The 53,727-nt window shown below is 67.0% G+C and carries 57 protein-coding genes and 4 pseudogenes (1 of these 61 only partly in view); 34 read left to right on the top strand and 27 right to left on the bottom strand.

Annotated elements, in window-relative coordinates:
• Window positions 1-1,048, bottom strand: the 5' portion of a protein-coding gene (locus ACT53M_RS14695; RefSeq protein WP_476234255.1) for a TonB-dependent receptor plug domain-containing protein. Its footprint begins 1,790 nt before the window's first position; only the first 1,048 of its 2,838 coding nucleotides appear in the window; its start codon is at window positions 1,046-1,048; its stop codon lies beyond the left edge, outside the window.
• 74 nt (window positions 1,049-1,122) lie between these two features.
• On the opposite strand from ACT53M_RS14695, the gene ACT53M_RS14690 reads away from it, so the two are divergent.
• From ACT53M_RS14690 to ACT53M_RS14675, 4 genes and pseudogenes are all read left to right on the top strand, one after another.
• On the top strand, window positions 1,123-2,127 hold the full coding sequence (locus ACT53M_RS14690) for a cyanophycinase (RefSeq protein ID WP_476234253.1): 1,005 nt from the start codon (window positions 1,123-1,125) through the stop codon (window positions 2,125-2,127).
• Complete coding sequence (locus tag ACT53M_RS14685) at window positions 2,124-2,561, top strand: Lrp/AsnC family transcriptional regulator (RefSeq protein ID WP_476234252.1); 438 nt, start codon at window positions 2,124-2,126, stop codon at window positions 2,559-2,561. The genes ACT53M_RS14690 and ACT53M_RS14685 overlap by 4 nt, the downstream gene beginning before the upstream one ends.
• Window positions 2,528-2,878: a DNA -binding domain-containing protein gene (locus ACT53M_RS14680; RefSeq protein WP_476234508.1), complete on the top strand. Its 351-nt coding sequence runs from the start codon at window positions 2,528-2,530 to the stop codon at window positions 2,876-2,878. The genes ACT53M_RS14685 and ACT53M_RS14680 overlap by 34 nt, the downstream gene beginning before the upstream one ends.
• A 224-nt stretch (window positions 2,879-3,102) precedes the next feature.
• Window positions 3,103-3,911: pseudogene (locus ACT53M_RS14675) on the top strand (IS3 family transposase); the annotation flags it as partial.
• A 214-nt stretch (window positions 3,912-4,125) separates the two neighbouring features.
• Here ACT53M_RS14675 and ACT53M_RS14670 read toward each other — a convergent pair.
• Window positions 4,126-5,422: pseudogene (locus ACT53M_RS14670) on the bottom strand (IS110 family RNA-guided transposase).
• A gap of 154 nt (window positions 5,423-5,576) precedes the next feature.
• On the opposite strand from ACT53M_RS14670, the pseudogene ACT53M_RS14665 reads away from it, so the two are divergent.
• Window positions 5,577-5,918, top strand: a pseudogene (locus tag ACT53M_RS14665) (integrase core domain-containing protein); the annotation flags it as partial.
• A 312-nt stretch (window positions 5,919-6,230) separates the two neighbouring features.
• On the top strand, window positions 6,231-7,274 hold the full coding sequence (locus ACT53M_RS14660) for an AraC family transcriptional regulator (RefSeq protein WP_476234251.1): 1,044 nt from the start codon (window positions 6,231-6,233) through the stop codon (window positions 7,272-7,274).
• Here the strand turns inward: ACT53M_RS14660 and ACT53M_RS14655 are convergent.
• From ACT53M_RS14655 to ACT53M_RS14645, 3 genes are all read right to left on the bottom strand, one after another.
• Window positions 7,251-8,873 carry a GMC family oxidoreductase gene (locus ACT53M_RS14655; RefSeq protein WP_476234248.1) on the bottom strand — a complete coding sequence of 541 codons (1,623 nt, stop codon included), beginning with the start codon at window positions 8,871-8,873 and terminating at the stop codon, window positions 7,251-7,253. The two genes, ACT53M_RS14660 and ACT53M_RS14655, sit on opposite strands and share 24 nt — an antisense overlap.
• Before the next feature lie 42 nt (window positions 8,874-8,915).
• A complete protein-coding gene (locus tag ACT53M_RS14650; protein ID WP_476234246.1) occupies window positions 8,916-11,411 on the bottom strand; it encodes an alpha/beta hydrolase fold domain-containing protein in 2,496 nt (831 codons plus the stop codon).
• A 425-nt stretch (window positions 11,412-11,836) separates the two neighbouring features.
• Window positions 11,837-12,472, bottom strand: coding sequence for a 3-hydroxyacyl-CoA dehydrogenase family protein (locus ACT53M_RS14645; protein WP_476234506.1), 636 nt, complete (start codon window positions 12,470-12,472; stop codon window positions 11,837-11,839).
• A 276-nt stretch (window positions 12,473-12,748) separates the two neighbouring features.
• Here ACT53M_RS14645 and ACT53M_RS14640 point away from each other — a divergent pair, with 276 nt between their 5' ends.
• A complete protein-coding gene (locus ACT53M_RS14640) occupies window positions 12,749-13,417 on the top strand; it encodes a serine hydrolase (protein ID WP_476234244.1) in 669 nt (222 codons plus the stop codon).
• Between the two features lie 621 nt (window positions 13,418-14,038).
• On the opposite strand, the gene ACT53M_RS14635 is transcribed toward ACT53M_RS14640, so the two are convergent.
• Window positions 14,039-15,190, bottom strand: a complete 1,152-nt coding sequence (locus tag ACT53M_RS14635) for an extracellular catalytic domain type 1 short-chain-length polyhydroxyalkanoate depolymerase (protein ID WP_476234242.1) — start codon at window positions 15,188-15,190, stop codon at window positions 14,039-14,041.
• A gap of 135 nt (window positions 15,191-15,325) precedes the next feature.
• The gene (locus ACT53M_RS14630) at window positions 15,326-15,508 is read right to left on the bottom strand and encodes a hypothetical protein (RefSeq protein ID WP_476229059.1); all 183 of its coding nucleotides are present in this window, start codon (window positions 15,506-15,508) and stop codon (window positions 15,326-15,328) included.
• 578 nt (window positions 15,509-16,086) lie between these two features.
• On the opposite strand from ACT53M_RS14630, the gene ACT53M_RS14625 reads away from it, so the two are divergent.
• The 4 genes from ACT53M_RS14625 (at window position 16,087) to ACT53M_RS14610 (ending at window position 18,176) form a co-directional block, all read left to right on the top strand.
• Complete coding sequence (locus ACT53M_RS14625) at window positions 16,087-16,335, top strand: hypothetical protein (RefSeq protein WP_476227099.1); 249 nt, start codon at window positions 16,087-16,089, stop codon at window positions 16,333-16,335.
• Between the two features lie 133 nt (window positions 16,336-16,468).
• Entirely contained in the window at window positions 16,469-16,750 is a 282-nt protein-coding gene (locus tag ACT53M_RS14620) for a hypothetical protein (RefSeq protein WP_139810157.1), read from the top strand.
• 9 nt (window positions 16,751-16,759) lie between these two features.
• Entirely contained in the window at window positions 16,760-17,647 is an 888-nt protein-coding gene (locus ACT53M_RS14615; RefSeq protein ID WP_476234240.1) for a transglutaminase family protein, read from the top strand.
• Between the two features lies 1 nt (window position 17,648).
• On the top strand, window positions 17,649-18,176 hold the full coding sequence (locus ACT53M_RS14610) for a hypothetical protein (RefSeq protein WP_476234238.1): 528 nt from the start codon (window positions 17,649-17,651) through the stop codon (window positions 18,174-18,176).
• Window positions 18,177-18,516: 340 nt separating this feature from the next.
• Here ACT53M_RS14610 and ACT53M_RS14605 read toward each other — a convergent pair whose 3' ends face one another.
• Window positions 18,517-18,681: a hypothetical protein gene (locus tag ACT53M_RS14605; RefSeq protein WP_476234236.1), complete on the bottom strand. Its 165-nt coding sequence runs from the start codon at window positions 18,679-18,681 to the stop codon at window positions 18,517-18,519.
• Between ACT53M_RS14605 and ACT53M_RS14600 the strand changes: the two genes are divergently transcribed.
• Both ACT53M_RS14600 and ACT53M_RS14595 read left to right on the top strand, forming a co-directional pair.
• Window positions 18,680-18,883 (top strand): hypothetical protein, encoded by a 204-nt coding sequence (locus ACT53M_RS14600; protein WP_476234234.1) that lies wholly within the window; start codon window positions 18,680-18,682, stop codon window positions 18,881-18,883. The genes ACT53M_RS14605 and ACT53M_RS14600 overlap by 2 nt on opposite strands.
• Window positions 18,883-19,206 (top strand): hypothetical protein, encoded by a 324-nt coding sequence (locus ACT53M_RS14595; protein ID WP_476234233.1) that lies wholly within the window; start codon window positions 18,883-18,885, stop codon window positions 19,204-19,206. The genes ACT53M_RS14600 and ACT53M_RS14595 overlap by 1 nt, the downstream gene beginning before the upstream one ends.
• A gap of 32 nt (window positions 19,207-19,238) precedes the next feature.
• Here the strand turns inward: ACT53M_RS14595 and ACT53M_RS14590 are convergent, their stop codons facing one another.
• The 3 genes from ACT53M_RS14590 to ACT53M_RS14580 all read right to left on the bottom strand — a co-directional run bounded on the left by ACT53M_RS14590 (window position 19,239) and on the right by ACT53M_RS14580 (window position 21,519).
• The gene (locus tag ACT53M_RS14590; RefSeq protein ID WP_476234232.1) at window positions 19,239-20,531 is read right to left on the bottom strand and encodes a cation:proton antiporter; all 1,293 of its coding nucleotides are present in this window, start codon (window positions 20,529-20,531) and stop codon (window positions 19,239-19,241) included.
• Window positions 20,532-20,647: 116 nt separating this feature from the next.
• Entirely contained in the window at window positions 20,648-20,893 is a 246-nt protein-coding gene (locus ACT53M_RS14585; RefSeq protein WP_476234230.1) for a hypothetical protein, read from the bottom strand.
• A 410-nt stretch (window positions 20,894-21,303) separates the two neighbouring features.
• Complete coding sequence (locus ACT53M_RS14580; protein ID WP_116468752.1) at window positions 21,304-21,519, bottom strand: helix-turn-helix transcriptional regulator; 216 nt, start codon at window positions 21,517-21,519, stop codon at window positions 21,304-21,306.
• Between the two features lie 279 nt (window positions 21,520-21,798).
• Here ACT53M_RS14580 and ACT53M_RS14575 point away from each other — a divergent pair, with 279 nt between their 5' ends.
• The 3 genes from ACT53M_RS14575 to ACT53M_RS14565 are packed head-to-tail and all read left to right on the top strand — an operon-like array spanning window position 21,799 to window position 22,829.
• Entirely contained in the window at window positions 21,799-22,044 is a 246-nt protein-coding gene (locus ACT53M_RS14575) for a hypothetical protein (protein ID WP_409530244.1), read from the top strand.
• A gap of 10 nt (window positions 22,045-22,054) precedes the next feature.
• Window positions 22,055-22,513, top strand: a complete 459-nt coding sequence (locus ACT53M_RS14570; protein ID WP_476234228.1) for a hypothetical protein — start codon at window positions 22,055-22,057, stop codon at window positions 22,511-22,513.
• A 1-nt stretch (window position 22,514) separates the two neighbouring features.
• Window positions 22,515-22,829 (top strand): hypothetical protein, encoded by a 315-nt coding sequence (locus ACT53M_RS14565; RefSeq protein WP_476234227.1) that lies wholly within the window; start codon window positions 22,515-22,517, stop codon window positions 22,827-22,829.
• Here ACT53M_RS14565 and ACT53M_RS14560 read toward each other — a convergent pair.
• Together ACT53M_RS14560 and ACT53M_RS14555 are read right to left on the bottom strand one after the other, a co-directional pair.
• Window positions 22,826-23,470, bottom strand: a complete 645-nt coding sequence (locus tag ACT53M_RS14560) for an SOS response-associated peptidase (protein WP_476234226.1) — start codon at window positions 23,468-23,470, stop codon at window positions 22,826-22,828. The two genes, ACT53M_RS14565 and ACT53M_RS14560, sit on opposite strands and share 4 nt — an antisense overlap.
• Before the next feature lie 56 nt (window positions 23,471-23,526).
• Window positions 23,527-24,183, bottom strand: coding sequence for an SOS response-associated peptidase family protein (locus ACT53M_RS14555; RefSeq protein ID WP_476234225.1), 657 nt, complete (start codon window positions 24,181-24,183; stop codon window positions 23,527-23,529).
• A gap of 172 nt (window positions 24,184-24,355) precedes the next feature.
• Here ACT53M_RS14555 and ACT53M_RS14550 point away from each other — a divergent pair, with 172 nt between their 5' ends.
• Complete coding sequence (locus tag ACT53M_RS14550; RefSeq protein WP_476234223.1) at window positions 24,356-26,962, top strand: TonB-dependent receptor domain-containing protein; 2,607 nt, start codon at window positions 24,356-24,358, stop codon at window positions 26,960-26,962.
• An 86-nt stretch (window positions 26,963-27,048) separates the two neighbouring features.
• Window positions 27,049-29,079 (top strand): Atxe2 family lasso peptide isopeptidase, encoded by a 2,031-nt coding sequence (locus tag ACT53M_RS14545; RefSeq protein WP_476234222.1) that lies wholly within the window; start codon window positions 27,049-27,051, stop codon window positions 29,077-29,079.
• 52 nt (window positions 29,080-29,131) lie between these two features.
• Here the strand turns inward: ACT53M_RS14545 and ACT53M_RS14540 are convergent, their stop codons facing one another.
• From ACT53M_RS14540 to ACT53M_RS14515, 6 genes are all read right to left on the bottom strand, one after another.
• Entirely contained in the window at window positions 29,132-29,257 is a 126-nt protein-coding gene (locus tag ACT53M_RS14540) for a hypothetical protein (RefSeq protein WP_459120823.1), read from the bottom strand.
• Window positions 29,258-29,280: 23 nt separating this feature from the next.
• Window positions 29,281-31,062 carry an asparagine synthase-related protein gene (locus ACT53M_RS14535; RefSeq protein WP_476234220.1) on the bottom strand — a complete coding sequence of 594 codons (1,782 nt, stop codon included), beginning with the start codon at window positions 31,060-31,062 and terminating at the stop codon, window positions 29,281-29,283.
• Entirely contained in the window at window positions 31,059-31,706 is a 648-nt protein-coding gene (locus ACT53M_RS14530; RefSeq protein WP_476234219.1) for a lasso peptide biosynthesis B2 protein, read from the bottom strand. Before ACT53M_RS14530 ends, ACT53M_RS14535 begins: the two co-directional genes overlap by 4 nt.
• A 53-nt stretch (window positions 31,707-31,759) precedes the next feature.
• Complete coding sequence (locus tag ACT53M_RS14525) at window positions 31,760-31,879, bottom strand: hypothetical protein (RefSeq protein ID WP_444544598.1); 120 nt, start codon at window positions 31,877-31,879, stop codon at window positions 31,760-31,762.
• 283 nt (window positions 31,880-32,162) lie between these two features.
• Entirely contained in the window at window positions 32,163-33,233 is a 1,071-nt protein-coding gene (locus ACT53M_RS14520; RefSeq protein WP_476234218.1) for a FecR family protein, read from the bottom strand.
• Complete coding sequence (locus ACT53M_RS14515; RefSeq protein WP_476234217.1) at window positions 33,230-33,769, bottom strand: RNA polymerase sigma factor; 540 nt, start codon at window positions 33,767-33,769, stop codon at window positions 33,230-33,232. Before ACT53M_RS14515 ends, ACT53M_RS14520 begins: the two co-directional genes overlap by 4 nt.
• Window positions 33,770-34,185: 416 nt before the next feature.
• On the opposite strand from ACT53M_RS14515, the gene ACT53M_RS14510 reads away from it, so the two are divergent.
• On the top strand, window positions 34,186-34,479 hold the full coding sequence (locus tag ACT53M_RS14510) for an RNA polymerase sigma factor (protein ID WP_476234215.1): 294 nt from the start codon (window positions 34,186-34,188) through the stop codon (window positions 34,477-34,479).
• Entirely contained in the window at window positions 34,479-35,402 is a 924-nt protein-coding gene (locus ACT53M_RS14505) for a HEPN domain-containing protein (protein WP_064312258.1), read from the top strand. The genes ACT53M_RS14510 and ACT53M_RS14505 overlap by 1 nt, the downstream gene beginning before the upstream one ends.
• Before the next feature lie 27 nt (window positions 35,403-35,429).
• Here the strand turns inward: ACT53M_RS14505 and ACT53M_RS14500 are convergent, their stop codons facing one another.
• From ACT53M_RS14500 to ACT53M_RS14490, 3 genes are all read right to left on the bottom strand, one after another.
• Complete coding sequence (locus ACT53M_RS14500) at window positions 35,430-36,032, bottom strand: GntR family transcriptional regulator (protein WP_476234213.1); 603 nt, start codon at window positions 36,030-36,032, stop codon at window positions 35,430-35,432.
• Between the two features lie 28 nt (window positions 36,033-36,060).
• Window positions 36,061-36,669 carry an acyl-homoserine-lactone synthase gene (locus ACT53M_RS14495; protein ID WP_476234211.1) on the bottom strand — a complete coding sequence of 203 codons (609 nt, stop codon included), beginning with the start codon at window positions 36,667-36,669 and terminating at the stop codon, window positions 36,061-36,063.
• A 77-nt stretch (window positions 36,670-36,746) separates the two neighbouring features.
• A complete protein-coding gene (locus ACT53M_RS14490; protein WP_476234209.1) occupies window positions 36,747-37,583 on the bottom strand; it encodes a helix-turn-helix transcriptional regulator in 837 nt (278 codons plus the stop codon).
• Between the two features lie 115 nt (window positions 37,584-37,698).
• Between ACT53M_RS14490 and ACT53M_RS14485 the strand changes: the two genes are divergently transcribed.
• Together ACT53M_RS14485 and ACT53M_RS14480 are read left to right on the top strand one after the other, a co-directional pair.
• Window positions 37,699-38,166 carry a transcriptional regulator domain-containing protein gene (locus ACT53M_RS14485; protein ID WP_476234207.1) on the top strand — a complete coding sequence of 156 codons (468 nt, stop codon included), beginning with the start codon at window positions 37,699-37,701 and terminating at the stop codon, window positions 38,164-38,166.
• A 16-nt stretch (window positions 38,167-38,182) separates the two neighbouring features.
• Complete coding sequence (locus ACT53M_RS14480) at window positions 38,183-38,530, top strand: DNA -binding domain-containing protein (RefSeq protein WP_476234206.1); 348 nt, start codon at window positions 38,183-38,185, stop codon at window positions 38,528-38,530.
• Here ACT53M_RS14480 and ACT53M_RS14475 read toward each other — a convergent pair.
• Window positions 38,527-39,114 (bottom strand): ATPase, encoded by a 588-nt coding sequence (locus tag ACT53M_RS14475; RefSeq protein ID WP_476234204.1) that lies wholly within the window; start codon window positions 39,112-39,114, stop codon window positions 38,527-38,529. The genes ACT53M_RS14480 and ACT53M_RS14475 overlap by 4 nt on opposite strands.
• The gene (locus tag ACT53M_RS14470; RefSeq protein WP_476234202.1) at window positions 39,111-39,467 is read right to left on the bottom strand and encodes a ParD-like family protein; all 357 of its coding nucleotides are present in this window, start codon (window positions 39,465-39,467) and stop codon (window positions 39,111-39,113) included. The genes ACT53M_RS14475 and ACT53M_RS14470 overlap by 4 nt, the downstream gene beginning before the upstream one ends.
• Before the next feature lie 336 nt (window positions 39,468-39,803).
• Between ACT53M_RS14470 and ACT53M_RS14465 the strand changes: the two genes are divergently transcribed.
• The 4 genes from ACT53M_RS14465 to ACT53M_RS14450 all read left to right on the top strand — a co-directional run bounded on the left by ACT53M_RS14465 (window position 39,804) and on the right by ACT53M_RS14450 (window position 43,564).
• Window positions 39,804-40,775: an ArdC family protein gene (locus tag ACT53M_RS14465; RefSeq protein ID WP_476234200.1), complete on the top strand. Its 972-nt coding sequence runs from the start codon at window positions 39,804-39,806 to the stop codon at window positions 40,773-40,775.
• Window positions 40,772-41,200: a DUF2958 domain-containing protein gene (locus ACT53M_RS14460; RefSeq protein WP_476234199.1), complete on the top strand. Its 429-nt coding sequence runs from the start codon at window positions 40,772-40,774 to the stop codon at window positions 41,198-41,200. The genes ACT53M_RS14465 and ACT53M_RS14460 overlap by 4 nt, the downstream gene beginning before the upstream one ends.
• A gap of 91 nt (window positions 41,201-41,291) precedes the next feature.
• Window positions 41,292-43,049 carry a ParB/RepB/Spo0J family partition protein gene (locus ACT53M_RS14455; protein ID WP_476234198.1) on the top strand — a complete coding sequence of 586 codons (1,758 nt, stop codon included), beginning with the start codon at window positions 41,292-41,294 and terminating at the stop codon, window positions 43,047-43,049.
• Between the two features lie 149 nt (window positions 43,050-43,198).
• A complete protein-coding gene (locus ACT53M_RS14450) occupies window positions 43,199-43,564 on the top strand; it encodes an NIPSNAP family protein (RefSeq protein WP_476234196.1) in 366 nt (121 codons plus the stop codon).
• A gap of 18 nt (window positions 43,565-43,582) precedes the next feature.
• Here the strand turns inward: ACT53M_RS14450 and ACT53M_RS14445 are convergent, their stop codons facing one another.
• Together ACT53M_RS14445 and ACT53M_RS14440 are read right to left on the bottom strand one after the other, a co-directional pair.
• Window positions 43,583-43,993: an NUDIX hydrolase gene (locus ACT53M_RS14445; RefSeq protein ID WP_476234195.1), complete on the bottom strand. Its 411-nt coding sequence runs from the start codon at window positions 43,991-43,993 to the stop codon at window positions 43,583-43,585.
• A 4-nt stretch (window positions 43,994-43,997) separates the two neighbouring features.
• Entirely contained in the window at window positions 43,998-44,477 is a 480-nt protein-coding gene (locus tag ACT53M_RS14440) for a YbaK/EbsC family protein (RefSeq protein WP_476234193.1), read from the bottom strand.
• Window positions 44,478-44,808: 331 nt separating this feature from the next.
• Here ACT53M_RS14440 and ACT53M_RS14435 point away from each other — a divergent pair, with 331 nt between their 5' ends.
• The 8 genes from ACT53M_RS14435 (at window position 44,809) to ACT53M_RS14400 (ending at window position 53,434) form a co-directional block, all read left to right on the top strand.
• A complete protein-coding gene (locus ACT53M_RS14435) occupies window positions 44,809-45,108 on the top strand; it encodes a DUF736 domain-containing protein (RefSeq protein ID WP_476234192.1) in 300 nt (99 codons plus the stop codon).
• A 168-nt stretch (window positions 45,109-45,276) separates the two neighbouring features.
• Window positions 45,277-45,516, top strand: a complete 240-nt coding sequence (locus ACT53M_RS14430; protein ID WP_476234191.1) for a helix-turn-helix domain-containing protein — start codon at window positions 45,277-45,279, stop codon at window positions 45,514-45,516.
• On the top strand, window positions 45,503-46,087 hold the full coding sequence (locus ACT53M_RS14425; RefSeq protein WP_476234190.1) for a S26 family signal peptidase: 585 nt from the start codon (window positions 45,503-45,505) through the stop codon (window positions 46,085-46,087). The genes ACT53M_RS14430 and ACT53M_RS14425 overlap by 14 nt, the downstream gene beginning before the upstream one ends.
• Window positions 46,075-46,686 carry a lytic transglycosylase domain-containing protein gene (locus ACT53M_RS14420; RefSeq protein WP_476234188.1) on the top strand — a complete coding sequence of 204 codons (612 nt, stop codon included), beginning with the start codon at window positions 46,075-46,077 and terminating at the stop codon, window positions 46,684-46,686. Before ACT53M_RS14425 ends, ACT53M_RS14420 begins: the two co-directional genes overlap by 13 nt.
• A 221-nt stretch (window positions 46,687-46,907) precedes the next feature.
• Complete coding sequence (locus ACT53M_RS14415) at window positions 46,908-47,279, top strand: hypothetical protein (RefSeq protein WP_476234187.1); 372 nt, start codon at window positions 46,908-46,910, stop codon at window positions 47,277-47,279.
• Between the two features lie 266 nt (window positions 47,280-47,545).
• The gene (rlxS, locus tag ACT53M_RS14410) at window positions 47,546-49,510 is read left to right on the top strand and encodes a relaxase/mobilization nuclease RlxS (protein ID WP_476234186.1); all 1,965 of its coding nucleotides are present in this window, start codon (window positions 47,546-47,548) and stop codon (window positions 49,508-49,510) included.
• Window positions 49,511-50,000: 490 nt separating this feature from the next.
• Window positions 50,001-51,326, top strand: a complete 1,326-nt coding sequence (locus ACT53M_RS14405; protein WP_476234185.1) for a DNA cytosine methyltransferase — start codon at window positions 50,001-50,003, stop codon at window positions 51,324-51,326.
• A gap of 119 nt (window positions 51,327-51,445) precedes the next feature.
• On the top strand, window positions 51,446-53,434 hold the full coding sequence (locus ACT53M_RS14400; RefSeq protein WP_476234184.1) for a hypothetical protein: 1,989 nt from the start codon (window positions 51,446-51,448) through the stop codon (window positions 53,432-53,434).
• A 192-nt stretch (window positions 53,435-53,626) separates the two neighbouring features.
• Here ACT53M_RS14400 and ACT53M_RS14395 read toward each other — a convergent pair.
• Window positions 53,627-53,727: pseudogene (locus ACT53M_RS14395) on the bottom strand (IS5/IS1182 family transposase); the annotation flags it as partial.

The raw sequence follows: 53,727 nt of genomic DNA, 5'->3' as shown, positions 1-53,727 counted from the left end.
GGCTCACCTGCACGTCGAGGAACAGTTCGGCATGGTCGCTCAACGTGTAGCCGAGCGCGCCATAGCCGCTGATCGACTGGCGCTCCGAAATCATCGTCCCATAGGCAACCGAGGTGTTGCTGCCGCAGAAATAGCCGTCGCCGCTGATCGTGTCGCGGCGGGGACGCGAGGCATAATAGGTCGAGCCGCCGTTGAGTGAGGAAAGTGCGTCGCACGTCGCCTTGCCGGGGTTGATATAGTAGAGATATTCGTCGGCGCGCAGGAAGGTGCGCCGGGCGAGCGCCGGGCCGGTAGGATCGTCGGCGGTCGAATCCTGATTGCGCCGCTGATATTGCCAGAGCGGCCGCTGATCGAGCAGTTCGACGCCGACCACGCCGTGAAAGCCGCCCGTCTCCCAGCCGGTGGTGACGCTCAGCCGGTGCGACGATCCGCCGCCATGTTCGGTATCGCCGAAGCGATAGTCGATCCGGGTGCCGTCCGGCTTCGACTTGAGCTGGAAATTGACGACGCCCGAAATCGCATCCGAGCCATAGATGGCCGAGGCGCTGCCGCTCAGCACCTCGATCCGCTCGATCAGGCCTACGGGAATATTCGAGATGTCGGTGAAGTTGCTGTTGCCGTTGAAGGGCAGGGGGAAGTCGGCGATCCGGCGACCGTTCACCAGCACCAGCGTGTGATTGGGGCCCAGCCCGCGCAGATCGACCTGCTGGGCGCCGGGGGTGAAGTCGGCGCCGGCGAAGCTCTGCTGGCTCTGCGTCTCGCCGCCATTCTGGGTGATCGCGCGCAGTACATCGGGCACGCTCTGATAGCCGTTGCGCAGGATGTCGTCGGCGGTGATCGTCGTCACCGGTGCAGGGCCTTCCTTCTGAATGCGCGGGATCCGCGAGCCGAGTACGACGATCTCTGGGGCGCTCGCATCGCTTTGCGGTGCTGAGGGCACCGTCTGCGCAAACGCCGCCGCAGGAAGCACCCAAAGGCTGCATCCCGCCAGAAAAATCGCTGCCCGCCGCTGTTGCATGAACTCGACCCCCCCGAGAGAATGTGACATATTGATACTGGAAATCGCCAAAGTGGAATAACAAAAATGCAATCTGATGGCTTGTGGGGCACGATTTGCACAGGGTGACGGCAAGGAAGCCACTGGTCGCCTGCGCCTTGGCGCTGCTCTCGCTGCTCACGTTCGGGGAGCGCGCGCTTTCGCGCCCCGGGCCTGCCTATAGCTATTATGTCGTCGGCGACACGCAGGCTAAGCGCACGGCGCCCACCGCGCCGGCGCTGATGCTGGTGGGCGGCGGCGACTGGGACTATTCCGCGTTTCGCTGGTTCGCCGCGCATGCCGGACATGGCCATATCGTCGTGCTGCGCGCATCGGGAGAGGGCCAGGCGGGCGAAGAGATCTACCGCCAGGTCGGCGGCGTGGCCTCGGTCGAAACGATTGTCTTCCGCGATCGCAGCGCGTCGAGCGATCCGCGCGTGCTCGCAATCCTGCGTCATGCCGACGGCATCTTCCTGGCTGGCGGCGACCAGGCCAATTATGTCCGCTACTGGAAGGACAGTCCCGTGGCCCGCGCGCTCGACGCGCATGTTCGCGCCGGGCGCCCGCTCGGCGGGACCAGCGCGGGGCTCGCGATCCTGGGCGGCACCGCCTATGGCGCAATGGACGGCGGCAGCATCGAAAGCCCGGTGGCGCTCGCCGATCCGGCCGGGCCCGCAGTGACACTGGTCACCGGCTTCCTGCATCTGCCGCGCATGGCGCATATCGTTACCGACACCCATTTCAAGGTGCGCGACCGGCTGGGGCGACTGATCGCCTTCGTCGCCAAGGCCAGGCAGACGGATCCGCAGGCGATCGGCCTCGGCATCGACGAGGGCGCGGCCCTGTGTGTCGAGGCGGACGGGACGGCGCGGCTGCACACGCCGCCGGGCGGTCATGCCTGGCTGGTGCAGCCGGAAGGCACCGCGTCGCTCAGCCCGGGGACGCCGCTGGACTGGAGCGGGGTACGGATCACCGGCATCGGCCCGGAGGGGCGGATCGATCTCAACACCTTGCGGGTTACCCGCCCGGCGTTCACGGGCGTCGCCCGGGTTGTCGCGGGCAGGCTCATCGACGCGCCGAAGCCGGGATGACGGCGCGGGCAGAGGAGATCGACCAGCAGTTGCTGGCGCTGCTGCGCGCCGATGCGCGCCGCAACGTTTCCGAACTAGCCCATCTGCTCGGCATATCGCGCACTGCGGTGTACAGCAGCATCGAACGCCTTGAGCGTCAGGGTACCATCGCCGGCTATACCGTTCGGCTGGGCGACAGCTATGACCGCAGCCTGATCCGCGCCCATGTGATGATCAAGGTCTATCCCAAGGCTACGCAAGCGACGCAGGACCAGCTGGCAACGATGCCGGCGGTGGCGGCGCTCCACGCGATCTCGGGTGAATATGACCTGATCGCGATGCTGGAGGCCCAGTCCGTAGGCCAGTTGAACGACCTGCTCGATGCCATCGGCGCTTTGGAAGGCGTCGAGCGGACAACTTCATCGGTCATTCTCGCGACCAAGTTACAGCGGTAGGGGGCGCCTCGGCCGAGGCCGGGATCCTGCCGCTCCGGCGTTTCCTCGAGCTTTGTCGACGCGGCTGCTTCGCGCGCTCGCTGTTCCCGCACGATCCGCGCATCGACCGCTGGCTGACGGTGCTACGCGTCCACGACGCGCTCGCTGCGGGGGCCAGCCAGCGCGAAATCGGCGTCGCGCTGTTCGGCGAGGAGCGCATCCTGCTCGACTGGCGCGAAGCCGGCGATTCGCTGCGGTCTCGCGTCCGCCGTCTGGTGCGCGATGCCCGGACCATGGCGAGCGGGGGCTATCGCCGTCTGCTCCACCGCCCGCGTTGAGGGCGGGCGGCAAATAGGCTCGGAGTTATTCTTTCAAGCGTACCCGCGTCTCGGTCAGTGTCGCCTTTGTCGTGCTCCGTCAAGGCATCGCCTCTTGCAGCAACGTCCCGCAGGCAGTGTAGTCGAACATGGTGCCAAGTTGTTCCAGCGTTGCCTCGGGACGCTTGACCTGCTCCCCAGAAATCATGCCATTGGTAAGTTAGCTCGTCAGATGGAGACGAGTGATGCGGCGGAGCCGATTTACCGAGGATCAGATCATTGGTGTGCTGCGGGAGCATGAGGCTGGCGTGAAGACCGCCGACCTGTGCCGGAAGCATGGGATCAGCGATGCGACGTTTTACACCTGGAAGTCGAAATATGGTGGCCTGACGGTTTCCGACGCCGCGCGGTTGCGGGCGCTGGAGGACGAGAACCGTCGGCTGAAGAAGCTGCTGGCGGAGTCGATGCTCGACGTGTCGGCGTTGAAGGATCTGTTGGGAAAAAACTGACGCGGTCTGTGGAACGCTACGCTGCGGTGGAGAAGCTGATGGCCGATCACGGTTTCTCCGAGCGTCGCGCCTGCAGGCTGGCCGGGGTCAATCGGTCGGCGTGGCAATATGAGCCGCTTCGCGGGAAGGACGATGCTGTCCGCGAGCGGCTGCGCGAGATTGCGAACGAGCGTCGACGGTTCGGCTACCGACGGCTGGCGATCCTGCTGCGACGTGAGGGCAAGGGCATGAACCTGAAGAAGGTGTACCGGCTGTATCGCGAGGAGCGGCTGACGGTGCGCAAGCGTGGCGGCCGCAAGCGGGCGCTCGGCACGCGGGCACCGATGGCGATTCCGCAGGAACCCAATCAGCGCTGGTCGCTCGACTTCGTGTCGGACGCATTGGCCTGCGGCCGGCGGTTCCGCATGCTGAACGTCATCGACGATTACAGCCGGGAATGCCTGGCCTGTATCGTCGATACGTCGCTGTCGGGCCGGCGGGTCGTTCGTGAACTGAGCGCCATCGCCGAACGTCGCGGGCTGCCGTGCATGGTGGTCAGCGACAACGTCCTATGTCAGGAAGCAGCGCCGGGTTTTGGCCAGCAGATATCCATGCGCCGACAACCATCGGCGCGGCATGCAATCTGAGCCAGATGGCTCCCACCGTCAACGGGATCGCTCCCTGCCATAGCAAACACAGGATCCAGCAGCGCCGAAGCGGCCGTGGTCCCCACCATCCTTAAAACGAGATACGCACCCAGGTGGAAGGCCCGAACATTATCTACAGGGTCGCTCGACGAGCGCCCTCACGGCACTTGCAGAGAGGGGTCCTTCCACCTGGCATCCGACCGTTCGAGGAACGGCCGGTACTCTGTCCCCGTCTTGACGACGGCGTGAGCCACACGCGCCATCTTGGCGGTGAGCGCCGTCATCGCCTTGCGGCGACGGTCGGCGTCGTCCGCGTGCCCGGCAGTGTACCGTCCGAGCTTGTCGCGGAAGCTGTTGTCGCGCTGACGCGCGGCGACCTGAGCAGCCATCCAGAAGGTCCGGCGCAGGCGCGCGTTGCCGTACTTGGACAGCTTGGTGCGGCCGCGGAACGTGCCTGACTGACACGTTGCGAGATCGAGACCGCAGAACTTCAGGAACTGACGATGATGCTTGAAGCGGCGCAGATCGCCAGCCTCGGCCAGGATGGTCAGTGCGTTGATCGGACCGATGCCCGGAATGTTGCGCAGCAGCCGGTAGTCGACATCATCGGCGAGCCGCGTATGAGCCAGCCGCTCGATCTCGTCGCGCTGCTGAATGAGACTGCGGCCCTGCGCGATGACCATGCGGAACATGGTGATGGCTGCGGAGTCTTCCGGCACCGGCAGTGCCGCCGAGGCGGACGCCGTCTCGTAAATGTCGTTGATGAGCCGCGCCTTGGAGACCTTCCGGCCGATGAGCGGCCACGCCGCGGCCGCGAACGCCTCGCGGTCCAGCGCCGTGATAGTAGCCGGCGTCGGGAACCGCTCGATGAGCGCGAGGAACCAGTCGGACCGGCTGTTGCCTGCGAAGCGGGCGATCTCGGGGAAGTACAGCGGCAGGTAGTGAGTCAGGATCCGGTGCCAGGTCTGCGTCTTCATCCTGGAGATCATCTCGTGGGTTTTCGACAGCTCCTGCAGGTCGTTGATCCCGGCCACCAGCGGATCGACGTAACACTGTGTCGCACCGATCCGCAGCATGTGCAGGATGACCTGCGCGTCCTTGGGGTCGTTCTTGTCCCAGCCGTTGTGCAGCGCCTCGCGCGTTCGGGCGAGGGCGACCGACGAGATAAGGCGCAGCTCTAACCCCGCCATCAGCAGCCGATGTGCCAACGTGCGATGGTAATTACCCGTCGCCTCGAATCCTACGATGATGGGGCGACCGATGGCAGCGAGTTGCTCGGCAAAGCCGTCATAGTCCTGCCTGGTCGCCCTGACGGTCATCCGCCGACGCCGGCCGCCTTCCGGTCGCTCGATGAGGACCTCCTGCCGGTTCTTGGACATGTCGATGGCTACCAGCACGGCGCCAGCAGGCGTAGAGGTGAGCTTGGTCATGGTCGGTCGGCCTCCAAAGTGTTGTCTCGACAACCTCACTTTAGATACCTGCCGGCCGGCCATGGCTTGCTCTGATGAAGCCTGCGGCCGCTACGCGGCCTTGTCTTCATCAGGGCCATAGCGGCTCCCGAACCAGCGCTTCCCAATGTGCTACGGCACCGAGCTGACCTCGTCGGCCATTCTGCGCTGGTCGCAGGAACGGCGCGTCGAATGGCACTACATCGCGCCGGGCAAGCCGATGCAGAACGGCTTCGTCGAAAGCTTCAACGGGCGGTTGCGCGACGAATGCCTCAACGAGACGCTGTTCACATCGCTGGCCCACGCCCGCTTCGTGCTCGACGCCTGGCGGCATGACTACAACCACGTCAGGCCGCACTCGAAACTGGGCGGGAAGACCCCCGTCGAGATCGCCGGCCAAGGTGTCCGGGGGCATGCCCCCGGACACCTTGGCATCCCATCAAGCAACCATCATGAAGGAGCGAGACTCTACCTCTGACTGGTAACAATCAGGGGCGCACGTCATCTGCGACGGTGGATGACCTCGGCCTTGTAAAGGCCATTGATCGTCTCGGCCAAAGCGTTGTCGTAGCGGTCGCCGACGCTTTCTCTCCGCTAATTTACGCCGCAAGGTGTGCCGAATGTTCTGACGACGGACACTGCGGTCCGGTCATCGCCAATCTCCTCTCGGTCCTGCGGTTTGCTGCTTTCGTTCCCGCACCGCCCGATAACGCGCCCCATGACAGCAGCGGCCAAGTATTTTACCAAAGGGGTCAAGTCGCCAAAAATATGGCCGCCCATGGGAGGACGGATGCAATCCTGGGATTATCCCCGCAGCCCGGCCGGCATTCTGGTGCTCGCCGAATTTGCGGCGCGCCGCGGCCTCGCGCTGCATGCCTTGCTGGAAGGGAGCCGCATCACCCGGGCGCAGTTGCAAGCGCCGGAGGTGGAGATCGCCGCGGTGCAGGAGCTGCGCGTGCTGCGCAATCTGGTGCACGCGCTGGGCGACCCGGTGGCGCTGGGAATCGCGGTGGGCCTGGAATTTCATTTCGCCACCTTCGGCGTCTGGGGGCTGGCGGTGGTCAGCAGCGCGACCGGACGCGAGGCGATCGAGCGCGCACTCCGCTTCCTTCCGCTGACGCACGCGTTCAGCACGATCGGCTTCGCGGAACGTGGTGCTAGCGGTGTGCTGTCGTTCGTGGAGCCCGACCTGCCGGAGGCGGTGCGCGACTTTGCGGTCGCGCGCGACATGGTGACCGCGGCGTTGCTGCTCCGCGAAGCAATCGAGCCCGATCTGGCGCCGGTGCGGGTGACGATGAAAGCCGCGCCGCGGGGCGCGACATCGGCCGACCCCGCGATCTTCGGCACGCGGGTCGAAGGCGGTGCCTCTGCCAACCAGCTGGTGATCACGAACGCTTTCCTCGATCGGTCGCTGCCCCAGGCCAATGCCGTCACCGCGGCGATGGCCGAGCGACTGTGCCGCCAGCGGCTGGAGCAGCAGAAGCGCGGCCTCAGGACCGGAGCGCTTTCGTCGCGCTACCGCGCGCTCGCCGCCGAGGCCGCGCCGACCAGCCTGCGTGCATTCGCCGAACTTGCCCATGTCAGCGAGCGCACCTTGAAGCGTCGGCTCAACGCCGAGGGCACCTCGTTCCGCACACTTTCCGCCAACGGCCGGCGGGCCATGGCGGAGGCGTTGCTCGCCGACGACGCCCTCAGTATCAGCGCGATCGCCGAACGACTGGGGTTCAGCGATCTTTCGAGCTTCTCGCAGGCGTTCAAGCGCTGGACGGGGCTGGCACCCAGCGCCTTTCGCCGCCGCATTCGCCATGCCTCAGGCGACCAGCCGGTCGGTTGACGCCGCAGCATTGGCGCCAAGGATCAGATCGGCCGCCTTTTCGCCGATCATCGCCGTCGGCGCTTGGGTGTTGCCGCTGATCAGGCTGGGCATGATCGAGGCATCGGCAACGCGCAGCCCGGTCACGCCCCGCACTCGCAGTTGCGGATCGACCACCGCCCCGCCATCCTCGCCCATCCGGCAGGTGCCGACCGGATGGTAGATGGTGTCGGCATGGTCGCGAATCAGCGTGCGAAGGGCGTCGTCGTCGTCGCGGCCGGTGCCGTAGATCGGCGTACCGCCCAGCGCGGCAAGCGCCGGGGCGGCGAGGATGCGCTGGGCGATCCGCGCGCCGGCCACCAGCGTATCGAGATCGCGCATGTCGGTGAGGAAGCGGGGATCGATCAGCGGCGCGTCGCGCACGTCGCCGCTCGCCAGCCGTACCGCGCCGCGACTGAACGGACGCAGCGCGCAGACGTGCAGCGAATAGCCGCGGCCGAGGTGCCGCTTGCGGTTGTGATCGTCGACGATACCCAGGCAGAAATGGAGCTGGAGATCGGGGCGATCAAGCGCCGGATCGCTCTTCACGAACCCGCCGGCTTCGGCGACGTTGGTGGTCAGCATCCCCCGGCCGTCCCGCCGCCACGCGCCGATCGCGCCGGCCCCCTGGAGCAGCACGGCGCCGCTGATCCCGAAAAGTCCGGGTGCGGCGGTCTTCACGCTGATCGTGTAATCGACATGATCCTGGAGGTTCGCGCCGACCCCCGGGGCATCCTGTACCACGGGAATGCCATGTTTGCGGAGTTGGTCTGCCGGGCCCACGCCCGACAGCATCAGCAGCTGCGGCGTGCCGAACGCACCGGCGGCCAGCACCACCTCCTGCCGGGCAGCGAGCCGGTGCTCAATGCCGCCGCGCCGGAAACGGACCCCGACGGCGCGCTTGCCTTCGAACAGCACCGCCGAACATTGCGCATCGGCGATCACGATCAGGTTCTGCAGCCCGCTGCCCAGATAGGCCTTGGCTGCGCTGAACCGCCGCCCGCTTTTCTGAAAAACCTGATACGGGCCCGCGCCTTCCTGCACCGGGCCGTTGAAATCGGGATTGAACGGGATGCCGCATTGTTCGGCAGCCGCCACGAAGGCGCGGGTGGCGGGATTGTCCTCGCGCAGATCCTCGACACGCAGCGGTCCGCCGGCGCCGTGCAGCGCGTCGGCCCCGCGCGCATTGTCTTCGGCGCGCTTGAAATAGGGCAGCACGTCGGACCAGGACCAGCCGGGGCAGCCGCTCGCCGCCCAGCCGTCATAATCCTGCGGTTGGCCGCGCACATAGATCATCGCGTTGATCAGGCTGGAGCCGCCGACGCCGCGCCCGCGCGGCTGATAGCCCCGCCGTCCGCCCAGACCTGGCTGGGGTTCGGTGCGATAGGCGTAGTTGTGCCGACCGCGAAACGCGACGAGCCCGGCGATGCCGATCGGTACTTCGGACAGGATAGAGGGATGTTCCGGGCCGGTTTCCAGCAGCGCGACAGTGCGATCGGGCCGCGCTTCCGCCAGTCGCGCCGCGACCGCGCATCCACCGGGACCTGCGCCGACGACGATATAGTCTGCCGTTTCGATCATCCTTCCGCTCCTTCGTTCTTATCTTTTTGTGTGGGGCCCGGGTTACGCCTCCGCCGTCAGCTGTACCGCGGTGTCGGCAGCGGGCGCCATCGGCGCCTCGCGTGCCGCGACCCGGCTCTGTGCAAAGGCTCCGACGTCGGCCAGCGCCCGCCGGGCCGAGCCTAGAAATGCCGCCTGTAGCTGGAAGACGTGCCAGCGCCCGGCGTGGATTTCCAACCGGCAGGGGACGCCGTCCTTCCGCGCCTTCTCGGCCAGCCGCTGCGCATCGGACAGCAGCAGCTCCTGATCGCCGACCTGGACCAACATGGGCGGCAGGCCGGCGAGCGACGTTTTCAGCGGCAGATGCGCCCGGGCATCCGCAGGCGCCCGATACCAGCGCGCGGCCTGTTGCAGCCAGCCGCGGCGGAGCATCGGATCGCCCGCCTGCGCTTTCAGCCGGCGCAGGCCCAGATCGACGAGGGGCGAGAGCAGCGCCAGCCCCGCCGCCGTTTCTTCCTCCGCATCGCGGAGCAGCAGCGCGAGCGCCAGCGCCAGGCTTCCGCCCGCCGAATCCCCCGCGATCACGATCTGATCAGCACGATATCCGGCGCGGCGCATCGCCTGCCAGCAGGCCAGCGCATCTTGCAGGCCGGCGGGATAGGGATGTTCCGGCGCCAGACGATAGGCGGGTACCCACACCGGCAGGCCCGCCGCGCGCGCCAACCGGCTGGTGACGGCGCGGTGGGTATGGGCGCTACCCAGGCAGAAGGCGCCGCCGTGAAGATAGAGAATCGCACCCGGCGAGGACGGCGCGGGCGCGCTGTCAGGTACGATGGTATCGATCCGCAGCGTGCCCGCGTCCGCCCGCGCTTGGCGGACGCCGGTGGTGCGAGGCATGCCCAGGGACAGCAGCCTGACGATCCCGCGCTGGAGTGCGGCCGGGAAGGGCGGGCCGATCCAGGGCCGGAATGCGGTGCGGAGGAATCCGCGCAGCAGACCGGCCGTCGCCCGCTCGCCTAGTCGCTGCGGCGGCAGTTCCAGGCGGCCAACTCCTCCGGCCGGGCGGCTGAACCGATAGGCGTCGAGGCTCGCGCGGCGCGTCAGCCGGCGATAGGTAAGGGTGAAGCCGGGCCAGTTGGTGGTATTGCGACCCTTTTCGTTGACGTACCAGCTCTGGCATCCGGTCCATACCGTCTGCGTCAGCCGTGCTTGGACCCTGGCATCGTAGCGGGTGAAGGCGTCCTCGGCCACTTCGATCCGGCTCGCCCCCATCGCGTCCATTCGGTCGAAACAGCGAAGGATGTGGATGATCTGCGATTCGAGCATGTAGACGATCGAATTATGCCCGAGATTCGTGTTTGGGCCGTAGAGCAGGAAGAAGTTGGGGAAACCCGGTACGCTGATCCCCAGATAGGCGGACGCGCCGGTGCGCCAGGCGCGGTTCAGGTCGAGGCCGTCGCGCCCGGTGACCCGGATCGGACTGAGAAATTCGGTCGCGGCGAAGCCGGTGCCGTAGATCAGCACGTCGAAGGCGTGATGTCGGCCGTCGCGCGTCACCACGCCATCCGGCGTCAGCCGCTCGATCCCCTGCGTCACCAGCGTCACATCGGGGCGTGCCATCGTCGCCAGATAGTCGTTCGAGAGCAGCAGGCGCTTGCAGCCGATCGGATAATCGGGGACGAGCTGGGCGCGCAGCGCCGGATCGGACACCTGGCGCCGCAGCTGCGCGCGGAACGGCCTTCCCGCAAACACGTCCATCAGCGCTTTGAACCGCGTGAACGCGAGTGCGCGCGCCTCGTAGCGCAGATAGATCGCCAGCCGGTGCCTCCGCATCCGGCCCGGACTGGCGGCGAAGCGGCGCTTCTCGTCCGCCGAATAGGCGCGGTCCGCCTTTGGGATCACATAGGCGGCGGAGCGCTGGAAGACGGTGAGCGGAGCCGCCTGATCAGCAATGGCGGGCACGAACTGGATCGCCGAGGCGCCGGTGCCGATCACGCCGACGCGCTTGCCGGCAAGCGTGCATCCATGATCCCAATGAGCGGAATGAAAGGCCGGGATCGTCAGTGTATCCGCGCCAGGCAGCCTGGGTATGGCCGGCCGGCTCAACTGGCCGACCGCGCTGACCACCATCCGCGCGTGCAGCGTGCGGCCATCGGCGAGCGTCACCGCCCAGCGATCACGCGCTGCATCGAACGCCGCCGCCACGACTTCGGCACCGAAGCGGATATGCGCGCGTATGCCGAGTTCGTCGGTGCAGCGTTCCAGATAGGCATGGATCTCGGCTTGGGGCGCGAACATCCGCGACCAGTCGGGATTTGGCGCGAACGAGAAGGAGTAGAGATGCGAGGGCACGTCGCAGGCCGCCCCCGGATAGACATTGTCGCGCCACACGCCGCCCGCCGTCTGCGCCTTTTCCAGGATGATGAAGTTGGTCGTGCCGCGCTCGATCAGCCCGTACGCCATGCCGATCCCGGCAAAGCCCGCGCCGATGATGAGCACGTCCAGGCAAACTTCTGCGTGTACGCTGTCACCGTGCACGCGATCGATCCGGTCCGCCATTTCCTCTCCTATCGCCGATGCCTGCGGCGTTCATCGCGCGATTGTGCGGTATTCCCGCCCCGCTCCGCCACTTCTCCGGAATAGGCCCGACCTGCGGCTTTTGCCGATTGTGCATCGAGGTAGAAACCGCCCGATGCATGAGATTGCGCCGGCACCACGATTGTCGCCGCCGCGCAGGGAAACCACCAGAAACGATGCCCCACCTTTCCTCTCCATCCTTCTCCTGTCGCTCTGTCGACGACAGGGAGGGACATTCCGGCAAACGCGCCGCGGAGCACATGCTCGTGCAGGACAAAAGTTTATGTAACGGGCCAAAGCGAGCGGGTCTCGCACTTCCGCAGCGCCACCCCGGACCCACCGCGTATGCGGCGAGTCTGGGACCTCGCCTCAGCGTCATTCATGCCTCGGCGCGAGGTTGAGCTGCGCTATTTGAGAAACTCGGCTTTCAGATACGCCGGATCGGGATAGCAGTAGAACCCCTGTCCGCTCAGCGCGCCGAGCTTGCCCTGGTCAAGAAATTGCTCTTTCAGGGCCTGCGCCGAATTCTGTTCCTGCGCATTGTCGGTGGCGTCAGCATGCAACTTGACGATGTTGTAGACCGTTGTGAGGCCGACGACATCCATGATTGCAAAGGGGCCGACCGGCGCGCCGGTCGCGATCATCCATGTCTTGTCGACCGTCTCGGGATCGGCCACGCCGAGATGATTCAGTTCCCATGCCGCCCTGAGGAAGGGCACCAGGAGCGAGTTGAGAATATAGCCCGGCTGTTCCTCGACGCCGTGCCAGGCACCGTCCCCGAAGCGGATCGCATAATCCAGGCCTTCCGCGACCAAGTCGACCTTGTTGTTATTGGTGAGCAGGCGGAGGTCGATGCCCGGATGCATCGCTCTGAACACCGGCAAGCGTTCGAGCAGCGCCCCGACGACGAACGTACCCACGGCGCTGACGGTCAATACTTCCTGCACGCCGCCATTCTCGAACCGCTCGAAAAGGCGATCGATGGCGCCAAAGGCCTCGAACAGTGTCGGCGCCAGGGCCAGCCCTTCATCGGTGAGCTTCAAACCCCGATTGGATCGACGAAAAACGGCTACACCCAGCCGATCTTCCAACGCCTTGATCTGGTGACTGATGGCGGCCGGACATCACCACTTCGTCCGCCGCCCGGGTGAAGGACAGATGCCGCGCGGCCGCTTCGAAGGCGCGCAATGCGTTCAGTGGTATGGGTGCACGCGCCATTCATCCCTCAATTTTCTAATGGCAAAACTGAGATATCGTCCTTTGCTGGCTCGGGCCGTCTGCGTCAAACTCGCAACATCGCTTATGACGAGGTTGCTCCCATGAAGCCCACGCGCCGCGTTTTTTCGCTTGGTTTGCCCGCGCTGGTTTGCTGGCCTGGGCTCGCGCGATCGGCTGTTTCCGACCCGATCGCACAGTATGAGCGGGTGACGGGCGGTCGGATCGGCGTTTATGCGGTCAACGTCAGGACGGGCGCGAAGCTGGCATGGCGCGCCGACGAACGATTCATCATGTGCAGCTCCTACAAAGCCTCCCTGGCGGCCTTCGTGCTGTCGCGCGTTGATCGCGGAGAGGAAAAGCTGAACGCCGCCATACGCTATGGAGCCCAGGACACGAAGGATCTGTGGGGGCCCGTCGCCAAGGCCAACCTGACAAAGGGCGCGACGACCCCAGAGGCGATGGCAGCCACCTTGCAGAAAATCGTCCTCGGAGAGGTTTTGTCCGTCCGGTCAAAGGCGCTGCTGACACGCTGGCTCATCGGGAACCAGACCAACCCCCGCCTGCGCGGCGGCCTGCCGACAAGCTGGCGGATCGGCAACAAGACCGGGCATAGCGGGTGCGACATGGCCGGCGACATCGCGGTTGCGTGGCCTCGGTCAGATACGCCGATCGTGATCGCGGTGTACACCCGCGAGGGGGCGCCGACGGAAGGGCAGTTCGACGAGGTGTTTGGCGGCATTGGCCGATTGGTCGCTTCCACGCTCGTCTGAAGAAAAGGCACACGTTCGATGACGGCCATCGGGCCAAATCGGCACGGCTAATCCTGACCAGACTCGGTCGTTCAGGTCGGCCACGGCGAACGTCAGCACCTGACAGAAGCTGCCATGGCCGCCCAGAAGCGGATCGCCAGCAAACCGAACACCGGAGCAAGCGCGCCGAGCGTTCCTGCAAGACGGAGGCGTCACGCCCGGCGCGCTTGTGCCCGTGGTGCAGCACGGATATCAAACCGGTGGACTCTCATTATGGCTGCGGGACCAGGGGGCAGGTCACCGACATGCTCTCCGATTTGGGCTTCTCCATCGTGGAGACGGGATCTGCCGAGGAAGCCGTGCGGGTTCTCGAACGGGGCCAGAGGTGGACGTCGTCGTACCGACCACCTCATGCCGGGAATGACGGAACTGAGCTCGCACGCCACGTACAGCAGATCCGACCGGAACTGCCGGTGTGCTGGTATCCGGCTATGCGGAACTGGAAGGCGTGGATGCTGATCGACCGAGATTGACCAAGCCGTTTCGCAAGGATGAGCTGGCAGCGATCCTACTGTCGCTATTGGACTAACTGACTAAGACGGTTGCGGTACGACAGATCGGGCCGCGTGGCAGTGATCTGCTTCAGCGCATCAGTCCGGCAGCGCGCAGAGCATCTTCTATCACCCGTCCAACGCCGTTAGAGGCGGGCTGAGGCTGAGGCTGAGGCTGGGGCGGTGCTTCGGAATGAATGACCGGTGCGGCCTTTCTCGGCAGTTGTGGCGCCGAGAACGGCTGTGAAGGGGCCGGATTGGCCTGATTTCCTGACTTGGTCGCCGCCAAACCCCAAAAACCGGCGATCCGGCGCGTCGAGGAAATACCGGCCTCCAGCATGTAAGCCCCAGCATTGCCGCAAGCATTCGCACCCGTGGTGCTCAGCGGTGTGCCGTGACCAAGACCGTCGATCCGATATTCCTCGATCACCGCACGCCCATGCGCGTCACGCCAGGCGCGGCGGAGATGACCGTCGATCTGCTCGACAACGGTGGGCTCGGGTGCAACGCCGTGGATGCTGCGCCATTGTTCGACAATCAGGGCAGAATTGGCATGGCTCACCGTCGCGTCGCGATCGCCGTGCCAAATCGAGATTCTTGGCCATGGCCCCTGGTGTGGAGATGCCGCAGTCACGAGTGTGCCGAGCGCCGCCGCCGGAGGCCCGCCGTGCGCCCGCATGCGATCAAACGCTTCGGGAATCGAGGATGCGGTGCCGTAGGGGAGACCTGCGATAATGGCCCCACCGGCAAAAACGTCGGGATAGGTGGCGAGCATCACCGACGCCATCGCGCCGCCCGCCGACAGTCCGGTCACGAAGATGCGGGCCGGATCGATCGCATGCTCTGCCACCATCGTCGCGACCATCTGGCGGATAGAAAGCGCCTCGCCGTCGCCGCGTCGGGTATCACCCGCGTTGAACCAGTTGAAGCAGAGGTTGGGGTTGTTGCCGCGCTGCTGCTCAGGATAGAGCAGCGCAAAGCCCTCTTCGTCGGCGAGACGGGACCAGCCCGAACCGTGATCATAGGCGGCGGCATCCTGCGTGCAGCCATGCAGCACGACGACCAATGCCGATGGTGCTTGCCCCGATCGAGGCAGGTAGAAGCGCCCTCGGAGCGCGCCCGGGTTCGAGCCGAACGCCACCAGCTCGGAGAGCCGATCTTCTGTCGCGGTGGCGGTTCCGCCGACCAAGGCACTGTCGCGGAAGCGGGAAAGGCGATTCAAAGTGTCGTTCAGGTTACGCATGCGGCTTTTCTCCTGGCCACGGCGGAAGCCCTGACACGCAGCCGATCCTGGTTGGAATGCTGCACCGCACAATGTCGGGCGGCGCGGCGCGGATGCAAGGGCGGGCGTGATCTATTTACGCGCGTGCCAAGATGCTTAGATGCTGGAGAATGGCCGCTCCGGGGTCACACGAAGGCGCAGCCGCAATGCCATCGCCCGCGTGTCTTCCACCGTCCTGCCTAAATCGTCAGCTATGGCTTCGATGCCGATGCCGGCGGTGATGCCGCTTCTCAAATCGTTGATGTTGGTCTGGGTCCAGCGCTGGTGCGTGTCCGTCATCGGCTGACCTTCGAGGGGACTCTGTCATCTTGTACGCGGGTCGCAAGCTCCCACTTGCATCGGGCACCAAGCCCCGAAGAAATCGCGATTTCCGCGAGCCCTGGAAGAACCTCGATCGAACATGGAATCGCAGGTGCGTAGATGAAACGCCAGCACCAACGGCATTCGGCCGAACCCAGATTGGATGGCTGCGTGTTCCACGGCAAGGCTGTCTCTTGGCCGGGCTGTGCGTCGCGATCGTCGAGGAACATCAGCTTGTCATCCTTGTCGCCCTATCCGCGGTACAAGGGCTGATGCATCAGCTTCAGGATCGCACACGCGATGTCGTGTCTTGGCGATTGAATCACAAGCGCACCACAAACTATTTCGGCTTCCGTACGATTGGGGGTAGCCCACGCGTCCCGACGTTCCCATATAGGGCTCATCGCGCCGTCCTTCCCGAGCCTGGCCGCGACCGAGAGCGATCGATGCTCCCGCTCTGACGCGGAACGCTCTCATGCCTTCGATTTCCGACATGCGGCTCATAAGACCCTTCAAACTAGCGTGCCCTAAGTCCTGCGCCAAGCAGAGGGCCGCGCGTGGCCGATACCGCAGCGCCGGCCGCCTGGGCTGAGCTCGTCCGCTTCTATCGCGCTTCCCGAACGGACCATCATCTGCACGCGGGGCCCATCCGACCCCAAAACCAAGGAGAGTACGACATGGCCAAAGGACAGCAGCGCGGCAACCGCGAGGCACGCAAGCCGAAAAAACCGGAGCCGCCGAAGCAGAATGCTTCCAATCCCTCGCTCAAGGGAACGCCGCAGGCGCAATTGCCCAAAAAGGGCTGATCTTCTTCGCGAGTCGAAAGGCTCGGTCCGTGCAGCCGCCTTCGATCCTCTGCTGCCTTGAACGCAGATCCGATGCGCTGGCCTGCGCTTTCGCGCCCCTTTCTCCCGCGCTTCGCGACAAAAAGGAATGCCGATGTCCGCTCCGACGACGAACGAACCGACTGCCACGCGCGCGCCGGCACGCAAGCAGTTCCGCAGCACGTTCGGGATGCCGCGCCCCTCACCGGACAGTCTCGAGCGGCAGAGCCGTGTCGCGCTGCTCGCCTGGAACCTGCTCGGTGGCGATGCCGCGATCGCCTTTCTCAACAGCCATGACGAGGCGCTGGGCGGGCGGCCGCTCGACCTTGCCGTCGCCAGCCCGGTCGGCTGCGAGGCGGTGGAGCAGGCGATCACCGCCCGCGCCGAGCGCCGTTGAATCGCTGCCGTGCTGCTGACCATCCGTCACCGCACCAGCTACCGCTATGCGCGGCCGGTCTGGCTGCAGCCCCACCGGATGATGCTGTGCCCACGCGGCCAGCATGACCTCCGGCTGCGCACGACCGAGCTCGGCTGCGTGCCGCCGGCCGCGATCGACTGGACGCAGGACGTGTTCGGCAACCTGATCGCGACGGCAAGCTTCGCGGAGGCGACCCAGACGCTGACGATCGACAGCCGGATGGTGGTGGATCATTCCGCCGCGGCATGGCCGGTTTTCAGCATCGCGCCGTCCGCGCACCAATTTCCCTTTGCCTATTCCGATGCGGACATCGCCGATCTGGGTGGGATGCGGCTGCCCCAATATCCGCAGGCGGCGAGCCGGGTGGGCGCATGGGTGGCGCAGTTCCGCGGCACCGGGCCGACCGATACGCTGACGCTGCTCAAGACGATCAACACCGCCATCGCCACCAGCCTCGCCTATCGGGTGCGGGAGGAAGAGGGCACCCAGACGCCGGAAGAGACACTCGACCGGGGCAGCGGATCGTGCCGCGACTTCGCGACGCTGTTCATCGAGGCGGTGCGCCACCTCGGCTTTGGCGCGCATGCGGTGTCTGGCTATCTCCAGCCCGACCTGCCGGGTGACCAGCACGGCACCACCCATGCCTGGGCCGAAGTATATTTGCCCTGTGCCGGCTGGATCCCTTTCGATCCCACCCATGGCCGCATGGGCGGGGCAGGCCTCATCCCGGTGGCAGTCGCAGGCAATATCGCGCAGATTCACCCTGTGCGGGGCAGTTATCTCGGCGCGCCCGAGGACTTTCTCGACATGCAGGTCGACGTGACGGTCGAGACGAGCAGCACGCCCTCCGGTGCCTTCGACGCTTTCGCCCTCTGAGATGCCCGACCCGAACGGACGCGCCGCCGAACTCGATCGCGCCTATCGGACGTTGTGCCGGGGCGCGCGCTTCGTCGCCGGCCCCATGGGGCAAGCCGCGACGCGGCCGGAGAGCGTCGTGCCGATCAGTCATCAGCACCGGTCGAAATGGATCGGCAACGGCCTGCGCGAACTGGATCGGTTCCTCCACCATCTGCTCGACGCGTTCGCGCACGCCCATGGCCTTGGTACTGCGCCCGCCCAGCGGAACGGCGCCAACAAGTTGCGCGCGCTGCACGCGGCGCTGGGGCGAGGCGGCGACGATTACGCGCGTCTGCTGGCGCTAGGCAGCACGCGCGCCTGCCTGTTCCACTGTGACGGTATCCTGCGCAGCCGCGCGATGGCGGCGGCGTGCTGGACCGGCCTAGGCAGGGCTGGCACGCCACCGGTGCCCGATCCGGGCATGATGCTCGTCGTTGTACCGATGGACCTGCAGGGTGTCGGCCAATTCTACCACAGGCTTGCCGACGATCTCGTGCGGCCGCTCTAGTAAATACGCGGTGGAGTCCCCATCTTGATAGCATCGCGGTTCGCCCTGCCTGAGCAAGGCCGCGGCTGAGAGAGAATCCTGCTCCCGCTCTTCTCCAAGGAGCAGCCCCATGTCTTCTTTCTCCCTCGTTCCGCGGTCCCCGAACGTCGTTCCGTTTGTCGATGGCAGTGTGCGCCGCCGGCCGGTCCTGTCGATCTTCGCCCCCCGGCACGATCCCGCAGGGCCACCCAGTCCAAAGTCCGCGTGAATGTCGCGCGTCGTCAACATCGACGCGGCCGTGCAACAGGTACTCGCGACCTGCGCGCAGCAGCAGGCGCGGATTAGCGCCATCGAGCCGATATCACCGAGCGGCACGCACGTCGTCTTTGCCCGCGTAGAGGATGCCGAGCGCATGCGCCGTCTCTACCGCGATCGTCTCCTCGATGGCGCCGTCACGCGGACCAGCGGCGGCCGAAGGCGCGTCTGACTTTCCTCCGAAGCCTGCCTCCAGAAGGAATCCTTGCATGTCCCCATCCGCCGATCCCGCGCCCGACGCAGCAACCGTGGAAGAGCATCGGCTGATGGCCGGCTATGGAATCGCGCGCGTTCCCGCTCACGTCTTCCATTGGGGTGGCTATCGCTACTCCAGCTTCAAGGATGCGCTGGCCGCCGCCCGTCGCGCGGAACGCGCCGCCGCTTCCAATCCCACGTCCGAGGACTCCATCTGATGCAGCCTACCGCCATCACCTGCCGCGCGCAGGAAGCGCGTCAGCGCCAGCTGGCCGCGAACGCATCGCTGCCCAATGTACGCGACATCGCTTTCGTCGCGGCTGCCGCCTGGGAGAAGGAAGCCCTGGCCGCGGAGAAGCGCGAGGCCCGAGACCGCGAGACCCGTCGCCGCCGAGGCGAGGCAAACCTCGGCCGGGCCACTTCGCCGTTCGATGACCGCAGTTTGAGTGAAAACCCGGACCGCGGCTTTGCAAATCGGGAATCGGCGCCGGTTGCGCTTGCGGTCGTGGCTTTCCGCAACGGTGCTGGCTCGGACGATTGACTTCGGATTGTGGTTTGGGCGCATGACGTGGCTTACCCGGCGATGCGGGCAGCAGGGGCTCGGCCTGTGTCCGGATCCCGCCCCTGCTGACGATCCAGGGACCGCATAATCGGCGTCACCGTCAGCCCGTGCAGCAGGATCGAGAATAGCACTACCAGCCCGACGATGCCCCATAGCCGCTCGGCCTCCACCACCGTCATATGGTTCATGCCATAGGCCAGGTAATAGATCGTCCCCACGCCGCGGATGCCGAAAAAGGCCAGCGTCAGCTTCTCGCTGCGATCGGCGCGGTAGCCGAGCAGCCCGATCCACCCCGCCACCGGCCGCACGACCAGCAGGATCGTCGCCGCAACGCCAATGTCGACCCAGCCGACATGCGCCAGCAGGCCGCTGACGAGCGCGCCACCGAACAGGATCAGCAGCGCCATCATCACCAGCCGCTCGAGCTGCTCGATGATCGTGTGCATCTCATGGTGGAATTCGTGCTCGCGATGCGTGTGGCGGAAGGTCAGCGCGGTCACGAACACGGCCAGGAAACCGTAGACATGGACGATCTCGGTCAGGCCGTAGGACACGAACGTCGCCGAAAGCGCGATCAGACCGTCGCCCGTCTTGGCGAGCTTGGAGTCGGCGCGCACGTGGAAGGTGAGCCAGCCAAAGGCGAGACCAACCAGCCATCCGCCGAGAATGCCGCCGCCGATTTCCCACACCACCCGATAGCCCAGCCACGCGCCGAGCCACGGCGCGCCCGACACGGCGCTGGCCGCGAGCAGGATGGCCAAATGGACGAAGGGAAAGGCGGCGCCGTCGTTGAGCCCTGCTTCCGAGGTGAGCCCGAAGCGGACCTCATCCTCTTCCCCGGTCTTCGGCGGGCCGACCTGGACGTCCGAGGCGAGCACCGGATCGGTGGGCGCGAGGCTCGCCCCCAGCAGCAGCGCCGTCGCCAGCGGCAGCCCCAGGGTCCATCCGGCAATGCCCGCGATCGCAAGGATGCTGAGCGGCATGGTGATCGCCAGCAGTCGCCAGGTGACCGCCCAGCGCGCCCATCCAAACACCCGGTCGATCTTGAGACCGGCGCCCATCAGCGCGATGATGACGATCAGCTCTGAAAATCGCTCCGTGATGTCCGGATACCGCATGGGCAGCGGTCGCAGCGTTACCTGGGGCAGAAGGAAGATCGTCGCGCCGATGCCCATGCACACGATCGGCAGCGATAGCGGCAATTTGCGCAGTGCGAGCGGCAGCCACGCCACCAGCGCCACCAACAGGCCCGTCCCGGTCAGGACAAGGATATAGGTGGAGGGGAGCAAGCTGGCATGGTCCATCGTTGCTTAACCGGTCGCCGAGCGGATCGGGTGCCGGCGCGTGCGAAAGAAGCTGGCACCGCCATGTCTGATCGTTGTTCGGCGGAGCGCATCTCCACGCTCAGGCTTTCTCCCCCTCAGTGCCCCGCCGCTTCCCGTTCGCGCAGCGTGGCCAACTGACCGCTCAACTGGCGCAGCACGCGGGTGCGATGCTGATAGGTGTTATGGCGCTCCCCCACCCGACCGGCGACGAAGTCGCTGGAGAACGCCCTGGTCATGTCCGCAAGCGCGGCCTCAAGCGCATCCGCATCCGATCCGGCTGGCGCGCAGGGGCGCGGGGCAGCTTGGTCGAGCAGGCGTGTCTTTTTCTGGTCGATGGTCATGCGTGTGTCCTCGCCGAGCGGGAGCACGTAGCATCTCTCAGTCGCAGCGGCGCTCGTGGCGGGGGCTGCGATAGACTGAATATGGGGACGCCGAAGCGCTATGAATAGATGCGATTGCATCTATCGGCTGCCGTGCTGCGGCGTCAGGCTTAAGCTGGCTGACGATCAGGTACGGAACCGGCACATCCAGCGAAGCAGGCAAAGCATGATTCGCATGCCAACCATTTCGGGCTGACCATCGAGGCCGCGGGCGTATCGCTATAGGCGTGGAACGTGGACGACGGTAGGTTATTGAAGGATGGGCGCGGTTTCATGCTGCAGGAGGGCGATGGCCGGCTCCTGACTGAAGCTGCCGTTGAACATATCTTTCCGGCACGACCGTTTTGTCCCACACCCGGTCAATCGTTGCCTCATCGCTCCGGGGTCGGGGCAGCCTCATATGTCATCGGATCATCAAGCCAGCAGGTCACAGCAGACTCGCGCCAGCCGATACAGCGGGTGCTGATCTGCGTGCTAGCGGGGAAGGTGCCTGCTTCCATCTTCCGGTAAAGGGTGGAACGGGTGAGGCCTGTTAGAGCGAGGACGGCCTTGAGCCGCAGGATGCGGTCCGTTGCGTTGGAGTGCATTGCTATCACCTTGCATGGTTCGGGGGTTGGTGGAGGATTTCGACGCAAGATGGACCCGAACGGCTTGTCGGCAGAAGGGTTCGTCTGGGGCTGAAATGGCACTGTTCGGTGCAGGCTGGCATGTACATCGACTGAGAATCGACGGTTGTGCGAGCGGTCCGTCTGCACCAGGGTGTCGCCGCCGAGGTTGCAGCGCACCTGAGCCTGCATGGCACAAGTCAGAGACTTTGCGTTCTTGCTCTTCGTTCCCACTTTGTTCTAGCTGGCGATCCGCTGCCGATGCAGCGATTCGACATCATTGGGAGCTTCGGCATGGAGCACGACCTCCAGTTGCGCGCTGCTGCGCGTGCGATCTACGACGCCTGCTATCCGAGCGAGGAATGGGCGCCGTTCGGCTTCGACGAGGCGGAGCGATTCAGGACCATCCACTATCGCCAGGCCGTCGGCGCGGCGCTGCAGGCGCGCCGGGCGCTGCACGATCGCGCGGTGCAACCCAGCCTGTTCGCCGAGCAGGTGCACGCCTGACGCCCGCGCGATGGATGCGATCGAACGGACCAACTGGCTGGCGCATCGCTGGCCGATCGAGCTCGAAACCTTCTCCTATGGGGGATGGCTGATCCATGTGGGTAGGGTCGAGGGGCATCGCCTGGGGCAGGTCAACTCCGCTGCGGAGTTCGAGACCTGGAAGGCGGCGCAGCGACCGCTGTGCCTGGCGCGCTTCATTGCTAGGAGGCGCGAGCTTCATCCTCCCGCCGTGCTGGTGGTCGCCGGCAAGTACCGCCTGGGCCGTATCCCGCCGGAGCTGTGGTGCGGCTATGACGCGACGCTGCTGATGGATGCACCCGCGGCGACGCTCCTCTCCGCCAAGGTGCGCGCGATGTTCCCCGCCTGGCCGGACTGCCTAATCCGGGTGGTGCCACAGGACCAGGTGCCTGCGCTCGGCCTGCATCCTGCGCCCGCCGCTGCAGGTCCGCGCCTGCGCTTGGTGGGCTGACATGGCACGCTATGACGCTGACGGCGGGCAGGTGCCGCGGACGCTGTTCGAGGCTGCGGCGTTCCACCGTTCGGTCCGGGCAGCCTGTGCGGAGTGTGGACACATCGGTGTCTTTCACGCGGCGGCGCTCTGGCGGCTGTTCGAGCGCAGGCAATGGCCTAGCCCGCTCACCGAGGTGGGGGCTCGCCTCCGATGCTCGCGGTGCGGGCAGCGCGGCACGACGATCAGCCTGACCCGCGATCCGCCGACGATCACCAGCCTGCCGCTTCCGAGCGACGTCGAGTGGCGGCGGGCGGTCAGCCGGTTTCACGCCTAGAACAGGGCCGCCTGTTCGACGGCGCCCTTGCGGTTCACCCAGGGCTCGCTGGTCCGCTCCATGAAGATCAGGTCATCGGGAAAGCAGCGCGCCTGGAAGCCTAGAATGTCGTCGAAGCTGCCGCGCAGCCAACGATCATGGTCGTCACGGTGGAGCAGCACCGGCATGCGGTCATGCACCGGGCGTATTGCCTCGTTGCAGTCGGTCATCACGCCGGAATAGACCCGCCCCCATTCGGCGGTGTCCCGCCACAGTCCCGCCCAGGCGAAGATCGGCGCATCCTTGACGCTGAACCAGGTTCGAGTCTTCGCTCCCTTGGCGCCCTCCGCTTCGGCAAAGCCGGTCAGCGGGATGAGACAGCGCCACTCGGGCTTACGTGCCAGCCCGACCCACATCGGCTTGGTGAGATCGGCGATATTGTTGACCGGCTTCGGCTTGGCACTCGGGCTCATCCTCTTGAGCCGGAGCGGAAAGCCCCAGACCATCGACTGCAGCACGCGCGCGCCCGCTTCCTCGCGCACCACCATGCCGGGATAGCCGGGATAGACTTCCTCGCCCGCATTGGACTGCACCGGATTATCGATGCCGAAATGCGCGGCGACTTCGGCCGCACTCTTCCGAAGCTGGTAAAGGTTGCACATGGCGGCAGCCTAGGTCGAAGGCGAGCGTGCTGCAACGCGCAGCCCATGGTTCGCGGCTAGAGCAGGTCCAACTGCGTGCCATCGGGCGGCGGGCCGCCGCCGCGCCAGGGATCTTCGGTGCGCAGGACGGCCATCCGCTCGGCGGCGATCGGCGCGCGAAACTGGAAGACGATCACGTCCTGGATCGAGCCGTGCAGCCAGCGCGCGTGCTCGTGCGGCTCGAGCAGTACCGGCATGCGGTCATTGGTCGGCGGAATGGCCGCGTTCGCCTCCATGGTCATGCCCGCATAGGAGGGGCCCACCTCGGGGAAGTTCCGGCAGAAGCCCGCCCAGGCCAGGATCGGCTGGTCGCGGACCGAGAACCATGTCCGTGTCTTGGCGCCTTCGTCGCCGTCCGGGTTGCCGAAATGGGTGATCGGGATGATGCAGCGGTAGCGCGGATCAACGACGGTCTGCTCCCAGAGCGGATTGGTGAGATCCGCTACCAGGCCGATGATCTCGGGCTCGTTCCGCTGCAACTGCGTGTCGCGGATCCGGCGGGGGAAGCCCCAGCGCATCATCCGCAGCCGTCGACGCCCACCGGCCTCGAACATCACCAGCCCCTGGCGGCCCTCGGTGACGTCGGGCGGAAGGGAGATCTGTCCGACGTACTCCGCGTCCAGGAAGCGGGCGACATCGTCGATCGTGGCACGGAGGCTGTGAAGGCGCGACATGGTTCGGCGCGGGAGCCTAGCGCTACCCGGCGACGGGACAAGGGTTGCTGGCAAATCGCGGAACCCAGCGCTGCTACGGCCCCGCAAACTTTTTTCATGTCGCGACCCCGTAGTTCGCCGTCGGCTGCGTCAATCGCTCCAGTGCCGGGACACCGGCAGCGGGGAGAAAAGAATGACGATCTCGAAAAGGGCCCTTTGTGCGGCGATGCTTGCCGCGACGATTTCCTACAGCGACATGGGTGTTGTCCCGGCACACGCCCAGGCAGCGACGACCAGCTTCGACCTGCCGGCGCAGGCGCTAGCGACGACACTTCGCGCGATCGCGCGCCAGACCGGGCGAGAAATCCTGTTCGAGGATGAGGAGGTGCGAGGCAAGCGCGCCGTGGCAATTCGGGGCAGCTTCGCCGCCGAGCAGGCCGTGCGCCTCGCCATAGGCGAAGACATGGTGGTGCGCGAGGAAGCCGGCGCACTCGTCGTGCGGGGCAACCCTGGCCGGGCCGGGGGCGCGGCAGCCCAGGTAGAGACGCAGGATGCCATCACGGTAACCGGCTCGCGCATCCGCGGTACCGAGGGGCCTTCGCCCGTCATTATCGTGTCGCGCCAGGGGCTGGAGGAGCAGGGCATCCCCGACATGGCGAGTGTTTCGCGGATACTCCCGCAGAATTTCACCGGAGGGCAAAACCCCGGGGTCGCGGGGGGCGGTGACCAGGGCGGATACAATAATGCGAACAACGCGACGACGCTCAACCTTCGCGGGTTGGGCTCGGACGCGACGTTGACGCTCATCAATGGTCACCGCCTTCCTTACGACGCCGTTAACCAAGGCGTCGACATTTCCATCATCCCGCTGGCGGCGCTCGAACGCATCGAGGTCATCACCGACGGCGCCTCGGCGCTCTACGGCTCGGACGCGGTGGGCGGCGTCGCCAACCTGATCCTGCGCCGCGACTATGATGGCCTCCTCACCAGTGCACGCGTCGGCGCATCGACCGAGGGCGGCAACGTCCAGCAGCAATATTCGGGCGTCGGCGGCACGCGCTGGGCCGGCGGCGGCTTCATGACCGCACTCGACTACAGCAAGGCGACCCCGATCTATGCCGACGATCGACCCTATACCCGCCAGCTCAACGCCGGGCAGATGCTGACGACCACCAGCCGGCAGGTGAGCGGCGTGCTGGCCGGCCACCAGGATCTTGCCAGCTGGGCGTCGTTCGAGCTCGACGTGCAACTCGCCGATCGCCGGTCGCGCAAGGTCAACGCCTTCTCGCTGACCGCGCCGACCACCTTCTATGGGCAGGACAACCGACCGGTGGTGCGCAGCTATGCGGTGACGCCGTCGCTGCACCTCCGGCCATGGGCCGGCTGGGAGGCGACCCTCCAGATGACCGATGGCGAGAGCTCCACCGTCATCAATACCCAGCGCTATACCAACGGCACCCTGTTCGTCAGTCGTGCGGCCTATGACAACCGGCTGACCAATTTCGAGGCCAGTGCCGAGGGCCCGCTTGCCCGTCTGCCCGGCGGCGACATCCGGCTTGCACTGGGGGGCGGCTATCGTCGTTTCCAGCTCGACTTCGACGTGCGCACGACGAGCGGCGCTGTGACCACCGTCTCGCGCGACTCCGTCGAGCGGCGCACCAGCGCGTTCGGCTATGGGGAGCTGTCGGTGCCGCTCGTTGGGGCGACCAACCGGATGCCGTTCATCGACGCCCTGCGACTGAGCGGGGCCGTCCGCTATGAAAGCTACAAGGGAATCGACGCTGTCGCGACGCCCAAGCTCGGCCTGGTCTACGCGCCGCACCGCGACATCACCCTCAAATATAGCTGGGGCCGCTCGTTCAAGATCCCGACGCTGCAGCAGGTCAACCAGGCACGGGAGGTCATACTTTTGCCGGCATCGGTGTTCGCACCGCAGCCCAGTCCGCCGCTGCCGGCGGGCGCCACGATCCTGGCGATCGGCGGCGGGAGCCCGAACCTGCACGCCGAGCGTGCCAAGAGTTCGACCTTGTCCGCGGAAGTGCGGCCCCGCTTCCTCCCGGGGCTGCGGGTCGAGGCGACCTGGTATGAAATTGACTATCGTGACCGCATCGCCTCTCCGATCAGCGATCTGCTCTCCGCGCTGAGCAATCCTGCCGCAGCGAACTTTGTCCAGTTCGCGCCCAGTGTCGCGGAGGCGCAGGCGACCGTTGCGCAGGCAGCAGCCGGGCTGTCGAACCAGAGCGGCCAGCCATATGATCCGGCAAAGGTCGCAGCGATCGTGGATTCGAGCCTGCGCAACATCGCCCGTGAGCATATCCGGGGTGTCGACCTGTCGATCGATTATGACGCGCGGCTGGGAGAAGACAGCCAGCTGACGATTGCCGGGTCGGCAACCTATCTCGACGCGGATCGCCAGGCCGCGCCCAATCTGCCCACCGCAGGCCGCTCCGGCCTGATCTTCACGCCGCCGAAGTTTCGCGCGCGGGGCGCGGTGAGCTGGCACACCTCGGTCGTTCAGCTGTCAGCGGCGCTCAACTATCTAGACGGGACTACCGACAAGCGTTTTTCCGTGCCGACTAGGATCGGTGCTTTCACGACCATCGACCTGAGTGGTTCCGTTCGGACGCGGGAAGGACATGGTCCGCTCGATCGGATCGAACTGCGCCTCAGCGCGCAGAACCTGCTGAACGAGCAGCCCGATCCCATCCGTGTCACCAACCCGACCTATGTGGCCTATGACTCGACCAACCAGTCGCCGATCGGCCGCTTCGTCAGCTTCACGGTGACCAAGCAATGGTGAGGCGGCATCTGCTAGCGGCGTTGCTCGCGACCGTGTGGCTTCCGGTCCCGTGCCGCGCGGCGGTACCGCCCGATTGCAACGCCATCATGCCGCCGACGATCGCGGCGCCACAGGCGAAACGCGCGCTGCTCCCCGAGGACCTCGTCCGGCTGCGCGACATCGGACCCGTCGATCCGAATCAGCAATATGGCGGGCTGTTCACGGTATCGCCGGACGGCACCAAGGCCGCGTTCCAGCTGCGGCGCGGTGATCCTGTCGCCAATGGGTATTGCCTCGCGATGGTCGTTGTCGATCTGGGCAGCGGTCGGGCGGTTGTGGTGGACCGAGGTGGCGATTTCATCCGCTTGCGCATCGACGTGCGGGGAAAGGCGCACTTTCCGACGGGGCTAGCTGACGCGATCACGCCGCGCTGGACGCCCGATGGCCGGTGGATCGTCTACCGACGTCTCGATAAAGGCGCGATCCAGCTCTGGCGCGCCCGAAGCGACGGCAGTGGCAGCGAGGCGATCACCGACAGCCTCGACGACGTCGACGACTTTCGGCTGACGGCGGACGGGAGCGGGGTCGTCTATGCGACCGATCCCGGGTTGCGCGAGGCACTAGCCGCGATCGAAGACGAGGGGCGATCGGGTTTTCACTATGACGATCGCTTCGCGCCCTCGGCGAGCAATCGCCCGTTTCCGCCTGCTCCGCTTGCGCGAAAGACGTGGTTCCGCGACCTAGCGACGGGAAATACGCGGCCTGCGACCGACGCCGAGGCGGGATTGCTCGGGGCCGCCTCGATGCAGGAGGGGAGCTGGGCCCAGTCGGTCGGCCCCGCCGGGCGGATCGCCAGGATACGCGTCCCGGCCGGAAGCCTTCGTCCCGATCGGGGTGTGCTGGAGACGGAGCTCGGCGGTCGACATCGCACCTGCACCGCGCCGGAGTGCGCCAATGCAAGCAACCCCTGGTGGGTCGGCGACCGGGTGCGGTTCTTCCGTCGCGAAGGGGTGAGAGGCGAGAAGATCGGCATCTACGAATGGCGGCCTGGCACACCAAAGCCACGTCGGCTGTACCAGACCCAGGACCTGCTGATCGGCTGCGTCCCTAACGGCGCCGAAATCCTCTGCCTCCGTGAAGGTGCCGTGCAGCCAAGAAGGCTCGAGCGGCTCGATCCGAGCACCGGGCGGCGCGAGGTGCTGTTCGACCCGAATCCGGAGTTCGCGAGCCTGACTCTCGGGCGGGTCGAACGCCTCTATGCGCGCAACAGCTTCGGCCTGAACTCCTTCGCGGATCTCGTCCTGCCGACGGGGTACCAGCCGGGCAAGCGCTACCCGTTGGTCGTGGTGCAATATGTGTCGCGCGGCTTCCTGCGCGGCGGCACCGGCGATGACTACCCCATCCAGGCGTTCGCCAATCGCGGCTTTGCGGTGCTGAGCATCGACAAGCCCGAGGCGGTGGGCGCGAGGGCGGCGCCCGACTTTGTCGAGGGCGACCGGATCAACCTCAAGGACTTTGCCGATCGGCGCAGCGTGCTCGAAGCCGTCGAGGCGCCAGTGCGTGTCGCGATCGCGCGCGGCATCGCCGATCCGGCGCGGATCGGGATCACGGGGCTGAGCGACGGCTCCTCGACCATGCAGTTCGCGCTGCTGCACAGCACGTTGTTCTCGGCGTTCGCGTCGAGCAGCTGCTGCTGGGATACGAGCATGCCCGTTCGGGTCGGGCCGGGTGCTGCAAAGCTATTCTACCGCATCGGATATCCTCGAATCACCGATGACAGCGAGAAAGCGCGCGCCCTGTGGCGGCAGATCGCCATTTCCCCGAATGTCGAGCGGATCCACGCGCCGATCCTCGCGCAGGTTTCCGATGACGAATATTGGACCGCGCTGCAGAGCTTCACGGCCCTCCGCGACCTCGACCGGCCGATCGACCTGTTCGTTTTCCCGGGCGAACATCATATCAAATGGCAGCCGGCGCACAGGCTCGCGACCTACACGCGGGCGATCGACTGGTTCGACTTCTGGCTGAACGGGGTGAAGGCGCCCGGCCGCGAGGCGGAGATCGCGCGGTGGGAGGCGATGCGGAAGGCACAGGCGATTCCCGAAAAGCCCACAGGCGCGCCAGCACCCACGCCCTGACGCCAGGTAGACTCGAGAGACGGGCGGAAGCCGTGGCACCCGCCCGCTTGGGTCAGTCGGCCTGCGGTCCGGGCTGCCAGGTCAGGCCGCCCTCACTGTCTGCGAACCCTATCATCGAACCGCGGGTGGCTCGGCTCGCGGCGCCGAGTTCGATCGTCGTGATATGCTTGGTGTCCATCGTGCTTCTCCAATGTCGTCTGTTCAACCAACAATGCTCGCACTGCACGCGGGGGCGGCCCAGGACGACCCGGAGGACCTGGTGCTCAGCCAGGCCTCGACATTTGCCAGTTCGAGCAGGCGCACATTTTCCTCTCCGGTTGTCGGTCGCTCGGGCCGGAGCGTTTCCTCGATCGCGCCGGGATCGAGAATGCGGTGACATGCGAGCTGTCCGTCGAGCAGCCGGGCGCGCAGCTCCTCGCGTTTGCGCTGGACGATCTCGCCGCAGAATGGGTCAGGCGTGCCCTTCATCCGCCGCTCGACGATCACGCTGGGGAGACGATTGGCAAAGGCCGCGCGGGCCATTGCCCGGTCCCGGCCACCTTCGCGCCAGCGCCAACTCGGGATGGCGAGGCAGGCTTCCATGATGGGCTGGGAAAGCAGCGGATTGACCACCGGCAGCATCTGGCTGCGATCGGATTCGAGCGTGAGCTGCGCGCGGACCAGCGCGGCGATGTGCGCCGCCTTGCCCGGTAGTGCCGAGGCGGGGGCGTCGAGCCATGGATGATCGAGCGGCGCGTCTGCGAGCGAGGCGACCAGGTCGGGATGCAGGAAGCGCGGGTTCGGCTTCCAGCGATAGCCTCTGGGCTGGCGTGCAAGGTGCATGGCGGCGCGCGTCACGCGCAGCGGTCCCGCGCCGGTTTGTCGGCAGACGTCCCGCAGCGTCGCAAATGCGCCGGCGCCGGGTCCCTCGTGGAGGGTCCGGTCCGCGAGCGCGGCAGCCGACTGCGAATAGCCGAAGACATTGTCGCCGCCATTGCCGGTGAAGAAGGCGTCGGCGCCGATCTGCCGTGCGAGGGCGCGATGCGCGGCCTCGTAGGGCTGCGCTTCGACACGGCCTGCGGGACGCGGCAGGTGCCCGCCGAGTGGTCGTGACAGGTCGACCGCATCCAGGTCGTAGCGGTGTTCGGAGAGCGGCAGGCCAACCGCGTCGCACACCAGTTGCGCGAAGGCGCGTTCGTCGCCCGCTGCGTCGTCGGTGAACATTGTCAGGCACTCGGCGCCGGACCCAGCCTTGCCAAGACTGGCTGCGACGATGGAAGAATCGAGCCCGCCCGACAGGCTCAGCAACGGACGCCGGTAGAGCGAGGCCCAGCCGGCGACGCAGTGTTCGACGACCCGCCGCAGCCGCTCGGCGGTCGCGGCGCTGCCCTCGTCGTTGTGGAGATCGGCGAACGCCCAGGGGGACCAGCCGGTGGTCGTCTGCTCGGCCGCGCCGTCGAGCATCACGATGTCGCCGGCGCGGAGATCGCGGATACCGGCAAGCGCGGTTTCGGGGGTCGGCAGACCGGCCGAGTACAGGATCCGGCCGAGCGCTTCCCATGCTACCGAATATCCCTGGCCGCTCGCTGCTTCCAGAAGCGCGACATCCGAAGCGAAGAGCTTCAGCCCGTCCTGTTCGGTCCGGTAGCAGGGCAGCGCAGCGGAGGGATCGCGAAGGACTTGCGTCCTGCCGCCTTGGGACCGCACCCCCACATAGCCGCCCCACCAGGCTTCGAGCAGAGCGGCGAAGCCATGGCGCGATAGGTGCGCCCGTTCTGCCTCGCTGAGGGCAGTCACCGCGCGCGCGGGACCCTGGCTGGGGAACAGGGTGCCGATGACGACCGCTTCCGGTTCGATGGCGACACAGTTGCAGGCCTCGTTCGTCAGCACTGCGAAACCGTGGGCGCTGTGCGTCACCGCGAGGCCGGTACGGGTCGCGATACGCGCCGTTGCCCGAGCGACCGCCTCCCGGTCCGCGACCAGTAGGAGATAACGCGGCCTCACCGCAGCACCAGGATCGGGGTGTACAGCCGAACCTGCTCAAGATCGCCGACGACGACGGCATCACCGGACTGAACCCAGCTATGCGCCGCGAAGGGGTGAAGGCGAACGCCGAGGATCAGCGCGGCATCCAACCCGCGGTGCCAACAGAGGCGGGCTGCTGCGATCGCCCGGGGCAGGCATTGGTCAGCTGCGGGGAGGACCATGGCGCTCGTCGCGAACGCGCCAGCGATTGCCTGCAGCGACGCTTCACCCGGCGATCGAGCTGCCGGCGCGGCGGGTGTCAGGAGCCCTCGCAGGATCTTCGCAAGCGGCCGCCGTCGGAGCCAGTGCTTCGCGCGCAACTGACCGAAAATCGCCTGCGCCGAGATCCACGCGGCCCTGCCTGGACCGGCATGGGCGAGGTCTCGCGTTGCAACCGGAAACGAGACGGCTCGCGGGCGTTGCGTGGGATCGGCGCCAGCGACTCCGGCGTCGACCAGCGCGGCGTGGGCGTCCCGGTCGATCGCTTCGCCGGCAGCCCAGCGCTGGAAGATCGCATCCAACGGCTCGGACAGGCAGAAATAGCGGTCGCGTTCCAGGTCCAGGAAGACAGCCTGGCCTGCACAAAGGCACCAGGAGATATTGGCATGAGAAGGTAGCGACATGTCGGGATCCGCCAGCGAAAGGGCGCGCACCCGAAGGCACGCGCCCGGGTCGATCAGTCGTCGGTGAGGCCGACATTCTGCCGCAGGCTGGTCTCGACATCGGCGAAGCCGATCGTGCCGCCCTTGGTGTCGACGCTGGCGACGCCCAGTTCGATGGTCTGTTCGGTGTTCATGGCACTTCTCCAATCATGGGAAATGTCATGGCCATGACCCGATCGAAGGTAGCCGGCCCGCTGGTTATGAGAAGTTTATAATCCGATTATAATTCGAATGTTTGCGCAGGCTTTGCGATAAACCTTTTGGCAACTGGCCGGACCGACCATCGGCAGCGGCCGGGTGGCCACCACTATGTCCAGGCCTCGCGGCTAAAGGTGGTGGCGCATGCCCACCAGGCGCATGCTTTTCCCGCCCGGCTTCGTCGTTGCCTGTGCGGCCTCCGTTCGATCGGGGCACGGTTCAAAGCGCGGCCTGTTTCTGTGCCTCCCTGGTTGCACAGCTTCCATGTCCCCCCTGCGGCGCCACCACGATCTGGTGCGCGTCGCGAAGGTCGACATCGCTGCACAACAGGGCGCCCAGCCGGCGCGCCAGGAGGAGCGTGTCGTCGACACGGAACCATCCCGATACGCGCCGCGCGCCCAGGGACGGCTCTGCGAGGCGGATCGGCCGGCTGGCGGTGCGGTTCGCCAAGGCGATGAGTTCCTGGACGGACACCGCTTCGAACGATTGCGGCGTGTCGCTCTGCAAGCCTGCGGCACCTGCCGAGGTTACGTGCCCTGCGGGATGTTCTGGCTCGGCTGGGTAGCTTACCTCCTGGCCCGGCGTCAGCCTGCGGATCGCCGGCGTTGCCTTGGCGGCGTCTCGCGGCAGCGCCACATCCACCGCGCCGCGGAGCAGCCGGACCTCGACCTTGCCGGCGCGTGCCAGTGCAACCTCGAAGATCGTGCCGCGGGCGGTCACGCTGCCGCCGCCAGCCAGGACGATGAAGGGCCGGCGTTCGTGCGCGACCTCGAACCGCGCCTTGCCGCGGACCAGACGCAACTGACGCACGCCGGCCGCGATCTCGACCCCGACTACCGTGTCGGCTGCAAGCGTCACCGTCGAGCCATCGGCGAGTTGGACGGTCTGTGGGGCGGTGCTCGTCGACAACGTTCGGTGGTCGGTCGTGCCCGCCACGGCGGCTGGCCGATCGGATGGCGGCGCCGAGGATGGATAGGTGATCCAGCCCCCGACGCCGATCGCGCAGGCGGCGATGGTGGTCAGTGCAACGGCAAGGCCCTTGCGCCTTTGCTTCGGGTCGGGCGCGGCGACGGCGGGAGGCGCATCCGGCTCGGAGAGCAGCTTGCCCATCGCGAAGATCTCGGCGGCGCGATTATATGCAGCACGGTGTTCCGGCGCCTCCGCCAGCCAGGCCTCCAGTTCCGCCCGGTGCACCTCGGCGTCCGGGCCGCGCGTCCTGGCAAAGCGGTGCGCGGCCTCGCGGGCCAGCGCCTCGGCGGCACCCTCGGTGGGTTCTTCGGCGATGGTCATTGCCCCAGCTCCTTGCCGATCCGCACCAGCGCCTCGCCAACATGCCATTCGACGGTGCGGATGCTGATGCCGAGTTGAGTCGCGATCTCCTTGTAGCCGAGCTCCTCCATCCGGTGGAGCAGGAACACCTCGCGCGTCCGGGGCGGCAGCGCGTCCACCGCCGCCCGGTAGCGTATGCGCATCTGGTCGAGCTGGATCGCATCCTCCTGGGTAGCACGCGTCTCGGGTTCGTTCGCCGCGTCGATCGGCACATGCGCCATGCGGTTCGCGATCCGCCGTGACCGGTCGATCAGCAGGTTGCGTACGATCCGGTTGAGGAATGCCTCGGGCTGGCGCAGACCCTCGCGAGTGCTCGACCCGAGCAGCCGGGCAAAGGCATCCTGCACGACATCATGGGCGTCCTCGCTCGAGCGCAGGCGCGCATCGAGCCAGCGACGCAGGCGCGGTGCCTGCTCGCGGTAGAGCGCGTCGATGCGCACTTCGGCATGGCCGTCCCCGTGGGGCGCCGCGCCAGGATCCTGCTCGGGTCGCCGCATGGGCGGACCTAGGCGAAGCCGCCGCGCAGCGCGCGGGCAGGGGAAGGGGATCGCACGAGAACCCATCTCGTGCCGGGCAGATGCCTCGGGGGATACACCCGACCGCGCTGGTCGAATGCGTGTGATGCCTGGCGGTCGAACTCCACAGCGGGCTGCCGGCCTGGACCGCGCTGCCTATGCAGTCTGCGGCACTTCGCGCGGCTGTGCAACTCTCCCGGCAAGCGACTGATTTGGTTGCCCGTCCGCCGCCCTCGGGGCCGGACGCCGCATGTCGGGCGCGGCGCGGGCGTCCCGCAACCCGGCCAGGGCCGGGTGCTTCGCTGGCGCTTCGCCCTGCGGTGCGGGCCGCCGCTGGATCGCGCCCGTGTGCAGCGCCGTCGACCGGCCCCGTCGGGGCGGCGCAGCGGAGCAGGATCATGTCGACGAACCAGAAGGAGAGACAAGCAGCGATGCAGCGCGCGGTCGCCGTTTTGCCCGAGGCCCAGCGCGCGGTGTTCCAGCTTTGCGCCGTGGAGGGGCTCGCCTATCCGGAAGCCGGCGCACGGCTCGGCATCAGTACAGCCGAGGTCGAACACCTCCTCGGAGAAGCCATCATCGCCGTCGACCGGAGCCTTCGCGATGCGCGATATCTGCGCGATCCCGTTGGTTTCGGCGGCAAAGCGCGTCGCGCGCTGTTGCATCGCCTCGCACGCTGGCTAGGGTCTGGCTGATGCGCACCGATCTCGATCACCTACCGGCGGCGAAGCAACGCGAGCTCGAGCGCGTGGTGCAGATCCTGTTCGAGGAATTCGGCGACGCGACCGCCACCGCGACGGTCGACTGGAAGCGGCACGCCCGCATCCTCAAGGTCATCCTCTATGGCAGCTATGCGCGCGGCGGCTGGGTCGACGAGCCGCATACCGCCAAGGGCTACCAGTCCGACTTCGACCTGCTGGTCATCGTCAACCACGACAAGCTGACCGACCGCGTCGAGTTCTGGGCCAATGCCGAGGAGCGGCTCAACCGCGAGCTTGCCGTCACCCGGACCCTGCGCACCCCGGTCAACTTCATCGTCCATACGCTGCAGGAAGTGAATGACGGCCTCGCCCATGGCCGCTACTTTTTCATGGATGTCGCCCGCGACGGCATCGCGCTCTACCAGAGCGACAGCACCGGGCTGCACGAGCCCAAGCCCAAGACGCCGCAGCAGGCATTGGCGATGGCGCAGGAATACTTCGGCGAGTGGTTTCCGGCTGCGATGCAGCGCTTCGAGCTGGCTACGGTTGGAATGGAGCGGGGTTTTCAAAAGCCGGCTGCGTTCGATTTACACCAGACCGCCGAGTTCCTGTACCACTGCGTTTTGCTCGTCTGCACCTTCTATACGCCGCACGTTCACAATCTCGGGTTCCTGCGCACCCAGGCCGAACGGATCGATCCGCGGCTCGTGGATGCATGGCCGCGCGACAGCCGTGCCGATCGCGGTCGCTTCGAGAAGCTCAAGGAAGCCTATGTGAAGGCGCGCTATTCCAAGCACTATCGGATCAGCGACGAGGAGCTTGCCTGGCTCGGCGAGCGCGTTGAGGTGCTCGGCCGTGCCGTCCAGGTGATCTGCGAGGAGCGGATTGCGGCGCTGGAGCGCAGCGCCGCCGCCTGACGGCTTCGTCGAGAGGGCGCGGCTCGTCTATCTTCGGGTGGGGCGTATCATATGCGCGACGGTGCCGGCTACGGCTGTGATCCTGCGGCGATGATAGCGCGTCAGCGCAGCCGTCAGTGCGATCCGGTCGCCGGCAGCAATGATCGATCCCAAGCCCGTGATTTCCTCGACGATGACGGGCAGGGACGCGACCTCCGCCTTTCGTACTATCGCGAGGCGATCGTTGAGCGACCGGACCGTCGCGACAAGCTCGGCGCTCTCGGTTGCCTGCGCGACGCGGAGGAAGAGCGTGGCGGTGATTTCCTGAACGCTGCCGGAATGCTGGATGCGGGTGTCGGACGCAGGCTGGACCTGTCGTGCCGCCAGGCCGAGCACCCGCCCATTCCACTGGTAGAGATCGCGCAGCGCGGCCTCGGAGAGCAGCGGCACCCGGAAGCCGTTGTGATTGGGTGCCTCGACGAGCCGCTCGCCGGTCAGCCGGTGGAGCGCATCGCGCACCGGTGTGATGCTGGCGGCGATCTCGCGGCCGATGATGGCAGGCTCGATCGGGGCACCGGGCGGCAGCTCGCCTTCGAGAAGCATCTGCTTGATCGCACCATAGACCCGCTCGAAAGTGGCACCGGGGCTCATCGGGCCAGTTCCCGTGGCCGGAGCGCGATCATGCTGCCTTCGCCTGGGCGGGTGGGACCTGCGGCGGGATGCCATTGGCCGCGAGCAGCGCCGGGGTGTCGGGCCGGATCTCGATCTGGAGCGCGCCAAGGCGCATGCCGCCGACCGTGCCGACCGGCCCGAGCCCATGTGCCTCCCAGCCAAAGGCTAGGATCTGCTCGCGCCACCCGGGCTCGGCGACGCCGACATAGCGGGTGATCCCATGCTCCAGTGCATAGCTGGCGATGCCGTGGACCAGCATGTCGCGCCACCTGCGCCGCTCGCATGCGCGGAGGCGCCGGTCGAGACAGAAGCGGGTGATCTCCCAAATGCTGGGGCCACTGGGCGGCGGCACGTCGCACAGCGCGGCGAACAGGCTGCCCAGCAGATGCGGGCGCTCGGTCGGCAGCAGCCGGGCGGATGCCAGATGCTGCCCCTCGCCGTCGGTGAGGATCAGGTAGCGGGCATGGATATCGTCGAACTGGTCGACCTCATAGCGGCCGGCGAGGACCGGCAGGTCCCAGCCGAGCAGGTCGACGAATACCCGCTTCCGCGCTTCGAACATCGCGCGCATCACCGCATCGCCTGCGGCGGCGCCATCGCCCTGGATGAACTGCATGATCGGCTTCCCTCGCTGTGGAAGCCCGATCCTCCGTCCCGATCTGGACGGTCGCTATTCCCCAGATCTGGGGAGTTTCAACGCCGCAGCGCGTCGGTGAAGCTCAGCGCTCCATCGAAGATCGCGTGGATCGCGAGCTGGGTCCGGTTGCCCACTCCGTAGCGGCCGCGCGCTTCCTTCAGGTGCTGGATCGCCGTTTCATGACTGATGCCCAGGATCTTCGCAATCGCCCAGTCCGACTTGCCCTGTGCTGCCCAATAGAGGCAGTCGCGCTGGCGGTCGCTGAGTCGCGGCCGGTCCGCCTGCGCCCGCCGCATGCCGACGAGCCGCCTGGCGCTTTCGAACGCCGTGGTTCCGACGAACTGGAGGAGCGGCAGCCATTCGGGGCGCGGACTGTTGCCCCAGCTCACCGCGAACGTGCAGGAGCCGGCGGCCTCGCCGGGCACATGCGCCGGAATGGTAATGCCGTCGATCAACCCGATCCTGCGCGACCTGGCGAGGAAATCCTCGTCACGGTTGGTCAGTGCCAGCAGCCGTGGCAGCATCGACCAGCAGAAGCCCGTACTGGTGAGGTGGCTGGCGCGGTGCACGGGGTCCGAAGGGCCGAACCGTTCGGCATCATAATAGGCTTCCCAGTCACGCGGATAGTTATGCAGCCGGAGCGCAGGCTGCGGCGCCCGCGGCACGTCGACATGGTGCGACAGGGCAAAATACTGGAAGCCCATCTCGTGCGTGATCGCGTGGAGGAGATCGCTCAGTTCACTGAGGGTCGTGGCCGCCAGGGCGGCCTGGCCGAAATGCTGCGCGGTTGCGATGACCATCGGGCGTACCCACCCGCTGCCGGACGCGCCCCAGGCCGCTGCGCCGAGGTGATTGCCAAGCCCGCGCCGCGCCCACCGCTTTTCCGTCGGCATCGCGACCCGATCGAAGTGCAATCGATACTAGCTTTTGGTGCACTGCGCAAATTATCTTGGGGGAAGTGGCCTGCAAGCCATTTGACAGGCTCGGTATTTGTCCTGCGTACCAGCCATGGGGCCGGCGGCTGACCCGCGACCTGACTGGCGCGACGACGCGCCGTACCGCGCGCTGGCCGGCATCGATCGCGCCGGTCTCGCCTGGGAGTGGTTGCGCCGCGATCCCGGCTATGCGGCAATGGCTGCCCGGCTCGGGCGCCTTGGTGCAGTCGCGGATCAGTCTCTGGTGCCGGAGGCGGACGCCCGAGCTTTCGGGCTCTGCTTTTGCCGAGGATCCGGGGCGGCCTGCACCCGAGGCGCGCCTGCTCTGGCACGCGGACCTCGATCCCTTCGTGCTCGAAGTCCGCGTCTCGCCGACTGCGGCGACGGACCCCGATGGCATCGACCTAGCCCGTCTGCTGAGGTGGGCGACGATCGTCCGCGGCGGTGGCCGCGAGCATGTCGCGCTTTCCGACGGATGGCACCGGATCCGGCTGGACGTGGTCGGCGGGTCGCTGGTCGAGGAGGGACCTGCGCGGCTTGATTATCTCCTCTCGGGCATGACCCGCGTCGATGCCCATGTCCTGACCCTGCGGCGCATGCTGGAGCTATGGCGCACCGGACGCTTCTCCCCGAAATTGCACCCGCCCGAGCCGGGCATGGGGCGGAGGATCGAGGCGCTGCGCGTCGGCGACGCAGTGGCGGCGGGCGCCACCTATCGCGAGATGGCGTCAGCGCTCTACGGTGCAGACCTGGTCCGCGACGAATGGAAGGGCCGGTCCGACTTCCTGCTGTCGCGCGTCCGCCGGCGAGCTGACGAAGCGGCGCGCATGGCAGCCGGCGGCTGGCGTGCGCTGTTCGGCACCGGCGCTAGTTCGCGCGACGATCGGGCTCCCGGCGCGCGCTAAAGTTGAAGGTCCGCCGCGTACACCGCGCGGACCCAGGCGGGCAAATGGGGGAGGGCGAACACCAGCCGCCCGTTCGCAAAGGTCAGGCAGTGGCTGGGAGGCCGGTTGAGCGTGGAATTGTCGAACACCATCGCGCGATCGGACCGGAGCGCGGCCTCCCGGATCAGCGGTGCCCCGCGGGCATAGCGCGCGCGGATCTTGTCGTCGGGCACGACATGCCCGCCTTCCTCCACCCGCGCGCCGACGCGCGCCACCGAGAGCTCTGGCGTCTCGACCCCGACATGCATCAGCACCACGGTAAAGCCGCGCGCCTTCGCCTCGTCGATCAGGTCGAGCTTCGACCGGTGCGAGAAGACCGTCTCGGTCACGAAGTCCTGGGCCCGGGCGAGATGGTCGGCACGCCGAGCCGTCGCGATCCGCGCGGCTTCATAGGAGGCTGCTGGCGAGGGATCGCGCAGTTCGTCGCGCTGGATCAGGTCGGCGTTGATGAACGGACCTGCGAAGCTCGGCGCGACGCGCGTGGCATAGAGCGTAGACTTGCCGGCGCCATTCGGTCCGGCAAGCACGATCATCGTCGGCTTCATGCCTTGCGGCCGGGCTTCTCGTGCACGAGGTTGCCGCCTTCATCGAGCCCGACGCCGAGGCCAAGCTGGCGACGCTGGGCGAAGAACGCCTCTTCCTCGGGGCTCGCCTGGCCCATCTTCTCGACGAACCCGTCGAGCCAGACGTCCTTTTCCTCGTCGGTGAGCGCGGACGTCTCGATCCCGCCGGCAAGCGCTGCGGTGATGCGGGCATGGTCGAAATTGCCCGACTTCTCGATCGCGCGCCCGATCCGGACCCAATGGGCGATCTGCCCGGCCAGCGACCGGCTCTGCAGCTCGGATTCACGGCGCACGATCTTCATCAGGTCGTCGCCAAGCTTGATCGACTGGGCCATCCCGCACCTCCACGTCTATAGGTAGCAATTTGCTACCTCGGTTTCAAGCGATCGGTGCACGCCGCTGGCGGCGCACCGCGGCGATGGCTGTGGACGCCGCGCTCCCCGCGCGGCGGCTTGTCCGTGCCTCTCCCGGCACGGCGGGGGAGGACGGCGCGCCCGGCTAGGCCCGGCGTGGCCGGCGGCAACCCCTCCGCTGGCGCTCCGGGGTGCTCCGCTGCGCTTCGCCCTTCGGTGCCCCCGGCCCCTGGCGCCGGGCCTCTGGGTCGCTGCTGCCGCCCACACCCCGCCTTTGCGGGGAGGCATGGTGCCTTTTGGGGCGGCGAGGAGGAACCGATGCGCCAAGCCACCAGCCGATCTGCCCGCTCGCGCGGTGCCTGCGAGGATCGCCAGCCTGCGACCCGAGCCAATCTCTATGACGAAGTAACCGCGCGGATCGTCGCCGAACTCGAAGCCGGGCGACTGCCCTGGGTCCAGCCATGGGGCAGGACCGGCGGGATCGGGCCCGGCCTGCCGCGCAATGCGCTGACCGGCCGCAGCTATTCCGGCGTCAATGTCCTGATCCTCTGGGGTGCGGTCATCGAACAGGGCTGGCCCTCGCAATCCTGGCTGACCTTCCGGCAGGCGCTGGAGGCAGGCGGCTGCGTCCGCAAGGGCGAGCGCGGGCAGTGCGTCGTCTATGCCGATCGCTTCACCCCCGAGGCCGAGCGCGCGCGTGCCGCCCGCGACGGCGACGACGCCAAGGCGGTACCGTTCCTCAAGCGCTTCACCGTCTTCAACGTCGCCCAGTGCGAGGGCCTGCGCGCAGGGCTGGCCTGCGACCCTGCGCCCTTGCCCGAGGGCGAGATCGTGCCGGTCGCCGAGGAAGTGATCGCCGCCTCGGGCGTCGAGTTCCGCGTCGGCGGGGATCGCGCCTTCTACGTGCCCTCGCACGACTTCGTGCAGGTGCCGCCGCAGCCCGCCTTCTTCGAACAGGTCAACTATTACCGCACCTGCCTGCACGAACTCACCCATGCCACCGGCCATGCCAAGCGGCTGGGCCGCGACCTGACCAACGCCTTCGGCAGCAAGGACTATGCCCGTGAGGAACTCGTCGCCGAGATGGGATCGGCGTTCCTTTGTGCCGCCCTCGGCATTGTGCCGACCGTGCGGCATGCCGACTATATCGGCAGCTGGCTGGAAGTGCTGCGCGAGGACCATCGCGCGATCTTCCGGGCGGCGAGCGCTGCCAGCAAGGCTGCGGACTGGCTGCTCGCCCGCCACCGCGAGGCCGAGGCCGTCCGCGAAGCGGGGAGGGCGGCGGCATGATCCTCCTCACCCCCGACCTTCGCGCGGCGCTGCGCGCCAACGACATCGCCCGCCGGACTGCCCGGCGCGAGGGGCTGCCGGAGCCCGACCCGGTGCCGCTCGTCAAGCTGTTCAACCCGCTGGGCGCCGCGACCTGGTTGGCGACCGAGCTCGACGAAGACGGCGACACGCTGTTCGGCCTTGCCGACCTTGGCTTTGGCTGCCCGGAACTCGGTAGTTTCAGCCTCTCCGAGATCGCCGCGATCCGGCTTCCCTTCAGCCTCCGCATCGAGCGCGACCTCGGCTTCGAAGGTCTGGTCCCGCTCTCCGACTGGGCCGAGTGGGCGCGGCGCGCCGGGTCGATCATCTGGGCCGAAACGCTGCTGCGCCGTGCCGTGCGCGGTGGGCAAGCGCCGGACCCCGAGCTTCCGCCGAATGGCGGTTGAAGCGCCGGCGGCGCGCTTCGCCGCCATCCCCGACAGCCCGGTCCGTCCCATCGAAACGAAAGGCGGACCGGCGCTCGCAAGGAGTACGACCATGACCCTGATGTTCATCGACCAGGACAAGCTGTCCGTCAGCAAGACCAACATGCGCTACAGCAAGAAGGCCCCCGACGTGGCCGACCTGCTGCCCACCGTCCGCAAGCGGGGCATCATCCAGACCCTGCTCGTGCGCCCGGCCGCCGAGGCCGGGCGGTTCGAGATCGTCGCGGGCGCGCGGCGCTTCCACGCTGCCCGGATCGTCGCCGCCGAAACCGGCGAGCCCGAGCCTTTGCCCTGCCGCATCCTCGCCGATACCGACGATGCCGCCGCCATCGAGGCCTCGATGATCGAGAACCTGTCCCGCCTCGACGCCGACGAAGTCACCCAATGGGAAACCTTTACCCGGCTGGTCCGGCAGGGCCGCGACGTGTCCGATATCGCCGCCACCTTCGGGCTGCCTGACCTCACCATCGCGCGGGTGCTGGCACTCGGCAACCTGCTGCCGCGCATCCGCCAGCTCTATGCCGCCGAGAAGATCGACCGCACGACGATCCGCCACCTGACGCTCGCCAGCAAGCACCAGCAGCGCAGCTGGCTGGCGCTGTTCGACGACCCCGAGGGCTATGCTCCGACCGGTCACCAGCTGAAGGCATGGCTGTTCGGCGGCCAGTCGATTGCCGCACGCTTTGCGCTGTTCGACCTCGATGCGTTCGGCGGCGCGATCGTCGCCGACCTGTTCGGCGAGGACCGCTATTTTGCCGATCCCGATGCCTTCTGGGCTGCGCAGAATGCGGCGATCGAGGCGCGCCGCACAGCCTATCTGGAACAGGGCTGGAGCGATGTCGTGGTCGTGCCGCCTTCGGAGCACTTTCATAGCTGGGAGTATGGGAAGACACCCAAGCGCAAAGGCGGACGGGTCTATGTCGATGTCCGGGCGAGCGGCGAGGTGACCTTCCACGAGGGCTATCTGTCGGCCAGGGAAGCGCGCCGCCGCGCGCGCGGCGAAGCGTCGGAACCCGCCAGGGCGCCCCGTCCGGAAGTGACGTCGACCATGCAGACCTATCTCGACCTGCATCGCCATGCCGCCGTCCGCGCCGCGTTGCTCGGCCATCCCGGCGTCGCGCTGCGGCTGATGGTCGCCCATGCCATTAGCGGCTCGCATCTTTGGCGGGTGTCGCCCGAACCGCAGGCGACGCGCAACGACGCGGTCCGCGAGAGCGTCGAGACGTGCCCCGCCGAGGCGCTGTTCGAGGAGCGCCGATGCGCCGTGCTGGCCGTGCTCGGCCTTGCACCCGACGAGCCGATCGTGACCAGTGGCAGCGGCCATGAGGGCGGCGTGCCCGCGCTCTTCCTGCGGCTGGTCGACCTGCCCGACGCGGTCGTCATGGAAATCCTGACCATCGTCATGGGCGAGACGCTGGCGAGCGGCAGCGCCGTCGTCGCGGGGCTAGGCGTCCATCTCGGCGTCGACATGGCCGACTGGTGGAAGGCGGACACCGCCTTTTTCGACCTGATCCGTGACCGCGAGGTGCTCCTCCGGATCGTCGCCGAGGTGGCGGGCGAGACGGTCGCCGCCGCCAACGCGGCCGAGAAGACCAAGGTCCTCAAGCGCATCATTCGCGATCATCTGGACGGAGCCGACGGGCGCCAAAAGGTCGAGCGCTGGGTGCCGAGATGGCTGGGCTTTCCGGCGTCCGCTTATACCGGCCGAGGCGGGAACGACGCCGTTGGTGCGCGTGATCCGGCCGAGTCCGCGCAGGCCCCCGAGCCGGACCCCGACACCGCGCCTGCACCGCTGCAGCAGGCGGCGTGATCGGAGGCGGGTGGACTTCGGTTCGCCCGCAGCCGGCCCCGAGATTTCGGCCGCGTGCCGTCGCCCGAGGGCGCGCCACGCGGCATTTTTGCGTCGCGCCGTGTTCCGGGCGTAGTCTGCCGAAGAGCTTCACGGAAAGGACAGGGCGCATGCAAACCACCGCGATCGTCTGCGAAGTGCGGTATCGGCTCGACCCCGAACGGCTCGCCGAATTCGAGGAGTATGGCCGCGCCTGGGTGCGCCTGATCGAGCGGTTCGGCGGAACCCATTACGGCTTCTTTCTGCCGCGGGAGGCGCCCAGCGACACGACGATCAGCTTCCCCGGCAAGGGGCGGCAGGGTGAGGGTGACATTGCCGTCGCGCTGTTCGGCTTTCCGGACGACGCGGCCTATCGCCGCTATCGCACCGAGCTGCCGCAAGATCCCGAAGCCGCCGAGGTCATCGCGCGCTTCGCTGACCCCCCCTACCAAAGCTATGAGCGCCTCTTTCTCCAGCCGCTTTCGGGCGCATTGTAGGGGCGGAGCGCAAGGCGATCAGAGCGTCTCCGCCAGCGGCAGCACGACATCGCGGGTCAGCGGCGCGAGCGGCAAATGGGCTGCCTCCGCGATACCGATCCAGACCGCTTCCGCGATTTCCGCCTGCACGATCGGCGCGTGTCGGACACGGAGATGGAAGAGCTCCGCCTCGACGATCGTGTCGGCCTCATTGGCGGCCGGCGCCGAGAATCGGCCGAGATAGGTTGCATCCCGCGCGCGCAGCGCCAGCCCGATCTCCTCGGCCAGTTCGCGCCGGAGCGCGGCCAGCGCGCTTTCCTGTCCCTCGATCTTGCCGCCCGCCTGCATGAACCACCGCGACCCCGCCTTCCGCACGAGCAGCAGCCGTCCGTCGCCGTCGTCGATCAGGGCGGCGGCGATGCGAATCGTCCTGGACGCTGCGTCTGCCATGCGCTCAGCCGACCGTCGGCTCGGGAAGGCTGCAGGAATCGATCCACGCGGCGCCGACGATCGCTGCAAGCCGATCCGGCGACAGCGCGACCGACGTGTTGCGCGAGCCGGCCGCCGGATAAACGACCGCGAACGCCTTGAGGCTCTGATCGCAGTAGATCGGCAGCGCTGCGGGCAATCCGAACGGGCAGACGCCGCCGATCGGATGGCTGGTCACCGCCAGCGTTTCCGCAGCATCCAGCATCCGCGGTCGTCCCCCGAGCGCTGCCTTGGTCTTGCGATTGTCGAGCCGCGTGTCGCCGCGCGTCACCAGCAGCGCGACCTGGTCCCCCACGCGAAGCGCGAGCGTCTTGGCGATCTGGCCGGGCACGACATCCAGCGCGATCGCGGCTTCGGCGACGGTCGCCGTGCTCTGTTCGACCGTGATGACGGCCAGGTCGGGCGCACGCAGGGCGAGGTCGGCGAGAACGGATTCATGGCTCATCGAGCGTAGCGATAGCTCAGCAATCCGCGATGCCCAATGCGCAGTGTCGCCGCGAAGCGCTTCCGATCGTCGGTGGCCTTCCGATGTCGGTCGCGACCGCCCCAATGGCCTCTCTTGCTGGCAGGTCTGGCGCTGTCCGGCCGGGGCCGCGCAACGGCGTCGCCGACTTTCTTCCCCGCCCTGGCGGGCTCCTCGCGGACCAAGAAAGCCGGCTTTGGCCGTCCTTCGCTGGCGCTGCGGCCTTCCGGTGCGCGTCGTCCGCCCATCGCCTGGTCGCCTGCCATCGAGGCCGCATGGGGCGGCATCGAGACACGCATCAGGAGACATCACCATGGCACAGATCGGCAGCTTCACCCGCGGCGAAAACGGCATCTACACCGGCGAGATCCGCACCCTCACGCTCCGCGTCAAGGCGAGCATCCGCCCCGTCGAGCGTGAGCACGACAAGGCCCCCGACCACCGCGTCAATGCCGGCGGCGTCGAATTCGGCGCTGGCTGGACCAAGGCGGCGCGCGAGACCGGCGCGGAATATCTCAGCCTCAAGCTCGACGATCCGTCCTTCCCCTCGCCGATCTACGCGACCCTGACCCAGGGCGACGACGGCGAATACAAGCTCATCTGGTCGCGCTGACATCGACCACCCCTCGCGCCACGCGCGGGGGGCTTCGATCCTTGCGGGGTAGCGGGGTGTCGAACCGATGCAGGTCGATTCCGACACTCCGCAGCCCGCGCTTCGGCAGCCATCCCAGGCGCGAGCGACGGCAGTCCCGCCGCCGGCTCGATGCGACGGGAGTGGCGGATGGACATCGACGACGACATCGCGCGCGCGAACCGCGCCAAGCGCGGCTCGCCCTACCTCAATACCGACCAGGCGGCGGCCTATCTCAAGATCTCGACGCGGCTGCTCAAGCAGTTGCGGCGCGACGGCAAGGGCCCTACCTTTCGCCGCCACAGCCAGCTGATCCAATATCATATCGACGACCTGGGAGCGTGGTCGGACGCCCAGTCGGTTCGCGGCGACGGCCATGGCTCGGCGTGAGAAACCGCCCGGCGAACTGCCGCTGCTCGCCTGGAGCGACCGGCCTCCCGCGCGGGGACAAGTGCCGCGGCGCCTGGGCTGGCGGGCCGCCGCGGTCGGCCTCGGCACCAGCCTGCTGGTACTGACGATTGCCGTCCCCCCGAGCCCGCGGCTGGTCTGGAACGCGAGCGCCAGCGCGCCGATCGGGCTCTATGCGGTGGAGGCCGGCGCTTCGATCCAGGCCGGCGACATGGTCGTCGCGCGGTTGCCCGAGCGTTGGCGGATGCTCGCCGCCCGGCGCCGCTATCTGCCTGCCAACGTGCCGCTGGTGAAGCAGGTCTCAGCGGTGGCGGGCGACCAGGTCTGTGCCGTCGGTGCCCATGTCCGCGTCAACGGCAGGCCCATTGCCGAACGCCGCAGCGCCGATGCTGCAGGTCGTCCTTTGCCTTGGTGGCATGGCTGCATCCGGCTGCGGCAGGGCCAGTTGTTCCTGCTGATGCCGGGCACTCCGGCGTCGTTCGACGGACGCTATTTCGGCCCGACCGAGGGCGCGCACGTGATCGGGAAGGCGACATTGCTATGGCGGCGCTGAGGGCGGTTGCGGCCGCGTCGCTGCTGCTCCTCGCCACCCCGGCACAGGCCGATCCGGTCGAGCAGTGGCGCCCGTTTATCGCGGAAGCATCGGCACGGTTCGGCATCCCGGCCCCCTGGATCGAACGCGTGATGCGGGCTGAAAGCGGCGGACGCACCATGCTCGGTGGCCGACAAATCCGCAGCCGGGCTGGGGCCATCGGGTTGATGCAGCTGATGCCCGCCACCTGGGCGGAGATGCGCGCGCGGCTGGCCCTGGGCAACGACCCCGACGATCCCCGCGACAACATCCTGGCGGGTGCCCTCTACCTGCGGCTCATGTACGATCGCTTTGGTTATCCCGGCTTGTTCGGCGCCTATAATGCCGGGCCGGGCGCCTATGCGGCGTATCTGGCGGGCAGGCGATCGCTGCCGCGCGAAACCCTTGTCTATCTGGCGGCGGTCACGGGCGATGCGGTGCTGGTCCCTTCACCGAGCCGGCAAGCCGCCCGGGGACCGGGGCTGTTCGTGGTGGGGCGGAAGGGCGCTGTCTCCCCTTTCCCGGAGCGGAAGGACATGGCCCCGAGCATGCTTTTCGCAGTCCGGAAGGTCGTCCCATGACCGAGAGCGGGGGAGGGGTTCGTCTCGAAAGTCCGAGCATGACGGGTGGCGAAGCGGCTCTCAAGGCCCGCGGGTGCCCCCCAATTTTCTTCGAAAATCGGTTCCCCCCACGTCCGCTTCGCGGCGCTTCCGCTGGCGCTCCAGCGGCCCTGACAGCCGCTCCGCCACCCGTCTTCGAGGCGATGTTCTCGATCAGGAGAACAGAAGCGAAGGAGACGGTCATGGCGATGGTACATTCATTTTCGGCAGCGTCGGGCGCTGCCCAGGATCGCGTGTTGGCGGCGCTGGTTGCGGGGCTGGAGCGCGAGTTCGGCCATGAGGCCGGCGAGGCTTTGGCACATCGGTTCCTGGATGCCGAGGAGGCCGAGTTTCTCTGGGAAGCGCGTGACCAGGAGCGCTGGATCGGGTCGTATGAAGGCGCGGACAGCGAAGCGGATGTCGAGCTGGACCGGGTCCGGATCGTCGGGCGGCTGGCGGGTCGCTGGTACGTCGCGATGATGATCGTCGATGGCGACGGAAACCCGCACGGGATGCTGGGCAAGCGTAGCTTCTGGCATCGACGGGCGGCCATGGCGGCGTTCGCGGATGCCTGAGCTTCCGGTCAATTCATGCCGGGACGCGGTGCCACATCGGCATCGTGTCCCGGCTTTTTTGTCGCGCCAGGACGGGCGGGGCAGGGTGGTCGGAGAGGAAGGAAAGGGGAAACAAGATAAAGGCAGTGTCTCTCGACCCTGCCCAAGTAATTGTCTGCACATCCTTTTCCTGCGAGACAGGCGATCACAGGCGCGAGACATGCCGGTCGGGAACGCAGGAATACCGCCATTCCTTCGCCGAAATCACGAGATGCAGGATCATCGCCATGCCTGACGATGAGTTTACCCCGAAGCTCGGCGGGAAGGCAGGCAAGGACTCCAAGCTCACGCGAAAATATGGTGGGCGCATCCTCGCTGCAGCGAGACTCGCCGGCTCCAAGACAGGCGTCCGGTCGCGCCGGTTCGATGGCAGCCGTATTGGGCGCGGCGCGAGCATCGGGCGGTTGCTTTCCAGCCGCGATCGGCTGGCCGGATTTCGTGGTCGCCGTGCAGTGGTGAAGGCGAGCCTGATCCGGCTCCAGGGCAAGGCTGGTCAGGTCGCCCGCGCTCACATGCGCTACATCCAGCGCGACGGCGTGACCCGCGAAGGCCTGCCGGGCGAACTCTATGGTCCGGAGACCGACCGGGCCGACGGCGACGATTTCCTCAGGCGGACATCTGGCGACCGTCACCAGTTTCGCTTCATCGTCTCGGCCGAGGACGGTGCCGAATATCCCGACCTCAAGCCCTATGTCCGTCGCCTCATGACGCAGGTCGAGCAGGACCTGGGCACCAGGCTCGATTGGGTCGCCGTCGACCACTTCAACACCGAGCGCCCGCACACCCATATCGTGCTGCGTGGGGTCGACGATCGCGGCGACAACCTCATCATCGCGCGCGAATATATTTCGCATGGCCTGCGCGAGCGCGCCTCCGAGTTGGTGACGCTCGACCTTGGCCCGCGCACCGACAGGGAAATCGAAGCGCGTCTCCGCCACGATGTCGACCAGGAGCGCCTGACCGCGATCGACCGGCGCCTGCTGCGGCGGATGGATAGCCAGCGCGAAGTCTCGCCGGCCGATAACGATCCCTTCCAGCAGTCGATCGCGGCAGGCCGACTACGCAAGCTGAAAGCAATGGATCTCGCCGACGACATCGGCAGCGGCCGCTACCGCCTCGCCGACGGGCTGGAGGACACCCTGCGCCGGATGGGCGAGCGGGGCGACATCATCCGCCTCATGCAACGCGAGCTAACCGCGCGTCGGCTCGACCGCGCCGGGGTGGAGCAGGTGGTCGCGACCGACCTGCGCGAACCCATCGTCGGGCGGCTGATCCAGCGGGGCTTTTCCGACGAGCACCGCGACCGCCACTATGTGATGATCGACGGCATCGATGGCCGGGTCCATTATGTCGACATCGGACGTGGCAGCGCGACCATCTCGCTACCCGAGAATGCGACCGTGCGGATCGACCCGACCAAGGCCGAAGCGAGCCAGGCGGACCGCACGGTCGATGCCGTCGCTCGCGTCAACGGCGGGCGCTATTCGGTCGACCTTCATTTGCGGCACGATGCGAACGCGAGCGAGGCGTTCGCGGCAAGCCATGTGCGAAGGCTCGAAGCGATGCGGCGCGCTGGCGCGGGACCGGAGCCGCAGGCCGACGGCAGTTGGTCCATTCCGCACGACCATCTCGCCCGCGCGGAAGCCTTCGCCCAAAGGCAGCAACGGGACCTGCCGGTGACCCTCGCCATTCTGTCGCCGACGCCGGTCGCCGAACTGGCGGCAAAGGAAGCGCCGACCTGGCTCGACCGGGAGCTCGGGAGGGGTGCGCCCAATGCTATGCGCGATGGCGGTTTCGGCCGCGAGGTGCGAACGGCATTGGTGGTCCGCCGCCAGTGGCTCATCGAGCAGCAATTGGCCGATGGCCACGGCCAAGATTTTCGGTTGCGCAGCGGCGCCATGGAAATCCTGCGGCGGCGCGAGCAGGAGAACGCCGGCAGGCGGTTCGCCGGGCAGCTGGGCAAGCGGTTCGAGCCGGCCCGGATGGGCCAGCGCGTCGAGGGCGTGATCGCTCGGCGTGTCGACCTTGAAAGCGGCACCTATGCTTTGGTCGAGCGGTCGCGCGATTTTACGTTGGTTCCGTGGCGCGACATGCTCGAGCGCCATGTCGGCAAAACGGCCTCCGGAATCTTGCAGGCCGACGGCATCAGCTGGCAGTTCGGTCGCGGCAGGGCCGGTCCCGCGATCAGCTAGGTAGAGCTAACCCTTGAGGAATTCTCCACAACGTCCGCGCTACTGCCGACGGCTCTCACCGCCTCTTCCACGCGATCGCGATTACAGTCTCGCGTTCAGGATCATCACGGTCGCGGCCAAACCCGCGGTCACCCGCTAGCAGGAGCACCATGGCGCGATCATCGAGCGTCGCCGGATATTGGACTGGCTCGACGGCACGGTCCCAGACAACGAAACGCGGGTGACACCGTCGGCGCATATCCGTGGTCGAGGAAGTAGGCAAAAAGCACCCGCGCAGCGCGTGCTGGCACTTTGAATGGTGCGACCGCCCCAGCACGGCTAGAACCTTCCGTTCCGGCGACGATCACGATAGCGGCGCACTATATTTGTTGCTATGCTCCCGCGACGCGCGGGGGTAGGTTGCCATTAATCGGACCCAAGAAGAACGAAGCCCGGCACCTCGTTCTGCCTTGCCCGCTAAGTCACGGGCAGGATTGGATGAGTAGTTCGAATGAAGGCGCGTAGGTTCGTAGACTTATTTTCTGGATGCGGGGGCTTGTCGCTTGGCCTATCGATGGCTGGCATGCGAGGCCTCTTCGCCATCGAGCGAGATCCCATGGCTTTCGACACTTTCGCCGCCAACTTCGTCTCCGATGCCGCTGCGTCAAGCTACGGGTTCGAGTGGCCCGAATGGCTTGACCAGCGGGCGTGGGGAATTGACGAGCTTCTCGATCAGCATGCCAACCGGTTGCAGCAACTGCGGGGGAAGGTGGATGTCCTTGCGGGCGGACCGCCGTGCCAGGGGTTCAGCTTTGCAGGACGCCGGGTGGAAGACGATCCACGCAACCGGCTCTTTGAGAAATACGTCGAGGCAGTCGATGCAATCCGGCCAGCCGCGCTGATCCTGGAGAACGTGCCGGGGATGCGGGTCGTCCATCGCCGCGCGAACGTCGTGGAGATCCCGTTTGGGCCGGCGCCCAAGAAGCGCTCCTTCTACGACAAGCTCGCGGAAAGTCTGGACGGCATCGACTATGACGTCGAAGCCATCTTGGTCGATGCGTCGCGGTTTGGCGTGCCGCAGCGACGCTCGCGCTTGATCGCGATCGGCGTGAGCAGGGAACTGTCTCAGTGGCTCGACGGCGGCATAGCGCGGGTCTTCGCGCTTCTCGAGGAGGAACGCGCCTCGCAGCTCGCGGAACTTGGCCTCGGCGACGAGGTGTCCGCGGCGGATGCAATCTCGGACCTGGAGACCATGCGCGCCCCGCTGCGGCCGTGCGAGGATCCGGAATCAGCCCGCGGCTTCATGGAGGCGAGCCGGTCCGAGGCCCGCTCGCGCTACCAGGAATTGATGCGGGGGGACGGCGACGCGGTGCCGGACAGCATGCGGCTTGCGAGACACCGCGACGACGTAAGGGAGCGCTTCGCGCGCATTCTCGCGGAGTGCCGGAAGGGCGTCCGTATGAACGACGAGTCCCGCCGCAGCTACGGGCTCAAGAAGCACCGGATCTACCCGATGTCGGACGCCAGCCCGGCGCCGACGATCACGACCCTCCCGGACGATGTCCTCCACTATTCCGAGCCGCGCATCCTGACGGTGCGGGAGAGCGCACGACTCCAGTCCTTCCCGGACTGGTTCCAGTTCAAGGGCAAGTACACGACCGGCGGGGATCGTCGCACCAAGGAGTGCCCCCGGTATACGCAGGTCGGGAATGCCGTCCCGCCCTATCTTGCCCGCGCGATCGGTAGCGCGCTCGGAAAGGCACTTGCCGAGATCGAGCTAACACAGAAGGTCTTCGGCCAGGCATCGTCGCGTCCTCCCCTGGCGGCGTCGAGGTAGGCGTGGAGGATGGGGCCACCGAGGCGCCGTTCCCGGCGCAGCTGCTTAGGTGGGCGGGGAACCGCTCGGGCGGCGTCCGTCGCCTTTTTGACGAGAATAGCGGTCGGCCCGGCGCCACCGTGTTCCGGACGAACCTCCTTGCGCGGTTGCAACAATGGTGCGCCGACATCGGGGCTGCAAAGGAGGGGACGCCGCGGATCGTGCTGCTGGTCGGCGGGCCGGGGAACGGGAAGACCGAAGCCATCGAGACGACGATGACCTGGCTCGACGACGCGCTTCGGTGCGACGGCAAGCTGTTGTCCGCGCTGGAAACGGCGTTCATGCCCGACGCCGGCAAGGTACCGAGGACGATCTCGATCGATGTCGGCGAGCTTGCGTCGCCCAGGCGAGCCCTTCCGCTGTCGATCGTGCAGGATGCATCCGTCATCGCTGGCTCGACCGGCCTTACCCACGCGAGCCTGCTTCTCCGGGAACTCAATGAAGTGATGCAGCCAGGCGCTGGTGGACTCTACCTGTGCTGCGTTAACCGGGGCGTGCTCGACGACGCCTTGATTGAGGCGATCGAGACCGGCGCCGCCGAAGCGCGTCAACTACTGGAGTGCATCAGTCAGGCGGTCAGCCTTGCCCCCGACGCCCCCGCGTGCTGGCCGCTGGCTGACTACCCGGCGGTCGCGGTCTGGCCGATGGACATGGAGTCGCTCCTCGCGGGCACGGAGGGCGGCGACCCGGCACCAGCGATCGAGATCTTTCGGAAGGCGCTCGACGCCCAGATGTGGCCCGAGGCCGATAGCTGCCCCGCAGGCTCGTCGTGCCCATTTTGTACGAGCCGCGCCCTGCTGGCGCGCGAGCGCCACGAGACCGCACTCCTCCAGAGCCTGCGCTGGTTCGAGATCGGGAGCGGCAAGCGCTGGAGCTTTCGCGACCTGTTCTCCCTCGTCTCGTACCTCCTTGCCGGGCACCAGGATGAAGCGCCCGAGGACGCCTCGCCATGCGCATGGGCAGCGAGTCTAGCCCGGCTCGATCAGGAGGCATCCGCTGGCGCCCGTCCGCGGAAGGACAGCTCAACGGCGATCTTCAGGCTGGTTGCGGCTCAATACCAGCACGCCTTGTTCCACGGCTGGGACAAGGAGGCGGGTCCCGCCCTCTTGCGCGACATTGGTGAGCTTGGGATCAAGGACAACAACACCGCGATGGGACTGCAATGGTTCCTGTCCTCGCGCCGGGCACCATACCTGCCGGCCATGATCTCTGGGCTGCTCGAGGGTTTCGACCTCCTCCTTGACCCGGCGATCGCGAGCCCGGAGAGCGAGGCGCAGGCGACGCGAGGCACGACCTACCTGCTGCGCGACCTGGACACGCGTTTCAGCCGGTCAGTCGCCGAGGGACTGGACTATGTCCGGAAGTCCCGCGTGCTGTCCGGAATCGAGGCGGACCTTCTCGGCCGACTGTCGGAGCTCGACCAGCTGCTCTCACGGCAGCAGGTCCGGCGCAAGAAGCCTGCTGTGGCGACCCGCGTCCAGCGGCTGGTGCGCGACTTCGCCTGCCGGCTGGTCCGCAGGAGCATCGGAGCCCGCACCGCCACCGTCCTCGATGCAGAGGTCCTCGGCGAGTTTCAGCACGTCGTCGAGGATGGGCGGGGCGACGGCGTGTTCGAGGTAGCACGCGAGGTCGAGCGGCTGCTCAACAACAACCAGGATTTTGAAGTCTCGCTCACCACGACGTTCGGGCAGCCGATGCCGCCTCCAACCCGCCGGGCAACGCTGGTTGTCCAGCGGCGACATGTCCAGCCTGCCAGCATGTCCAGCGATGGTAGGCCGAAATCGCCGCTTCAGTTCCTTGAGGTCGGCGATGGCGCCTCAGCCCAGAAGATCGCGCTGACATACGACCTGTTCAAGGCTGTCAAGGAAGTCGACCGGGGCATGTCGGTTGCATCCCTGCCGCGATCCGTTCTCGCACTCCTGGATACGACCGGCGCGCGACTAGGCGGCCCGATCGTCCGCGACGCGATCGTACTCCCCCGCGCCGAGATCAGGCTCGGGGCGGGCGGGATTGCCGTCCAGCAACGACGCGACGGCTTTGGTCTCTTGCGCGACGGCGGGCGCCGATGACCCTCGCGCAGTTCCGCGATTCACCCTGGGCGAACTCCCACGACGCTTATTCCAAGGCTCGCCTCGCGATGTCGCCGGCGCCGGAGTATGCAAGCTCCGAGGTCATCCTCTCCTCGCTCTATCGCGTCATTGGCTTTGACGACGCCGCCGAGCGCACGGTCCCGCAACGTGGCCGGGAGCTAGACCGGGCAATTAGGCCGTAGACTCATAAGCCCTGAGCCACAGCCGCATTGAGGCAAGCTGGACCATTGCAAGGAAGTTGGCCGCGAGCTTGTCGTATCGGGTGGCGACGC

It is taken from the genome of Sphingomonas sp. DMC6 (assembly GCF_056314225.1).
This window is presented reverse-complemented; position numbering and strand designations above follow the sequence as displayed.

Excerpts from the sequence above, each read along its gene's own strand:
- ACT53M_RS14685 (WP_476234252.1), top strand. The coding sequence starts at position 2,124 with ATGACGGCGCGGGCAGAGGAGATCGACCAGCAGTTGCTGGCGCTGCTG.
- ACT53M_RS14660 (WP_476234251.1), top strand. The coding sequence starts at position 6,231 with ATGCAATCCTGGGATTATCCCCGCAGCCCGGCCGGCATTCTGGTGCTC.
- ACT53M_RS14655 (WP_476234248.1), bottom strand. The coding sequence starts at position 8,873 with ATGATCGAAACGGCAGACTATATCGTCGTCGGCGCAGGTCCCGGTGGA.
- ACT53M_RS14650 (WP_476234246.1), bottom strand. The coding sequence starts at position 11,411 with ATGGCGGACCGGATCGATCGCGTGCACGGTGACAGCGTACACGCAGAA.
- ACT53M_RS14640 (WP_476234244.1), top strand. The coding sequence starts at position 12,749 with ATGAAGCCCACGCGCCGCGTTTTTTCGCTTGGTTTGCCCGCGCTGGTT.
- ACT53M_RS14635 (WP_476234242.1), bottom strand. The coding sequence starts at position 15,190 with ATGCGTAACCTGAACGACACTTTGAATCGCCTTTCCCGCTTCCGCGAC.
- ACT53M_RS14630 (WP_476229059.1), bottom strand. The coding sequence starts at position 15,508 with ATGACGGACACGCACCAGCGCTGGACCCAGACCAACATCAACGATTTG.
- ACT53M_RS14620 (WP_139810157.1), top strand. The coding sequence starts at position 16,469 with ATGTCCGCTCCGACGACGAACGAACCGACTGCCACGCGCGCGCCGGCA.
- ACT53M_RS14610 (WP_476234238.1), top strand. The coding sequence starts at position 17,649 with ATGCCCGACCCGAACGGACGCGCCGCCGAACTCGATCGCGCCTATCGG.
- ACT53M_RS14600 (WP_476234234.1), top strand. The coding sequence starts at position 18,680 with ATGTCCCCATCCGCCGATCCCGCGCCCGACGCAGCAACCGTGGAAGAG.
- ACT53M_RS14605 (WP_476234236.1), bottom strand. The coding sequence starts at position 18,681 with ATGCAAGGATTCCTTCTGGAGGCAGGCTTCGGAGGAAAGTCAGACGCG.
- ACT53M_RS14595 (WP_476234233.1), top strand. The coding sequence starts at position 18,883 with ATGCAGCCTACCGCCATCACCTGCCGCGCGCAGGAAGCGCGTCAGCGC.
- ACT53M_RS14590 (WP_476234232.1), bottom strand. The coding sequence starts at position 20,531 with ATGGACCATGCCAGCTTGCTCCCCTCCACCTATATCCTTGTCCTGACC.
- ACT53M_RS14585 (WP_476234230.1), bottom strand. The coding sequence starts at position 20,893 with ATGACCATCGACCAGAAAAAGACACGCCTGCTCGACCAAGCTGCCCCG.
- ACT53M_RS14580 (WP_116468752.1), bottom strand. The coding sequence starts at position 21,519 with ATGCACTCCAACGCAACGGACCGCATCCTGCGGCTCAAGGCCGTCCTC.
- ACT53M_RS14575 (WP_409530244.1), top strand. The coding sequence starts at position 21,799 with ATGCAGCGATTCGACATCATTGGGAGCTTCGGCATGGAGCACGACCTC.
- ACT53M_RS14570 (WP_476234228.1), top strand. The coding sequence starts at position 22,055 with ATGGATGCGATCGAACGGACCAACTGGCTGGCGCATCGCTGGCCGATC.
- ACT53M_RS14565 (WP_476234227.1), top strand. The coding sequence starts at position 22,515 with ATGGCACGCTATGACGCTGACGGCGGGCAGGTGCCGCGGACGCTGTTC.
- ACT53M_RS14560 (WP_476234226.1), bottom strand. The coding sequence starts at position 23,470 with ATGTGCAACCTTTACCAGCTTCGGAAGAGTGCGGCCGAAGTCGCCGCG.
- ACT53M_RS14555 (WP_476234225.1), bottom strand. The coding sequence starts at position 24,183 with ATGTCGCGCCTTCACAGCCTCCGTGCCACGATCGACGATGTCGCCCGC.
- ACT53M_RS14550 (WP_476234223.1), top strand. The coding sequence starts at position 24,356 with ATGACGATCTCGAAAAGGGCCCTTTGTGCGGCGATGCTTGCCGCGACG.
- ACT53M_RS14545 (WP_476234222.1), top strand. The coding sequence starts at position 27,049 with ATGCCGCCGACGATCGCGGCGCCACAGGCGAAACGCGCGCTGCTCCCC.
- ACT53M_RS14540 (WP_459120823.1), bottom strand. The coding sequence starts at position 29,257 with ATGGACACCAAGCATATCACGACGATCGAACTCGGCGCCGCGAGCCGA.
- ACT53M_RS14530 (WP_476234219.1), bottom strand. The coding sequence starts at position 31,706 with ATGTCGCTACCTTCTCATGCCAATATCTCCTGGTGCCTTTGTGCAGGC.
- ACT53M_RS14525 (WP_444544598.1), bottom strand. The coding sequence starts at position 31,879 with ATGAACACCGAACAGACCATCGAACTGGGCGTCGCCAGCGTCGACACC.
- ACT53M_RS14520 (WP_476234218.1), bottom strand. The coding sequence starts at position 33,233 with ATGACCATCGCCGAAGAACCCACCGAGGGTGCCGCCGAGGCGCTGGCC.
- ACT53M_RS14515 (WP_476234217.1), bottom strand. The coding sequence starts at position 33,769 with ATGCGGCGACCCGAGCAGGATCCTGGCGCGGCGCCCCACGGGGACGGC.
- ACT53M_RS14510 (WP_476234215.1), top strand. The coding sequence starts at position 34,186 with ATGTCGACGAACCAGAAGGAGAGACAAGCAGCGATGCAGCGCGCGGTC.
- ACT53M_RS14505 (WP_064312258.1), top strand. The coding sequence starts at position 34,479 with ATGCGCACCGATCTCGATCACCTACCGGCGGCGAAGCAACGCGAGCTC.
- ACT53M_RS14500 (WP_476234213.1), bottom strand. The coding sequence starts at position 36,032 with ATGAGCCCCGGTGCCACTTTCGAGCGGGTCTATGGTGCGATCAAGCAG.
- ACT53M_RS14495 (WP_476234211.1), bottom strand. The coding sequence starts at position 36,669 with ATGCAGTTCATCCAGGGCGATGGCGCCGCCGCAGGCGATGCGGTGATG.
- ACT53M_RS14490 (WP_476234209.1), bottom strand. The coding sequence starts at position 37,583 with ATGCCGACGGAAAAGCGGTGGGCGCGGCGCGGGCTTGGCAATCACCTC.
- ACT53M_RS14485 (WP_476234207.1), top strand. The coding sequence starts at position 37,699 with ATGGGGCCGGCGGCTGACCCGCGACCTGACTGGCGCGACGACGCGCCG.
- ACT53M_RS14480 (WP_476234206.1), top strand. The coding sequence starts at position 38,183 with ATGACCCGCGTCGATGCCCATGTCCTGACCCTGCGGCGCATGCTGGAG.
- ACT53M_RS14475 (WP_476234204.1), bottom strand. The coding sequence starts at position 39,114 with ATGAAGCCGACGATGATCGTGCTTGCCGGACCGAATGGCGCCGGCAAG.
- ACT53M_RS14470 (WP_476234202.1), bottom strand. The coding sequence starts at position 39,467 with ATGGCCCAGTCGATCAAGCTTGGCGACGACCTGATGAAGATCGTGCGC.
- ACT53M_RS14465 (WP_476234200.1), top strand. The coding sequence starts at position 39,804 with ATGCGCCAAGCCACCAGCCGATCTGCCCGCTCGCGCGGTGCCTGCGAG.
- ACT53M_RS14460 (WP_476234199.1), top strand. The coding sequence starts at position 40,772 with ATGATCCTCCTCACCCCCGACCTTCGCGCGGCGCTGCGCGCCAACGAC.
- ACT53M_RS14455 (WP_476234198.1), top strand. The coding sequence starts at position 41,292 with ATGACCCTGATGTTCATCGACCAGGACAAGCTGTCCGTCAGCAAGACC.
- ACT53M_RS14450 (WP_476234196.1), top strand. The coding sequence starts at position 43,199 with ATGCAAACCACCGCGATCGTCTGCGAAGTGCGGTATCGGCTCGACCCC.
- ACT53M_RS14445 (WP_476234195.1), bottom strand. The coding sequence starts at position 43,993 with ATGGCAGACGCAGCGTCCAGGACGATTCGCATCGCCGCCGCCCTGATC.
- ACT53M_RS14440 (WP_476234193.1), bottom strand. The coding sequence starts at position 44,477 with ATGAGCCATGAATCCGTTCTCGCCGACCTCGCCCTGCGTGCGCCCGAC.
- ACT53M_RS14435 (WP_476234192.1), top strand. The coding sequence starts at position 44,809 with ATGGCACAGATCGGCAGCTTCACCCGCGGCGAAAACGGCATCTACACC.
- ACT53M_RS14430 (WP_476234191.1), top strand. The coding sequence starts at position 45,277 with ATGGACATCGACGACGACATCGCGCGCGCGAACCGCGCCAAGCGCGGC.
- ACT53M_RS14425 (WP_476234190.1), top strand. The coding sequence starts at position 45,503 with ATGGCTCGGCGTGAGAAACCGCCCGGCGAACTGCCGCTGCTCGCCTGG.
- ACT53M_RS14420 (WP_476234188.1), top strand. The coding sequence starts at position 46,075 with ATGGCGGCGCTGAGGGCGGTTGCGGCCGCGTCGCTGCTGCTCCTCGCC.
- ACT53M_RS14415 (WP_476234187.1), top strand. The coding sequence starts at position 46,908 with ATGGCGATGGTACATTCATTTTCGGCAGCGTCGGGCGCTGCCCAGGAT.
- rlxS (WP_476234186.1), top strand. The coding sequence starts at position 47,546 with ATGCCTGACGATGAGTTTACCCCGAAGCTCGGCGGGAAGGCAGGCAAG.
- ACT53M_RS14405 (WP_476234185.1), top strand. The coding sequence starts at position 50,001 with ATGAAGGCGCGTAGGTTCGTAGACTTATTTTCTGGATGCGGGGGCTTG.